The organism is Mycobacterium persicum, assembly GCF_002086915.1.
GTDB lineage: Bacteria > Actinomycetota > Actinomycetes > Mycobacteriales > Mycobacteriaceae > Mycobacterium > Mycobacterium persicum.
In genome coordinates this window covers 2,208,856-2,265,762 of the sequence record NZ_MWQA01000001.1, presented here as the reverse complement: position 1 = coordinate 2,265,762, position 56,907 = coordinate 2,208,856, and the positions used below count along the sequence as shown (strand labels likewise).

The following is a 56,907-nucleotide window of genomic DNA, read 5'->3' as shown; positions in this document are numbered from 1 at the left end:
ATGCCGGGGGCCGGCCGGGGTGTGTCCCAGGGGGATACGACCTGAGCAACGAATGGTGACTCGGCAAGCTGTCGCGCGATATCCGTTCCGACGGCCCGCGCCGGGCCGTCTTGCACGCCGCTGTCCGAGCTCACCAGCAGCACCATCTCCATGTCGCCCCGGTGGAACTTGTCAGCGAGTACGGCTGCGGCGCGGGCGGATTCGGATGCCGGATCTACGAACCCGCCGGGGGCCAGACTGGTTGCGGCGGGAATACCGAAGATGGCAGCGCCGGCCATCACCAGGATCGCGGCCGCGATGATCCGTCGCGGTGCCGCGATAGCGATGCGCGCCATTGCCGACAGCATTGAGGCCTCCTCCGGCTCGATCCGCGATTAGCCGGCGCCGGCCTCATCGACGCACATGCCGGCGCTCCCACAGCAGCAGGACGGCGGTGACCATCGCGAAACCGAACAGGAAATCCTCGATCGGGATATCGAGCGGGAACCGCAGGCCCGTCGTTTGGTGTTCGTCGTAACTGACGATCGGCGAGCTGAGTTTGGTCAGCCAGCCGTCGACCGGGATCTGAAATCCCAGCACGATCAGCATCGACACCCAGTACGCCGGGCGCCGAAACACGCCGGTGCGCAAGAGCTTCAGCTCCAGTGCGGTGACGGCCACCACGGCGAGCACGGCCGGCAGCGTATATCCCAGCCCGGTCACTGACGGCTGCGCCGTTCGAGAATCGTGCCGATGGCATTGTAGGTCAGCAGCGCGCAGATCGGGATCACCACGAAGAACAGCACTTCTTCGACCGGCACTCGAAACGGAACCGACAGGCCGCTGATATAACGCGGGTCGTAGGTCCATATTCCGGCGGCGACGGCTACCTCATCCCAGAGGAGGAACACCGCCGCAACCGGCAGCACCGTTTTCGCCAGCCGCAGCGGTTGCCGGTAGACGCCGTTGCCGAAAAACTCCAACGGCGCGGTGATCGCCAGACAGGCGGCCAGGACCAGCAGGTATTGCCAGTGATCGCTCATGCGGCACCCGGCTCGGCCGGATCACTGTTGCGGGCCAGCCAGGCTTGGATCAATCCGGCTCCGGCGACCCGTAGCCGTCGTGCCTGCCCGACGGTGGCACGGTGACTGAACACCTCGAAATCGTCGTCTTCGATGCGATCCAGAATTTCGGAGTACAGCGTCAAAGCGGTTGCCACACACGGCCGGGAGCGAGGCGCCAGCATGGCGATCCCGTCGGCGGCGAACCGGTAGAGGTTCCTGGTGATCGCGTGCTGAGCCGCCAACGCGTTACGTACCCGGTTGTCGGTGCACCGATTCCGGTGGCACCACATCAACAGATCCCGGTCGACGCCATCGCCGGCTAGCTCGTCCGCGGGCAGGTAGACCCGGTTTCTTGTCAAGTCTTCGTCGATGTCCCGGATGAAGTTGGTGAGCTGGAAAGCGCGTCCGAGGGCGGCGGCGTGCGGGGCTGCCTCCGCAACCGGCACCACGGTGCCCAGGATCGGAAGTACCTGCAGTCCAATAGCTTCCGCTGAGCCGCGCATGTAGTCGTTGAGTACGTCGCGGTTGGGGTAGTCGGTGACCGTGAGGTCCATTCGCATCGATGCCAGAAAATCTTCGAACAGCTCGATATTGATGTCGTACCGGCGCGCGGTGTGGCGCACGGCTACCAGCACCGGGTGGTCGGTGAGGCCGGCGCCGGCGAAGAACCGATCGGAAAGCTCTTGCAACCGCCGGGCGCGAACGTCCATGCCCAGTTCGGGATCAAGCGAGTCGAGAATGTCGTCGGCATGACGGGCGAAACCGTACAGTGCATGCACCGGCGGTCGTTGGTCCGGCGCCAGCAATCGGGTGGCGAGGAAGAAGGTACGGCCGTGGGCGGCATTGATCCGCCGACAGCGGCGATACGCCCCGCGCAGCCGCGGATCGTGGATATCGGCGGCGTCTAATTCGTTGTGAATCATGACATCTGCGCTTTCACGTCGACTTTCATGTCAAAGTTGCGGGCTGGTCGGCGCACGGCGCCGGTGATGCGATCGGCGGCCAGCCGCCCGGAGATGAGCGTGGTGGGCACGCCGACGCCGGGAATGGTCGACGACCCCGCCAGTACGGCATTGTCGACGCCGCGCACCATGTTTGCCGGTCGAAACGGCCCCGTCTGACCGAACGTGTGCGCCAGCGCGAACGGTGTGCCCGCCGCCATGCCCTGACGCGCCCAATCGAGCGGGGTGACAACGTCGAGCACATCGGCGCTGCGGCGAAGCTCCGGCAGCAGCCGGACGGCGACGGTGTCGACGATCGATTCCGCGTAGGCGTTGCCAGCGGTGGGCCAGTCGACCGCGCCGGCGGCAAGGTTGGGTGCCGGTGCAAGCAGGTAGAAAAGGTCGCGGCCGGCGGGGGCCAGCGTCGGATCGCTCGCTGTCGGCCGGGTGACCAGCAGCGACGGGTCACGCATCAGCCGGCCGTCACGAATGATATCGGTGAAAGTCTGCTCCCACGCTGCACCGAAAAGGATTGTGTGGTGGGCTATCGGACGATCCGCCGACGCGACGCGGTGGCAGCCGGCGTGGACGACGACGGCCGACGGCGAGGCCCGCAACGCACGGACCCGACGCGGGGTGCGGCCCAATAGTCGGTACGTCGTCGGTAGTTCGGTGGTGAGCACGACGGCGTCACAGGGGATGCGCTGTCCCCGGTCGGTGCGCACGGCGGTGATGCGGTTGCCGCTGCGTTCGAGTTCGGTGACGCTGCAACGGTAATGAAACCGCACGCCGGCGCAGGTTCCGGCGGCCGCCAGCGCATCGGGTAGCGCTCGGACGCCGCCGCGCGGGAAGAACACTCCCGACACGGTGTCCATGTATGCGATCACGGCATACGCCGCCAAGGCGTCGCGCGGGGCCACGCCGGCGTACAGCGATTGGAAGGTGAAGATCCGCCGCAGCCGCGGGTCGCTGAGGTAGCGCCCGACCATGGCGTCCCAGTTGCGGAATCCACCGATCGCCGCCAGCCGCGCCAGCTGTGGTGTCAGCAGCGACAATGGAGAGTCGAAATTGGCGGCGATGAACCCGTCTATTTCGGTGCGGTACAGCCGCGTCAGCCACTCGCGCAACCGGCGGTAGCCGGCGGCCTCCCGGCCGCCGGCAAACGTCTGGATGGCCGATGCCATCCGGTCGGCGTCGCAATGCACGTCGAGAGAGCTGCCGTCGGCGAACATCGCGTGGTAAGCGGGGTCGACCGGGAGCAGTTCCAAGCGGCCAGAGCCGTTTTCGCCTACGGCGGCGAATACGTCGTCGATGATGTCGGGCATGGTGAGCACCGTTGGGCCGGTGTCGATGTGGTAACCGCCGACGTCGAGTCGCCCCGCGCGCCCGCCCGGCCACGGTTCGCGCTCGACCACGGTGACACTGCGGCCGCGCCCGGCCAGATGCAGTGCGGTGGACAGCCCCGCCAATCCCGCACCGATCACCACCACGTGGTCGGTGCGTCCCTGGATGGTCCGCATTACCGGGCTCCTCTCACGCGGTGCGCTCCACGCAGGCCTCCGCCAAGGTAGCCAGCGCCGTGCGTGCGGTGCAGTCGATCACGATGTGGTCCAGGACATTTCGAGCACGTTCAACGCGGCGTCTGATCATGCCCTCGATGCGCTGCGCGGCACCCGTCGCGATGATTACCGCCCGGAAGCGATCGAGCGCCGCATCGTCGAGGTGATCGGCACGCACCAGCTCGGCAAGCTCCCGGCGTGCCGACTGGTCGGCCATCTCATGGGCGGCCACCACCACGCTGGTGGCTTTGTGGTCGAGCAGGTCCCCGCCGTTGGGTTTGCCTGTGGTCGCGGGCGGGCCGAACACGCCCAGTAGATCGTCGCGCAGCTGGAAGGCTTCGCCGACATCGGCGCCGTAGAGCCCGAGTTGAGTCAATGTGCGATCGTCGCAGTCGGCCATCGCCGCGCCCATTTCCAACGGTCGGCGCACCGTGTAGTTGCCCGACTTGCGCCGCGCGATGTCGAGGACGGTCCGCAGCGACGGCTGGTCGCGGATATCGTTGGCCAAGTCGGCGAATTGGCCTACCGCCAGCTCGATGCGCATCGCGTCGTATCGCGGCCACAGTTGCTGCAGCCGGCGGGCTTCGACACCGCTTTCACGCAGCATCTGTTCGGCCCAGATGAGGCAGACGTCGCCCAGCAGGATGGCCGCCGATTCGCCGAATCGCTCTGCCGGCCCGGATAATCCACGTCGTCGGTACCACTCGGCCAGCTGGATGTGCACGGCCGGGTTGCCGCGCCGCTGCGACGATCGGTCCATCACGTCGTCCTGTAGGAGCGCAAACGCATGCAGTAGTTCCAAGCTCGCCGCAGCCGACAGGGCCGCGCGGCTCGGCGCGGCGCCGCACAGCCAGCCCAGGTACATGAAGGTGGAACGCAGGCATTTGCCGCTTGAGACGAACGTCAACAAGATTTCGCCCGCGGCCGCCGAAGCCGCCTCGTCGAGCTGGGATGCACAGCGCGTCACGACGAACTCCCCGACAGTGGCCAGGACCGCCTGCCGAAGCATGGCTCGCCAAGCGGCGGAATCGACGGCGGGTGATCGGTAGCCGGCGGTCGTCGACGACGAGTCCGCCGCAGCCGCTACTGTCACCTTCGGCAGTTCCGCCGTCGGCGGTTGGCGCGAAAAGCTGGCACACACCGGCTCATGCCTCCCTGTTCGTTGGGTAGCGAACGGTCTGCACCACGCTGAGAAGCGGCTGCAACGTTAGTGGCAGCTTAGGGGAGAACCGCGCATTGTGCTTAATAAACTTAAAAATTAAATATATGAAGTGTATATGAAGCCGCGGTTAGCAGTCGGGAAAGACGAACACCCGGCACCCCCCGGTTCCCGGGTGTTCGGTTCCGGATGGGCTGTCGAGGCACGTGGTCGTGCCGGATATGCCCGGACTGACGGTTAGTGAAGCCTGGTCAGTTGACGGTGGCCGAGAAGGAATTGACGGCAAGACCGACGCCGCCGTTCCACGGCTCGAATCCGGCCTGAATGCTGGTGAGGTACCAGGAATTGGTGATCGTGCCCCGGTTGCGGACGTCGCTGACGAAATCCAGCACGCTGAAGCTCCACGAATTGATCGGCGTCGGCGCGACGTAGGAGATCACGTTGTTACTGCCGTTGCTGCCTTGCCAGACATCCCAATTGCGGCCGCCGACGGTGGCCGTGCCGACCTGTGCGCCGACCGGTTGGATGGAGCCCTGGCGGTTGAACCAGATCATGATCTCCATCTGGTTGACGCCGTCCTTCTTCGGTGTCGGATCCAGCCAGATGTCGTACGCCGCATCGTAAGTGCCACTGGCGTAGCTGTAACTGACGCTGCTGTTAGCACTGGTGAGCTGGCTCAGCTGGGCCGGCAGCCTGCTGCCCGGGGAGCAATTGCTGTAATGGCAGCCCAGGTAGACCGACGGATAGGACAGCGGAGCGCCATTGGTGGGTGCCGAGCCGTCCTCTTTGGTGATGGCGAACCCGGTAGCGGTGACGTTGATGCACTGCGCGGCGCTGGTGCCCCACCGATTGTTCTGAACGACGTAGGCGCCTCCGATCGTCGTCGTGCCGAACTGATCGCAAATCTGGGTGCCGCTGGTGGTGGCGCTCGTGGTTGTCGTCGGAGTCGAGGACTGGCTGGTTGACGCCGATCCGCCGGTGCAGGATTGGCCGTTGAGCAGACAATTCGCCGGTGGCGCATACGCGCCCGTCTGGGCGGCCTGGAAACCGACGGTGACCGAATTGCCCGGAGCGATTGTGCTGTTGTAAGACTCGGGAGTCAGGACGTAATGCGTACCGGATTGGGCAAGGTTGCTGTTCCACGCATTGGTGATGGATTCGCCGGCGGGCAAGTCGAATTCGATTTTCCAATCGTTCAGCTGTGCGGCGCCCGGGTTGGCGATGTTGTAGTTGGCCACAAAGCCGGTATTCCATTGCGAGGTCACCGACAACGTCGCGGTCGCCGCGCCGGGGGTGGCAGATCCCGTCGTCGAAGTCGTGGTCGTCGGCGTGGTGGTCGTCGGTGTCGTAGTCGTGGTGCTCGGGGTCGATCCGGTGGTGCAGGGCTCTTCGTTGACCAGACAATTCGCCGGTGGTGAATAGGCGCCGGTCAGCGCGGCCTGGAAGCCAATGCTGATGGAGCCGCCGGGCGCAATCGTCCGGTTGTAGTCTTCGGGGGTCAGGACGAAGTGCGTCCCGGACTGAGCCAGCTTGCTACTCCACACATTGGTGATCGATTCGTCTGCGGGCAAATCGAATTCGACCTTCCAGTCGGCTAGCTGAGCCGAGCCCGAGTTCACAATCTTGTAGTTGGCCACAAATCCGGTGTTCCACTGCGAGGTCACCGCCAAGGTTGCGGTCACCGCGGCCGCATGAGCTATCGGAGATGCGACAATGACGGTGAAGGCAATGACGAATGCCGATACGACAACGTGAAATGCTGGGCGCCAGCATCTCTCATACGTGTTCGATCCGCGCATCCGGGCAACGTTATAGCTGAGCCAATGGCAATGGTGCTCATCGACTTCCAAAGCTGCCGTATCTTCGCCTAACCGAAACCGTCATGAAATATCGGTATTTACCGCTATTGGGCGATGCCGCGATCTGCCCGAAATAGGCTAGCCGAGTACCGGGAGCAGCAGCCGCGACGACGAGCGGACGGTGTTCAGGCTGCTGGTACCGACGCTGGCATGCCGGAACCCCATCATGGCGGGAACCGACGGATCTTGGTCGTCGCTGGTGAGCAGCAGCTGGATTCGGTGTCCGCTTTTGAACCGGCGAGCGTTGGCAACCAACGGGATTCGATACACGACGTCTTGTCCTACCGGTATCCCTTGAGCGTTGGTACAGGGCAATAATGGTGCCCCGGGCCGGCTGGCCGCCTCGTCGACCGCACGCATGCTGGCGCGCAGCCAGCCCGCCGTCACATCGGTGGTTTGGCCATCGGGCGCCACGTCCTGCAGCGTGGCAATCCACGCGGTGTCGATCGCCGTCGCCGATGCCACCAGTCGCAGCTCGATGTCGCCGACGACATCGAGGTCCTCGCTCAACGGGGTGCCGGTCCAGGTCAGCATCGACGGTGGATCGATAGCGCTCGGCTTGACGCGGCCCAATCCCGAACCCAGCACCATGAATTCGCGGCTGCCCGGCCCACCCTCGTCCGCGCGCAACGCGCCGTCGGCGCACAGGGCGAGTTCGCGGTGCGGTGTCATCGACGGCGGCCATGACTCGGCGGTACGCCATTCGTCAGCGCCCGGCAGAAAATAGCGGATCGGCGGCCCGTCGAGGATTCCGGTGTCGCGGCCCTTGAGCCAGTGGTCGTACCAGGCAAGCGCTTCGACGTGCAGACTTTCCCATGGCCAGGTCAGGCCGAACTTCCCGAGTAGGCCCATTCGAACACAAGCGTTGTCCGACAATGCGTTCCAGGTGGCAAATGTCGACGGGAGGTGTAGTGGCACGTTGTCCCAGTCGCAGCCGAGGTACACCGGGATGTCTATTTCCTTCAGTAACGGCAACAGGTTTCGCTCCTGCCACCACTGGTCACGGGTCGGATGCCGGACCGCGGCGTCCAGCCACAGCTCGTCCCACGGATGCGGATTGTGCGGCAGCCGGAGGAGCTGGCGCAGCATGGTGAGCGCCGACTCCCCGTTGAGGGTTGCGAACTTCTTGTGCACCCGCGGGCTGGTGAGCACCCGGCGAGCCAGACCGACGGGCTTGCTGCGCCAGAGCTTGTCGCTGCGCTCGGCCGTCAGGCCGGTCATCGCGAGGAACGGGGTGACGAACGACGAACTCAGCAGGCCGTGGTGGTTGGCTCCCTCGTAGAGGTCGGTGGTCACTGCCAGGGGGAAGATCGCCTTGAGGTGCGGTGGGCACACGACGGCGGCTTCGAGTTGGGTCATCGCGAAGTAGCTGATGCCGATCATGCCGACGTTTCCGTCGCACCAGGGCTGTGCGGCAACCCATTCGACAAGGTCATAGAGGTCCTGGCGCTCCTGTGCGTCGAAGAAGCTGAAGGTGCCGCCGGACCCGCAGGTGCCGCGCAGGTTGGCGATGACGTGCGCATAGCCACGCGAAACCCAGAAGTCGGTCGCGCCGGCCTCGATGAAGCCGGCGGGTGCGCCGAAGTCCTGCATCTGTCGCGGGTAGGGCGAGGCGGCCAGCAGCGCGGGGAAGCGGCCGTCGGAATCGGGTCGATGCACATCGGCCAACAACATCGTCCCGTCCCGGACCGTGATCGCCGCGTTGGTGTCGGTGCGGGAGATGTAGCGAGGCTCACTGAGGTTGCGGTACTGCCGGCCGGTGGTCTGCGGACCGTTGAGCGATGTCGTCATAATTTCACGCTACGTTGAAATTAGTCTCAACGCAAGATGAAATTCCGCGGGTATGGTGTGACTGTGGCGACACGATCCGGCACCCCCGGCCCGCGCGATGACCGTGGCGTGCTGGCGGCGCGCATTCTCACCGCGGCCCGCGACGAGTTCGCCGAACACGGCTGGGCCGGCACGGCGATCCGCGCCGTCGCCCGCGCCGCCGACGTCGACCCTGCGCTGATCTACCACTACTTCGGCTCCAAGGAAGGCCTGCTCGACGCGGCGACCGCGCCACCTCAGAAGTGGCTCGACTCGGTCGCCAAGACCTGGGCCACGCCACGAGACCAGCTGGGCGGGCAACTGATCCGCAACGTGCTCGATATCTGGACGGATGCAGAGGTCGGCCCCACGCTGCGCGCGGTGGTGCTGACCGCCGCCCACGAACCAACGACCCGCGAAAAGCTCCGGCTGATCGTCGAGCGCGGGCTGATCGGTGAGTCGACACTCGGTGACGACGAGGGCGAACGGCTGCGTCGCAGTGGGTTGATCGCCAGCCAGCTGATCGGCTTCGCCCTGCTGCGCTACGTCTGGAAAATCGAGCCGATCGCGTCGATGCCCGAGGACGAGGCGGTGGCAGCGCTTGCGCCCAACCTGCAGCGCTACGTCGACGGCGACATCACCTGAAGTGGGTTCGGGCGGATCGGCCCGTCCCCTGATCGGCTGACCTTGCCTTCCCCGGCGGGAGCCAGCCTTGTCGGTGACTTTCTGCTCTTGTCTGGGGTGGCGGATGGCTCACCATGGAAGTGCGGCAGTCGTTGACCAACAACGCCAAGCCGTCGAAATCGGTTGCCAGGAGGACCAAATGAACGCTGTAGCTCACGAGCAGCATGTGGGTCACGACCATCCGCATGGGCACGGGTGTGGGCATGTCGCGATTCCGCACGGTGATCACGTCGACTATGTGCACGACGGTCACCTGCATCGACAGCATGACGATCACTTCGACGAATGCGAACCGGCCGGCGGCCACGCGATGCACGAGGGGCACGATCACACTCATGGCGAGGGCTGCGGACATGTGGCGGTTCCGCACGGCGACCACGTCGACTATGTGCACGACGGGTGCCGCCATGCCGCCCACGACGGTCACTACGACGAGCACTGAGGCGAGGTTCGTAGCCCGCGTCGCACAGCCGGTATCGGTTCGGTAAAGCGTTTGCCGACTTTCGCCGACCTGCGTGTGGCTGCGCCCAATTGGGCACGAGCACCCGCGACAATGTCCGGATGCCTGGAATGCGGCGACTCTGTCCGGTTGTGGTCGCCGCGCTGCTCATCGCGGTTGCGGGTGGGTGTCAGGACGCCGGTGTCGCATCGCCCCGGTTGTCGGTGCGGCCCGTCGGGACCACGGTCCCGTCCGGCCCCGGCGTACCGCCGCTCAGCGACGCGGCGCACGCGGCCGGGTTCGTCGACATCCGAAGCGTGGTGGCCGACGCGATCATCGACCTGCGCTACGCGACGACCAACAATTTCACCCACACCCAGCTCTATCCGGCCGACGCCCGGTGCCTGGTACACCAATCGATGGCCCAAGGGCTTGCGGCGGCCGCGGTGGCACTGCGCCCGCAGGGGCACGTGTTGGTCTTCTGGGACTGCTATCGGCCACACGAGGCGCAGGTCAAGATGTTCAACGCGGTTCCCGACCCGACGTGGGTGGCGCGCCCGGGACCGTATGCCCGCAGTCACGAGGCCGGCCGCTCGGTCGATGTGACGTTCACCAGCCCACAACAAAACTGCCCGACCGAACGGCAGGTGGCCGGATTGTGCCTGGCCGACATGGGCACAGATTTCGACGATTTCTCTTCGCGAGCAACGGCATTCGCGACCCAAGGGGTGACCGTGGCGGCTCAGGCGAACCGGGCCGCGCTGCGGGAGGCCATGAAGTACGGCGGGCTGAAAGTGTACGCCGGCGAGTGGTGGCATTTCGACGGTCCCGGCGCCGACGTCGACCGCCCGATTCTCAACGTCCCGCTCGACTAGCGTCTCATATAATGAGACATCCATTTCAAATAGTGAGTTGCCCTTATAGGCTGGCGACGCCGAAGACGCGCCGACCAAGGGAACCGCCATGAACGACCGCTCTGCGACCAGCTACACCCACGGACATCACGAGTCGGTGCTGCGCAGTCATCGAGTGCGCACCGCGGAGAATTCCGCCAGCTACCTGCTGCCCCACCTGAAGCCGGGGATAACGGTGTTGGACGTCGGTTGCGGGCCCGCGACGATCACCGTCGACCTCGCCGCCCGGGTGGCGCCGGGATGGGTGACGGCAGTCGAGCGCACCGACGACGCATTGAGCCTGGGCCGCGCTGAGGTCGAGCGGCGCGGCGTGCCGAACGTCTCATTCGTGACCTCCGACGTGCACGCGCTCGATTTTCCTGACGACACCTTCGATGTCGTCCATGCCCACCAGGTGTTACAACACGTCGCCGATCCGGTGCAGGCACTGCGGGAGATGCGGCGGGCGTGTGCGCCGGGCGGAGTTGTGGCGGCTCGCGATGCCGATTACGGCGGATTCATCTGGTTTCCCCGGCTGCCCGCACTGGACCTGTGGCTGCGACTCTACGACCGGGCGGCTCGCGCCAACGGCGGCGAGCCGGACGCGGGCCGGCGGCTGCTGTCGTGGGCGCTGGCGGCCGGCTTCGACGACATCACGCCCACCGGCAGCATCTGGTGTTTTGCGACGGCCGAGACCCGCGACTGGTGGGGCGGAATGTGGGCCGACCGCATCCTGCAGTCGGACCTGTCTCGTCAACTTGTGGACTCGGGCATGGCCACAATAGTTGAGCTGAAAGAGATCTCGGCGGCGTGGCAGGCCTGGGCTAGCGCCCCGGACGGCTGGCTGGCGATGCCGCACGGCGAAATCCTTTGCCGAGCTTAGGCAATCAGCCCGGAGCGGCGGGGAAGCCCCCGCACAGCAATTCGAAGGCGGCGGCAACTCTCAATACGATGGCATCGTCGAATCGCTTGCCCACAATCATCATTCCGGCAGGAAGCCCGTCGACCAGGCCGGCCGGCACCGAGATTGCGGGGTGCCCGGTGATGTCCATGGGCGCCGTGTTGAGCGCCTTGCCAAATGTGTGTGGTAGCAACCCGACATCCCGCGGGCTGCCTTCTGGCAGCGGATTGGCCGTGCCGGGCACCGTGGGCATCACCAGCACGTCGTATCTGTCGAGCGCCCGGTCGTAAGCTATCCGCAGGTGCGGCACCAGATTACCTGCCTTGGCATAGGAGGCGCCGCCCAGCGTGTTTCGGCTGTAGTGGCCGCACAACGCCGTCGCCTTGATGGTGCTGGCGAATTGGTCGGCGTTGACCACGCGCTGTCTTGCGAAGTGCGCCATGAGTTCTGGGTCGTATAGTCCGCTTACGCCGAGCCCGTATCCGTTGCCCTCCAGCATCTGGTAGGTGGCGCCGTCGGTGATGATGACGTTGAAGACGTGAATCGCGCGCCGGTGCAGGGGCACGCTGATCTCGCCTACGGTACAACCGATTTCGGTGAACCGCTGGGCCGCAGACCGTACCAGCTCGTCGACCTCAGCCCGCGAGCTCGCCCACCCGAAGCCCTCGGTGAGAATGCCGACCCGCAACCCGGTTACGTCGCCGGTGAGCGCGGAGCGGTAGTCGAGCGGGGTTATCGTCGCCGGCTGGCGCGGATCGTGGTCATCGGGTCCGGCAAGCACCGTGAGCAGCAGTGCCGCATCGGCGACGGTGCGGGTCATCGGGCCGAGGTGATCGATGGTCCGCTCGATGGGAAACGCGCCGGTGTAGGGCACCAGCCCGTAGGTCGGTTTGAGCCCGACGATGCCGCACAGGGCGGCCGGGATGCGCACCGATCCACCCTGATCCCCGCCCAGGGCCAGCTCGACGTCACCGGCGGCGACGAGTGCGGCACTGCCACTGGATGATCCGCCCGTCTCCCGCGTCGGGTCCCACGGATTGCGCACCGGTCCGGAGGCGGCGGTGAAGCTGGATCCCGAGCAGCACAGGTCTTCGCAGACGCTCTTGCCGGCGATGATGGCCCCGGCGCCCAGCAGGCGCTGCACGACGGTCGCGTCGCGGCTGGGGACAAAGCCCTCGACCGCACGTGATCCGTTCATCATCGGGATGCCGGCCACGGCGATGTTGTCCTTGATCGCCACCGTCCGGCCCGACAGTGGACCGCCGGTTGCGCCGGAGGCGATCTCGGCCGTGACATACCAGGCTCCGAGCGGATTGTCGCCCGGCTCCGGGAATCGGTAGACCCGATCGGGCGGCTGCGGGGGGTGTGAGTGGTCATAGAGGTCGTCGTAGAGTTCGTCGACCACGTCGTAGGACCGCAGTGTGTGGGTGACGGCCGCCAGGTAATCCTGTCGGGCATCGTCGTCGAGGTGAAAACCGAAGTGCTCGGCAGCGGCGCGCAGGTCTGCCGCCGATGGCCGGGGAACCGTCATGTCGCCCTCCGTCATGCGTTGCTTGGTTGCCCTTCGGCAGCTGTGCGCGGATCGGCCGAGGCCGATGGGGCCGAGCGCTACCGCCGCCGAGCATTCTGCTATTTCACCTGGTCAAACCAGCGGTATTGGCATTCTCTTTTTTTGCAAGTACGTTATTCATCGATGGATAATGAAGCTCAGACCTCATCCGGCATCCCACTTGCGCCGGTGTACGGGCCGGCGGACCGCGAGGCTGAACCCGCGCCGCCGGGGGAGTTTCCGTTCACCCGGGGGAACTTCGCGTCGGGCTATCGGGGCAAGCTCTGGACGTTTCGCCAATACTCCGGATTCGGCACCGCCGAGGAATCCAACCGCCGGTACCGCTACCTGCTGGACCAGGGTGGAACGGGGCTTTCGGTGGCGCTCGACCTGCCCACCCAATGCGGCTTCGACTCCGACGACCCCGACGTCGTCGAGGAAGTCGGCCGAGTCGGCGTCGCCGTCGACACGCTGGCCGATGTCGAGGTCCTGTTCGACGGCATCCCGCTGGACAAGATCAGCACCAGCATGACCATCAACGGCACGGCGGCGATCCTGCTGGCGTTCTACGTCGCCGCGGCCGAGCGCCAGGGCGTGCCGCGGGCCAAGCTCACCGGCACCATCCAGAACGACATCCTCAAGGAGTACGCATCGCGCGGGACGTGGATCTGGCCGCCCGAGCCTTCGCTGCGGTTGATCGCCGACACCATCGAGTTCTGCGCGGCCGAGGTGCCGAAGTTCAATGCCATTTCGGTGGCCGGTGCGCACTTCCGCGACGCCGGTGCCACCGCTGTGCAAGAGATGGCCTTTACCCTGGCCGACGGCGTGACCTATTGCGACACCGTGGTGCGACGCGGCCGGATGACCATCGACGAGTTCGCTCCGCAGATCTCGTTCTTCTTCTACACCCACGGCGACTTCTTCGAGGAGATCGCCAAATACCGTGCGGGGCGGCGACGTTGGGCGACGCTGGTGCGGGAACGCTACGGCGCCAAGACGGATCGGGCGTCGATGTTCCGCTTCGGTTGCGTGTGCGGCGGCGCGTCTCTGTATGCGCCGCAGGCGCACAACAACGTGGTCCGGGTGGCCTACGAGGCGATGGCGGCGGTGCTGGGCGGCGTGCAGTCGATGTTCACCGCGGCCTGGGACGAGCCGTTCGCGCTGCCCACCGAGGAGTCCACCACGCTGGCGCTGCGCACCCAGCAGATCCTGGCCTACGAAACCGGCGTGGCCAGGGTCGCCGACCCGCTCGGCGGCTCCTACTTCGTCGAGGCCCTCACCGATGCCACCGAAGCCCGCATCATCGAGATCATGGCCGACCTCGAAAAGCACGGCGGGATGGTCAGTGCCATCGAGGACGGCTACCTGCAGGGGCTGATCGCCGACGAAGCCTTCAAGATGCACAAGGACATCGAGACGGGTACGCGGCCGGTGGTCGGGGTCAACCGGTTCGTCTCCGAAGAGCCCGAGCCCAACATCGTCACCTACGAACTCGACGCCGAGGGGCGCGACCTACAACTCAAGCGGCTGACCCAGGTCAAGGCCGAAAGAGACACTGCCGCGGTGCAATCCACACTCGCCGCGCTGGCCGCCGGTGCCGAAGGCGCCGACAATCTTATGCATCGGCTGATCGACTGCGCTAACGCCTACTGCACGATCGGTGAGATGGTCGCCGCGCTTAAGGCGGTGTGGGGCGAATTCCAGCAGCCGGTGGTGTTCTAGATGGCTACCCGGATCTTGGTGGCCAAGCCCGGGCTCGACGGGCATGACCGCGGCGCCAAGATCGTCGCCCGCACGCTGCGCGACGCCGGCTTCGAGGTGATCTACACCGGCATCCGGCAGCGCATCGAAGACATCGCCTCGATAGCCGTGCAGGAGGACGTGGCCGTCGTGGGGTTGAGCATCTTGTCCGGTGCGCACCTGGCGCTCACCGCGCGCACCATCGAAGCGCTGCGCGCCACCGACGCCGCCGACATCGCCGTCGTCGTCGGCGGCACGATCCCGCATGCCGACGTGCCCAAGCTGCTGGCCGCCGGCGCCGCGGCGGTATTCCCCACCGGGACACCGCTGGACGTGCTGGTACGTGACATTCGCGCTTTGACCGGCGTCCCGCAACCAGCCCCGGAGGAACCATGCGCGTCGGAGTGATGGTCGGTCCGGAGCTCGGCGATTCGGCCCGCAAGGTCATCCGGATGCTGGCCGACATCGACTGGGCCGAGACCGCCGGCCTGGACAGCGCGTGGATTCCGCAGATCCCCAACGACTTCGACGCGCTGGTGGCAGTGGCCCTGATGGGAACGCGGACCAGCCGCATCGAGTTGGGCACCGCCGTCGTTCCGCTGCAGGCGCAGCACCCGATCGCGTTGGCGCGCCAGGCTTTATCGGTGCACGCCGCCGCCGGGGGCCGGTTGGTGCTGGGTGTCGGACCGTCGCACCACTGGATCATCGACGACATGCTCGGTCTTCCCTACGAGCGCCCGGCCGGCTACACCCGCGACTATCTCGAAGTGCTGCACGCGGCCTTCACCAATCCCGGCCCGGTTGACGTGGAGAACTCCACCTTCCGGGTGCACAACCCGCTCGACCTGGCGCCGGTGGCGCCGCTGCCGGTGTTGGTGGCCGCGCTCGGGCCGGTGATGCTGACGTTGGCCGGAGAGCGGGCCGACGGCACCGTGCTATGGATGGCCGACGAACGCGCCGTCGCCGAGCACGTCGTGCCCCGGATCACTAAGGCCGCCGACAACGCCGGTCGCCCGGCGCCCCGCATCGTCGCCGGCGTCCCGGTATGTCTCTGCAGCACAAACGAAGTCGACGCCGCACGGGAGCGTGCCAACCGAATCCTGGGCGAGGCCGGGGTATCGCCGAATTACCAGCGGCTGCTGGGTTACGGCGATGCCAAAGACGTCGGCGACATCTGCGCGGCCGGCGACGAGGACGCCATCCTGGCCCGGTTGCGCCGATTCGCCGACGCCGGCGTGACCGATCTGTCGGTGCGCTTGTTGCCAATCGGCGGCAACCGCGGCGAACTCGTCGCGTCCAAACGCCGGACCCGCGAGATGATCGCTTCGCTGGCAACGGAGTTGCGGTGACTGGTCGAGGTCCGCTGGCGGGGATACGGATTCTCGAGGTCGGCACCATGCTGGCCGGCCCGTATGCCACCATGCTGCTGGCCGATCTCGGTGCCGAGGTGATTAAGATCGAGCCGCTGGGCGGGGAGATCTCCCGCAGCGTGGGGGAAAGCTACTTCGCCAGCCTCAACCGCAACAAGTCGAGCATCTGCCTGGACCTGAATTCTGAAGCGGGACAACAACGCATAGGTAAACTCGCAGCCCAGTCGCAGGCGCTTCTGGTCAATCTCAAGCCGTCGGCCATTCACCGGTTGGGGCTCACCTACCAGGCCCTGCGCCGGTGGAATGAACGGATCGTCTGCGTGGCGATCACCGGTTACGGTCTGGACGGCGGCGATGATCCGGCTTTCGACTACGTGATCCAGGCAGCCACCGGCATCGCGGCTTTGACGGGTGAGCCGGACGGGCCGCCGACACTGCCCGGCTACTCGTCGGCGGACAACTCCACCGGAATGTGTGCGGCACTGGGATTGTTGGCCATGATCGTTTCGGGTCGCGGCGGACAGGTGGACGTATCGCTGCGCGACGTCATGCTCTCGCAGCTGAATTACCACGCCGCCGGCTACCTCAACGAGGGCATCGAGCCGCGACGGCGGCATTATGGCGCGCATTCGTATTACGTTCCCGCTCAGCTATTTCCGACTGCCAGCGGGTATCTGGCGCTGTTCATCACGCACGACGGGTTCTGGAAATCCTTTGCCGCGGAGGCGGGTATCGGCGGTTTCGAAACAATGGCCCAGCGGGTGGCCCGAAGAGACGAGGTGCTCGGTGTCGTCACGGCGATGCTGGCGACCGATACCGCCGCCGGCTGGGAACGGCGGCTGCGTCCGCTCGGAGTGCCGGCCGCGGCCGTCTCCACCCTGCCCGAGGCGCTGAAGTCGACGCCGGAAATCGTTGTGCGGGCAGGTGATTTACGTCTCGTCGGAAATCCGGTGCGTGTCTCTGGCTATCAGCCCGACTATCGGCCGCCGCCGCGGCTCGGTGAGCACGGCGACGGGCTCAACGCTTGAGCTCGATGTTGTCAGCCTTCTCACATGATTTCGCCCAAACCCACCTTAAGATCAGTTCAATGTCAATTGATGCTGAGTTGGTAGCTGTGAAAGCGTCCCGGGTTTCATGCACACTTCCTTTCTTGGGAAGGATGGCACGATGCCGGGCAAGTACGACGAGAACACAAAGGCCAAGGCGGTCCGATTGGTCCGTGAGCATGCCGACGACTACGACTCGGAGTGGGCGGCGAATGCGCGCGACCTCGGCCCGGCTGGGGATGACCGCAGAGACGCTGCGCAAGTGGGTGCGTCAGGCCGAGATCGATGCCGGAGAGGTTGCTGGGGTGACGAGCGAGGAAGCCCGAGAGATCCGCGAATTCAGGCGGAAGAATCGTGAGCTTGAGCAGACTATCGAAATACTAAAAGCCGCAACGCATTTCTTTGCGCGGGAGTGCGACCCGCTACGTCGTTGATCTGCGCGTTCATCGATGAGCGCGCGAGGAGTTCGGGGTCGTACCGTTCTGCCGGGCACTGGCCGTGCACGGCGTACAGATCGCCCCGCGCACCTACTGAGCACACCAATCGGCGGCGCCGTCGAAACGGGCACTGTGGGACACCACGATCACCGACCCCGCTGCCGAACGGGCTGCGGACCTAGTGAAACGCCGCTTCAAAGCTGTCCGCCCAGAGGTGCTGTGGGTCGCGGACTTCACCGACGTCCAGCTGGTGTGCGGACGCTTCGTCTACACCGCGTTCGTCATCGACGTTTACGCCGGAGTGATCGTCGGCTGGGAGTGCTCCAACTCCAAGCACGCCGGCTTCGTCGAATCGGCACTACGACAGGCCGCCGCCCTGCGTCGCCGCCAGGGCCACGCGTTGCCGGGCGGCACAATCCACCATAGCGGCGCCGGAAGTCAATATACTGCAATACATTTCGGAGAGACGCTGATGATCGAAGGGCTGGTGCCGTCGATCGGAATGGTTGGCGATGCCGTCGACAACGCGCTCTGTGAGACGACCATTGGGCTGTACAAGACCGAGTGCGTACGCGAGGGCTCCCCGTTCCGCAACGGACCGCTGACCACCGTCGCCGACGTCGAGAGCATCATGTCTGCATGGGTGATTGGTACAACACGGCCAGGCTGATGCACCGCCACACCTGCCGAAACAACTCCTGACGTCACGCATGTCCTCCATCGCGATCCGAACACGTACGCGGCTGGCGCCCATCCGCGTAAGTATTGAAATCAGTTGTACAACTGCGCTATTGGCATATTGCCCCCTGTGGTGGGAGGCGTTGAGTCAATTTGATCACTACGCAGGGCATCCTGACCAGGGTCAAACCGCACCATTTACTCCAGAAGCCGGTGCAAAGATTCCCCGAATGCCGGCCACCCTTCGCGTCAGCGAGGTAAAACGTCACATCCAAGCGCCAAAGCCGCGGCAGAATGCACCACGTTGCTGAAACCGCTTGTGCGGGTGCCTGTTGCAGGCGCTCATCCCGAATGGCTTGCTGGATCGGCCTACCTTCGGTGGTGGCGTATGTCTGGACCCGCGCGCGCCGCCAGTGGTGCTCAGTTGTCTATTGGCCGAACCACATTGCGTCGCCTGACGGCTGTCTCGTCGCTGACCCACTGCCGACAAACCACAGACCGAGATCCCCTTTACTGCTGCGTTATTCGGCGTAGTTCAGCCGTATCCGTACCATCGGTGGCCGCCTTCTCGGCGCCACACTTGCGTTCTGCTCCGAATGATTTATGAATGCCTTCCTGGTGCGATGGGCGTTACCCCGACCCCATGCGCCGCGTCGGCCAGGCGTCTGTCAGAGGTAACAGCAGCAGCCAATAACGTTGTCCCTTTACTGCGATTTGAAGAGGCAGCGAGGACTGCCGCACGTGCGCGGGCCCACCCGATATCCTCCGCCTTTCTCACTGCGAGAACCCAGCACATCTCAAAGGCGCATGAATTGCGTTGAGGTTGTGGTGCCCTGCTAGAGTGCCGGTGTCCCGCGTCGGGTGGGAACGTCGACAGGTAGGCGCCTCGAAATATGCTGCAGGGCAGGGGCGTTGAGAGCTCATCGGGAGTGTTGTATGTCATTTGTGACAGCGGTACCGCAGACGTTAGAATCTGCGGCAACAGATTTAGCGGGTATCGGTTCAGCCTTGAACGACGCCAGCGCCGCAGCCGCTGCCCCAACAACGGGGATATTGGCCGCCGGCGCCGACGAAGTCTCTGCGTGGGTAGCGACGTTATTGAGTGCGCATGGCCAAGCATGGCAGGCGATGAGCCGTGATGCTGTCTGGCTTCACCAGCAGTTTGTCGATGTGCTCAATGGAAGCGCCTTTAAGTATGTGAGCACCGAGTTGGAAAATGCGGAACAACAGCTCGCAAACGCTGGGCAATGGCTAGAAAACACCGGGCAGAACGCGCTTAACACAGCCAATGCAGACAGCGTCTTCTTGTTCGGGCGCCCGATCATCGGTAACGGCGCCAACGGGGCTGCGGGGACTGGGCAAAACGGCGGCGACGGTGGATGGCTGTGGGGCAATGGCGGCAACGGTGGATCAGGTGCGGCCGGGCAGGCCGGTGGGAATGGCGGGGATGCGGGGCTGATCGGCAACGGCGGTGCTGGTGGTGCCGGTGGAACAGGTGCGGCCGGAGGGGCCGGCGGCACCGGTGGGTGGCTGATCGGCAACGGCGGCGCCGGCGGCATCGGGGGCGCGACGAACGTCGCGAACGGCACCGGTGGTGCCGGTGGGGCGGGCGGCAGGGCCTATTTGTTCGGCTGGGGCGGCGCCGGCGGAGCCGGCGGTGCCGCTTCGCTTGGAACAGGCGGCGTCGGCGGCGTTGGGGGGAACAGCGGCTTAATCTTTGGCTTCTCCGGTAATGGCGGCCACGGCGGATCCGGTATTACCGGTGGCGCTGGGGGTGCCGGGGGCACCGGAGAGGGCTTGATCTTTGGCGCGGGCGGTAATGGTGGGGCCGGCGGAACAGGCAGCATCACCGGTGGTGCTGGGGGTGCCGGGGGCACCGGAGAGGGCTTGATCTTTGGCGCGGGTGGCAGTGGTGGCGCCGGCGGAACTGGCGGCATCACCGGTGGTTCCGGAGGTGCCGGGGGCGCCGCAGAGGGCTTCTACTTTGGTCAGGGCGGTAATGGCGGCGTCGGGGGCAGCAGCGTCGGGGGCTCTGGTACCGCCGGGGCCGGAGGCACCGGTGGTAGTAGCGCCGCGATAATTGGCTTCGCAAATGCCGGAAGCGGCGGCATGGGTGGCTACGCCGTCGGTTCCGGCACCGGCGGTGCAGGCGGCCAGGGCGGCACAGGTGCAGCGTTTATCGGCGTGGGCGTGGGCGGCTTCGGCGGCTTTGGTGGTGGTTCCTTCAGCGGCACCGGCGGTGCGGGCGGCCAGGGCGGCGCAGGTGCAGCGTTGATCGGCGTGGGACAGGGCGGACTGGGGGGCTACGGTGGCTTTTCCTACAGCGGCACCGGCGGCGCGGGCGGCCTGGGCGGTGAAGGCGTCACGCTCATTGGCCTGGGCCAAGGCGGAAGCGGCGGCCAAGGTGGCACCAGTTTCTCCGGCAGTGGCGGCAACGGCGGTAACGGCGGCGACGGCGGCGGCCTGTTTACCCTCGGGATTGGTGGGGACGGCGGCAATGCCGGCGCCGGAGTCGGGCCCGCCCACGGCGGCAACGGCGGCAACGTCGGGATAATCGGCACCAACGGCTCCTTCACGCCGGCGCTCTTCGGCTTTGGTGGTAACGGCGGTAATGGCGTCAACGGTGGCGGTGGCGGCACCGGTGGCAGTGGCGGCACGATTATCGGCGCTAACGGGATGAACGGAGCTTCCTAACCGCAGAGTGCCGGCGCGGGAGGAAACCGGACACGCTCATATCCTAAGCCGCTACAGGGGCGGCCAGCAGGACGGCGGCGGGCTGTCTCGGCGCACGGTCCAAACACCTTGGATAACGCCTGCTTTGACTGAAGTCGAGTTTCCTAGAGCCATCTGCGCAGCCGCTCCAGACGGACCATCTGCCGTGCCGCCTGTGTTGGCGAGGCTCGATTAGTTCGAAATCGACCACGTCATCCGCCGGTGTCGCGACCGGGATGAGCCCTTAAAACTAATGCAGTACAAGGCGATTCGGGAGGTTACGAGAGAACAGCGTTGGGCGGTTTACGGTTTATGTGTACTACAACTGCGGTGATTGGTGCGGCTAACGACTGTAGACGTCGATATCGCTTGCAGCTCTCAATAATTCAACATATACGAACAGTGCATCGAAGCTTGGGGTTTAGCTGAATGATTCCGTCGCGGGGTTGTTCTGCGGAGTGATTTTTGGTGTCATTCGTTAGGCGCTCGGCTGCGGTGCATGACCGCGGGCGTGATGGTTGTCCGGGAATGTGATTGTCGGAGCCGTTGATTCGGCTGGTTGGTCGGAGGTTTGGATGGTGATCAATTTTTCGTGGTTGCCGCCGGAGATTAACTCCGGGCGGATGTACTCGGGTGCGGGTTCGGGGTCGCTGTACGGAGCAGCGACGGCTTGGCAGCGGTTAGCTCAGGACCTGCAGGCCTCGGCGTCGTCGTTTGATTCGGTGGTCACAGGATTAGTTAACGGATCGTGGTCGGGGCCGGCGTCGGTGGCGATGGCAGCGGCGGCTACTCCGTTTGTGGCGTGGTTGAACGCGGCCGCTGAGCAGGCACAGTTAGCGTCGGGCCAAGTTCAGGCAGCCGCGGCGGCGTTTGAAGCGGCGTTATCGGCGACGGTGCACCCCGCGGTGGTGACAGCCAACCGGACGTCATTTCTGTCGTTAGTGGCAACGAATTTCTTAGGTCAAAACACTCCCGCGATCGCTGCTAACGAGGGCGCATATGCCGAGATGTGGGCCCAAGATGTCGCCGCAATGATCGCCTATCACTCCAATTCGGTCTCTATGGCGGCGTCGTTCACACCGTTCAGCGCGCCTCCGGTGCAGTTAACGGGATTAGCCACCCAAGTCGGTGCGGCGGTGCAACCGTGGTTGCCGACCAATATCTTGACCGTCTTCGCGCCGTTGGCGGGGCTGTTTTCGGTGGCCGACGATGTGCCCGTTTCTTCGATGTTGTCGCTGGCTCAGTTTGCTTTGTATCCAGCCAGCATGATGATGTCCCCGTTGATGATGGCGTTGCAAGGCGCCCGTGGTGCCACGGCCGGATTCGGTGGCGCAGCAGCGGGTTTGACCGGGACCGAGATAGCCATGGGAGGACCTCAATTCGCTACTCCGGCCTTGGCTGGGGCAGGTAGTGGCGGCATCGCCGGTGGCGCGATGTCAGCTAGCTTGGGTCAAGCGAATTTGGTGGGTCCGATGTCGGTGCCGCAAAGCTGGCAAGGATCGCTTCCTGCTGGGTTGGCCAGCTCGGGGGTATCCGGGCTGGCGTCGAGCGTGGCACCTGTTGGTCAGGCTACGGCGGCTGCTGAGGGTATGCCGATGATTCCGCCAATGCCGATGGGCTCAAGTGCTGCTAGTACCACGCCGCAGGCGGCGGTGGGCACTCGTGGTGGTGCGGGAACCGCCCCACCGGCGGTGGCCCAGCCCAGTGTGATTCCGCGGGCTGGAGTCGGATAGAGCAGGAGGTGGTCGGCCGGGCTTTGGGGTATGTCGGTCACATCAGATCTGTGGTGTGGCGCGCCAAGGTGATTGAAATGGGTTGTTTTGATGTGATCCTGAGGAAAGGATTAATGTGATGGCTTCTCGGTTTATGACTGACCCGCATGCCATGCGGGACATGGCGGGGCGTTTCGAAATTTACGCTCAGACAGTGGAGGACGAAGCTCGCCGGGTGTGGGCGTCTTCGCAGAATATTTCGGGAGCTGGCTGGAGCGGGACTGCTGAAGCGACGTCCTTAGACACGATGAGTCAAATGAATCAAGCGTTCCGCAATATTGTGAACATGCTCCATGGAGTGCGAGATGGGTTGGCCCGCGACGCGAACAACTACGAGCAGCAAGAACAAGCATCGCAGCAGGCTTTGGCTAACTAGCGCTTTTGTCAACCAGAGGAGGAAATAGTGACGATTAATTACCAGTTCGGTGATGTCGATGCCCATGGCGCTACGATCCGGGCTCAGGCTGCAGCTTTAGAAGCCGAGCACCAAGCGATCGTGCGTGACGTATTGGCCGCTGGTGACTTCTGGGGCGGTTCGGGATCGGTAGCCTGCCAAGAGTTTATCGGCCAACTCGGTCGTAACTTCCAGGTCATCTACGAACAGGCCAACACCCACGGACAAAAGGTGCAAGCCGCAGGCAACAACATGGCCAACACCGACTCGGCGGTCAGCAGCAGCTGGGTCTAACCCCACAACAGTGCTGTGGTGGCGGCCGGACCCCATCCGCCACCACAGCACTAACGTAGTTCTGGGTGAACCGTCCCCGGTTTTGTGCACACCTCGTTACGTGTCACCGGTGTGCTCCCCGGCCTGGAGTCGAGCGTAGTACTCAGCCTCGGCTTCCGCGGGTGGGATGCGGCCCAGACGGTGCATCAGCCGGTTGGTGTTGTACCAGCTAACCCACGCTGAGGTCATGTGCTCCAGGTCGGCCAGGGTCCGGATCGGACCAGGACGAAACGGCGAGCCGTAATATATTGCAGTGTATTGACTTCCGGCATCACTATGATGAATCGTCTCGTCGAACGGATGGCCCTGGCGGCTCCGGAAAGTCGCGGCATGGCGCAGCGCACGCTCAACGAAACCGGTATCTTTGACCATCGAACATTCCCAGCCCGGGATCAGTCCGGCGTAAGCGTCGACGACGAACGCGGTGTAGCCGAACCCGCCGGTGTCGAGCGCGACATAGGTGAAGTCAGCTACCTCCAACAGGTTGGGCGCACCAACGCGCCAGCGCCGACCGACCAGGTCAGGTGCGCGGGCCGCGGCCGGGTCGCGCTCGGTGGTGCGTGGTGGGCGGCGAGCACGCATAACGCCTTGCCAGCTGTTGTGCCGCATGATCCGTTCCACCGTGCGCCGCGCCACGGGGATGCCTTGTCGTTGCAGGTGTGCCCACATCTTCAGGCTGCCGTAGAGGCTCTCCGGTGGGCGTTTCCCGTCGGCATCGGGTTGGTAGTAGCCGGCCAGGATCTCGGCGATCGTGGTGTCCCACACGGCACGTTTCGAAGGCGCGGAGGCGCGGTGCGCCCAGTAGGTGCGCGGGGCGATCGCCGTGCCCTGGATAGCAAGGGCACGGCAGATCGGTACGACCCCGAACCGCTCCTTGTGTTCGTCGATGAACGCACATATCAGCGGTGTAGCGGGTCGCACTCCCGCGCGAAGAAAGTCGTTGCGGCCTTGAGGATTTCGATAGTTTGCTCAGGCTCCCGGTTCTTCTTTCGCAGTTCCCGCAGGTCTCGACTCTCCTCGGTGGAGACTCCCGCCGCCTCACCGGCGTCGATCTCGGCTTGGCGCACCCACTTGCGCAGCGTCTCCGCGGTCATCCCCAGCCGGCCGGCGATCGCCTTCATCGCCGCGCACTCCGAGTCGTAATCATCGCGGTGTTCCCGGACCAGTCGCACCGCCCTGGCCTTGGTGTTCTCGTCGTACTTGCTCGGCATCGCGCCATCCTTGCCAACAAAGGAAGTGCGCATAAAACCGGGGACGGTTCCTCTTTCTTACGCAGTCGTTGGTGGCCAAGCGCTGACTAGCTTGGATTGGGCTCGGGTGTTGTACGTGACGGAGTGCTCCTGGGCCAGCGAGTTGGTGGGCGCGGGATTGGACTTTGCGACCGTTAGCGGATTCTCCGAGACGGAGGCGGTGAGCTTACCGCGCGGCTTGCAGCGCAAGATCGGCCGCGTCACCACGGCTGAGTTGCTGTTTCCTGGGAGCGGTCGGCTGTCGCCCGCCGATGGAGGCTGGCGTCGTGCTCCTAGTCGAAGTCTCGGACTCATCTGCGGAGTCATGCTGGGCCGGGGCGACGGGGCACAGCCCTCCGGAGCATCCTCTTGCTAACCGTTGCTCATCGTCAAACTTGTGATTCTGGCGGACTGGATCTGGAATCGGGCTACCGGCAAGGGGTCACCGGTTCGACTCAACGAAGAATTAGTCGCTGCGGTTAGCATCAGGGTTGCTTGCTGGGTAGGGGACACCGCGCATTTCCGTGCCACGTCGAGGGTCGGATTGCCCCCCGTCCGCGGGCATTACGGGGCCGCCCGGTACGACTGGTGGTGCGGGCGGACCGGCCGAGGAAGCGCCCACGTCTTGAGATGGTTCTGTCTGCTGTGTAGGCACGTCGTAACCCATCGCCCTGCGCACCTGAAGCACATCGCGAAGCGGCGGGTTAGCTGGGTCATGCCCCAGCAGCACCAACGTTCCGGTGCCGAGGCGTTCAACTGTTGCGCCAGCCGGCAACAACGCCATGTCGAATTTTACCGAATCGGAATCGCTGAGGAAATTAGCCCATCCCGCCGGATGTCCAATCAATTTCCCGAGCACATATCCGCGGCCGTCTTTGGTAGGGCGATCCGGCTCTTTTTGCTTGTTGCGAAGATTGCTGTTCGTCCAAACACCCCAGTCGGGGTCGAAGATATCCAGTAGCGCCTGCAGAATACGGTGCGCGGTCTCTGCTCTGTACAAGTATGGCGCCGATTCTTGATGGGGAAGCTCGAGCGTAACGTTGTTTAACCCGATAGCTGATGTCCCAGCGATACGGATCGACAATTTAGCAGGTGGCCGGTTGTCGTCGGAGCCGCCATTCCACCAGTGCGCCGCGTACCCGTACGGTTCGATGACTTCGTTGTTGTCCGGGCGGCGATTGCGCCCTGCCAGCAGTCGCTGCACCAAGTCGGTGTGTTCGTTGGTTACCAGCGGCTGGGCTAACGCGTCCCTTTTTGATCGGCCCCCGTCACGCCAGCCTGAAAGCACGGGATCGAGCGCGGCCAGCGCCGTCACGAGCCGCGCAACCCGATAAGCGCATTCATCCAGCGATTCAGCACGGGGTCCCCAATACACCCCCACATCCGCTTTAGGCATGCGACCCTCTCTACTTGGGCGGAACCACTATGACACTAATGGCGTATCCGTTTCTTGTCAGAAGATCTTCCACGAGCGCCGCGGTTTCCGGCTGAGCGAATACCCATTCTATCGGTGTTGTCCCTGCGACCCGTATTTGATTGTACGCCTGGTTGAGTATTCCCTGCTCTCCGGTAAACCAGGGCTTCCACTGGCCGTTTTCGGTAAACTGATCGTAATAGCTTTTGACTTCGATGAGCGTTCCGTCTGTGAATCCGTCGAATTTGACTCCGTCGACGATGTATCCCTCGGTGACGGGGTGTCCGGTGATTTGCATCTGGTATTGGGCGGCGCGATCAGACATGGATTCGGTGACCGGTTGCCAGGCGCCGGGGCCATGCGGGACCGGTGTTGGCGAGTGTGCCGGCGGTTGCCATGGCTGTGCCCAATCGGGCACCAGCCGCGATAGCTGCGCCGGCGCGGTCTCCGAAATACCCAACTTCGCCTCTAGGGCGGCCTTTCTGGCGTTGAGCGCATCAGCTTCTCGATCGTAGGCGCTGACCGCGCCAGCATCGTTGAGTGGGGGCCGCCACGAATTGTGCTTGCGGATCTCCTCCTTGAGTTGGTCATAGGCGGTCCGTGCCTGCTCAGCTGTCATACCCGACGGATCACCCGGCTGCGGTTGCTGTGGGCTGTCTTTGAAGGTGTGGTGGTCGACGGCCTGAATGTGCGGTCTGTGGTCGTGGGGTGTTTCCGGAAAGGTAGTAGTCGCGATTCCGGCGGTTGCGGCGGTGATCTTGCCGGCCACTACATGTTCGACCGCCAGCAGTTGGGTGGCGCGCTGGCGGATGTCGGCAGCGAATGCCTCGGCTTGGGCTTGGCGCGCCGCTCGCTCGGCGGCGTTGCCGCTGGCTCGGGTATCGGTCACCGAGAAGTCTTCCGCGACAGCGAAACCCGCGTTGTGAGCGTCCTCGACGGCATAGAGGACCCGGCGTTGGGCGGTGCCGATGGTTCCGGCGCCGTCCCGGGCGATCTTGCTGGCTTGGCGTAGTTGGTCGGCTTTGGCGCTTACGACTGTGAAGTCCGCGCCGATTCGCGCCCGCAGCGCGTCACCGCCGGCGCCTTCCCACACCAGGGTGTGGGATTGGTTGCGCATCTGCAAAAACACGTCTTCCCACTGATCGGCGGTCTTGGTCCAGTAGGTGGCCGCCTAGATCAAATGCTGGGTGCTCCAGGTTCGGACTTGGGAAAGGGTGGCCACCGATTACACCAACCTGGCTTGCACGGCTGCCATCTCGGCCACAGCCGTCGCTTCGTTGCTGGCATATCCCGTAGCACCGGCCCGCACCGTGCTGGCCGTCGCTTGGGTGCGGGCGGTCAACGCCGCCGCAGCCAGGTCAACCGCTGCGTGGGCACTGCCCACCGCTACGGCGGTGGGGTGAAACGGTTGCCCCGGCAAGGGCGGTGCTAAGACGGCAAGTTCGACGCTTCGCTGACTCCATTGACCCGCCGTAGCTTCTAGCTGACCGACATCGATCCGCAACTGACCCTGCTCCATCCCCGGGAAGTGTAGCGGCGGGCCTCCAGCAGCGCATCGGAGGCCGAATGACACTGCCCCCGTCGGTTGCCTGGCCATCCTTGCGCTTTGCGGGTGTCATCGCACAACGCGACAAAGTACTGGCCACCAACGCCTTACGGAACAGCCGAATGCGCATTCCCTGCTTTCCGGTCAGCAATAGCGTCGCGCCGTACAGAACTTGCGTGGAACTGGGTCGCAATCCGAGCTGCCCGCGAATCCGACCAGGGCACCGTCCGTTTCGGGTAGGGTTGCACCCACCCGCAAGTGGAAGGCTCGGCAAATGCCTGAACAGCCGCCTATGCCCCCGCCCTCCGGCTATCCACCGCCGGCACCCGCGGGATATCCACCGGCCCCGAGCCAACCCGTGCATGACTTGCCGATGGCGGCCTACGCCTCGTGGTTCCGGCGGGTAGGCGCCTATCTCATCGACCACCTGCTGGGGTTGGCGATCGGCGTGGCTCTCGGGATCGTCGGCGGGTTGATCATCGCCCGGGCCGGCGCGGGCTCACGCTTCCAGGGCGTCGTGGCGTTGATCGTCAATCTGGCGATGCTGGCGTACTGGGTCTGGAATTGGGTTTTGCGCCAAGGGATTACCGGCTCGACCGTGGGCAAGTCGGTGCTGAAGTTCAAGGTGCTCAGCGAACGGACCGGCGCGCCCATTGGCGTCGGATCGTCGATCGCGCGCTACTTCGCCCACTTTCTGGACGCGATCACCTTCGGCATCGGTTACCTGCTGCCGTTGTTCACCGCCAAGCGGCAGACGATCGCCGACATGCTCATGGATACGGTTTGCATACTCGACGAACCCCCTCGGGTGCCGAGTAGCCGCCAACCAAGACCGAGACTGCGAACGGCGCTCGGTGTCGTGGTGCTCGCTATCGCGGCCGCGCTCACCGTGCTGGCTTGTTTGAACACCACCAGCGGCTGGGTCTGCATGGGCGGCGCCCGGTATCCGCACTGCGGGCCGCAGGTATCGGTCGGCCCGATATCTTACGGCGCCCCAAAGATTTTCGATCCCTATGTCCAGGCGGCGCTGGTAACCCCGCTGTGGACCGCGGGAATCTTCATCCTGCGCCGGTACTACCGGGCGACCTACGTGCTGGTCCCGATCGCGGGCATCGTCGCGATGGTGATCTTCGCGCAGGGTCGTTACGAATGGGGTTGGCACCACAATTGGTTCGCGTTCCTGGCATGCGTTGCCGGGACCACGGCGACGTGCGTGCTGATCGCGCGAGGCATCACCCGTTCCGTTGCGGCACGCCGGGTTTAGCCAGGGATGGCCCGGCGATCAACCTGCCGGCGGATACACACTCGTCACCTCCAGCAGCCGCATCACCGGCGGGGGATCGAACTGCAGCGCGTCGGACATGTGCAAGCTGCCGGCCGAGGCAATCATGTTGTCCAGGATCGCCTGCAGGTCAGCGCCTTCGATCTCGTAGAGCGCCACGTATGGCCCGTCATCGTTGACCGGTCTGAGGCGCCGCGCCGAGACGAATCCGTCGAGCGCCACCAATTCGGGAAGGTGGACGTCGTCGTACCAGCTGTGATATTCCGGTTCGCGTTCGGGTGAGCAGGGGCGAGTCTCGACATAGATGATTCCCTTGGCCATGGTCGGTGCCTCTCTGCTGACTACTCGTAGCGCACCGTGATCGATGCGGTTTCGGGAACGCCCTGACAGGTCAGAATGTAGCCCTCGGCCACCTCGTCTTCCTCGAGCGCGTCGTTGACCCGCATGGTCGCGCTGCCCTCGACGAGCCTGGCCATGCAGGTTCCGCAGTTGCCGGCCTCGCAGCTGAACGGAGGGTCCAGGCCCGCCCGGCGGGCGCTTTCCAACAGCGTCTCGCCGGGTACCAGGGGCACCGATACCTTCTTGCGGTCGAGCTGGATCGTCACCATGCCGGACTCCGTCATGACCGCCTTCTCGAACCGACCAGCACTTGCATTCTTCATTACAGAGAATACTATTCTCATTGCGCGATAGTATCTTCTCAAGACAGTCAGTGCCCCGGGGAAGGAACCAGAAGTGACCGAGCCGGCCGCGCTCGTGGTCGAGGATCGGTGCTTCAGCCTGCGCGCGCTCGACGCAATGACCGACGATCTGGGTGCGGGCCTGCGGAAACGCGGTGTCGTCGCCGGCGAACGGGTCGCGATGATGGCGTCCAACCGGCCGGAGTTCGTCGCGGCGTTGCGCGCGATCTGGCGGTTGGGGGCGGCGGCGGTGTTGATCAGCCCCGCCTGGAAGCGCGACGAGGTCGACCACGCCCTTGCCCAGACCCAACCGACCCACGCCGTCGGCGACCAGCCGGTGCTGTCCGACCTGATGCCGATGCTGGACCTGGACGACCCGATAGCGCCCGCAGCGCCGATGACGGGATCTCCGCGGCCCGGGGACGATGCGGTGCTGGTGTTCAGCTCGGGCACCACGGGTATGCCAAAAGCCGTGCGGCACACCCATGCATCGCTCGACGCCGCCGTTCGCCAGTGGCGCGATGCGCTGCAGCTGACCGCGCACGACCGCATTCAGGTCGCCACGCCGCCGTCGCACATCCTCGGCCTGCTCAACATCGTCACCGCCGTACGCACCGGCTCGTGGGTGCGGCTGCATCCGCGCTTCGACGTCGACCGGATATTGCAACACATCGAAAACGACCGCATCACAATCGAAATGGCGGTCGCGCCGATCGCACAGGCCTTCGCGTCGCATCCGCGGCTCGACTCCTACGATCTGTCGTCGCTGCGGTTCATCATGTGGGGTGCCACACCGGTCACCGCCAGCATCGCGGAGACGGTGACCCGACGGACCGGTGTCGGCTGGGTGCCCGCCTATGGCACCACCGAGTTACCGGTCATCGCCTGCAACCCCGTCCACCAGGCCCGCCTGGATTCGGTGGGGCGACCGGTTGCCGGTGTGGACGTGCGGATCGTGTCGCCGGACACCGGCGAACCGGTCGGCTCTGGGGACGTCGGTGAGATTCAGGCCCGCTCGGCGTCGCTGATGGCCGGCTATCTGCCGGCCGCGGCCGGTGCTGAGGTGTGGTGCGACAGCTGGTATCGCACCGGGGACGTCGGCTGGCTCGACGACGAGGGTTGGCTCCGAATTACCGACCGGCTCAAGGAGATGATCAAAGTGCGCGGGTTCCAGGTCGCGCCGGCCGAAGTCGAGACCGTGTTGCACGGTCATCCGGCGGTCCGCGATTGCGCGGTATTCGGTGTTCCCGACGGCATCAACGGGGAAGCGGTCGTCGCCGCGGTCGCCACGCATACGCCCGGCAACGCCGGGGTCGCCGCCGAGCTCACCGAGCGGGTAGCGGCGAGGCTGGCGCCCTACAAACGGCTGAGCCGGGTCGTGTTTGTGCCCGACATTCCCCGCTTGCCGTCGGGCAAGGTGCTGCGCCGAGTGCTCAAGGAGCTTCATGGATGTCCGTCTGACCGCTGAACAACAGCAATTGCGCGACGCCGCAACAAAATTGGCTGACGACCTGGGGCCCGGGTCGGTATCGGACCTGGCTGGTGAGGACCGGATTGCCCGGCTGGACCGCCAGATTGCCGCGACGGGCTGGCGATCGCTACGTTCCGACGGGGCTTCAGGCGTCGAAGTCGCCATCATCGCGGAGGAATTCGGCCGCCGACTGGTCGATGCCCCGTTTCTCGGGCCGGTGCTGGCCGACGACCTGGCCCGCCACCTGGACACCGAGCGTGGCGACTCGACCATCGCCGTCGACGGCCTGGCATTCGATACCCGCGGCTATCGGCGGGCCCCGCTGCTATCGGGCACCACAGTGCTTGCGGCTGAACTAGATACGGGCCACGCCGGTGCGGACCTGACCAGGGTGACGACGGGCATTGTCGAACCGCCGCTGCCCGTCGGCGAGTTATCTGCCGACGCCGCCGGACGATGGCGAGCGCTCGCGCTGGTAGCCACCGCGGCGGATCTGGTCGGTGACGCCCGCGGCGTGCACACGCTGGCCTGCGACTACGCGAAAATCCGCGAACAGTACGGCAAGCCGATCGGTTCGTATCAGGCCGTCGCGCACCTGCTGGCCGAAAGCCTGGCCCTGATCGAAGGTTCCATCAGCATCCTGCGGCACGCCGCCTGGGCGGTCGACGAACTGGAACCGCCGGAAGCTGTTCGCGCTGCCCGGGTCGCCAAGGTGTACTGCGCGCGTGCCACCCAAACGGTCTGCGAGACCGCGGTGCAGGTACACGGCGGCATCGGCAATACCTGGGATTGTCTGGCGCATGTGTATCTACGCCGGGCCTTGACGTCGACCAACCTGTGGCCGGTGAGCCTGAAGGAGGTCGGTCGTGGACTTTCGTGATTCTCCACAGGAGGCCGCTTTCCGGGAACGACTGCGAGCCTGGCTTACCTTGCATGCCAAGGAGTTCTGCGCTACCGGCGACGAATACTGGACCCGGCAGGCCGATTGGCATCGGGCGCTCTACCGAGCCGGGTTCTTCGGGTTGTCCTGGCCGCGCGAGTACGGCGGCCAGGAGTTGCCGCCGGTCTACGACGTCATCGTCGACGAAGAGCTGGCGCGTGCCGGCGCGCCGCCGCGCCCCAGCGTGGGCTACCTGGTCTTCGGGATCGGCAGGCACGGCAACGACGCACTGCGGCAACGCTTCCTGCCCGGCATCATCGACGGCACCCAGCGCTGGTGTCAGGGCTTCAGCGAGCCGGGTGCGGGCTCGGATCTGGCGTCGCTGACCACCACCGCCACCCGCGAGGGCGACCGCTATGTGGTGCACGGACACAAGATCTGGACCAGCTACTCCGACGTCGCCGACTGGTGTCTGCTGCTGGCCCGCACCGATCGGGAAGCGCAGCGCCATCGCGGCCTGTCGGCGTTCGTCATCGAGATGAAACAGCCTGGCGTGCAACAACGTACGCTGCGCATGATGAACGGCGTCAGCAACGAATTCGGTCAGGTGTTCTTCGACGGTGCCACCGTTCCCGCGAACCGGATGGTGGGCGATCCCGGTGACGGCTGGGCGGTTGCCATGACGGTGGTCGGGCACGAACGCGAGCCGTCGACGCTGGGCTATGCGGCCCGCTACGCCAAGCTGGTACGAGAGCTGCTGGCGCACAACGATGACCCGGTACCCGACGAACTCGCATGGGCGGCGGTCCAGGCGGAGATGTTGACCCACCACGTCCGCCGAAGGCTGTCCGAACAGCTCGACGGGATCTCGCACGGACCCGAAGGATCGCTGGACAAGCTGCTGATGACGTGGGTGGAGCAATCCGTCGGACACGCCGCACTGGCCGTCGGCGGAACGCGCGACCCGGACCTGCTCAGCGCCTACCTGTACAGCCGCGCGCAAAGCGTGATGGGCGGCACGTCACAGATACAGAAGAACATCATCGCGTCGCGAATCCTGGGATTGGGAGTCTGAATGTACGACATGCCAGCAGAAATCGACGTTCGAGCCGACGGGGCGTTACGGATCATCACCCTCAACCGCCCCGATTCCCTCAACGCCGTCAACGACAATCTGCACGTCGGGCTGGCGCAGCTGTGGCCGCGTTTGAGCGACGATCGCACTGCCCGCGCCGCGGTGCTCACCGGCGCCGGCCGGGCGTTCTCGGCGGGCGGCGATTTCACGTATCTGGCCGAGTTGGCCCACGACGCCGATCTGCGCGCCAAGACCATCGCGCACGGGCGCGACATCGTGCTGGGTATGGCACGCTGCCGAGTGCCGGTGGTGGCAGCGGTCAACGGCCCGGCCGTCGGGCTGGGCTGCAGCCTGGTCGCGCTGAGTGACATCGTCTACATCGCCGAAGACGCCTACCTTGCCGACCCGCATGTGCAGGTGGGATTGGTGGCCGCGGACGGCGGTCCGCTGACCTGGCCGTTGCACATCAGCCTGATGCTGGCCAAGGAATACGCGTTGACCGGCACCCGAATTCGCGCTCAGCGAGCCGTCGAACTCGGGCTGGCCAACCATGTCGTCGCCGACCCGGTCGCCGAGGCGGTGGCCTGCGCCCAGCGAATCATGGAGTTGCCCCAGCAGGCCGTCGAGAGCACCAAGCGGGTGCTCAACATCCACCTCGAACGTGCGGTGCTGGCCAGCCTGGACTATGCCCTGTCGGCCGAACAGCAGTCGTTCGTCACGGAGGATTTCCGGTCGATCATCGGCAAGCTGACGGCGGGCAAGAACTGACGAGCGCGGCGACATTTCGGGCCGGTTTCGGCCGCGGCGTTACGCCCGCACGGGGCCGCCACGGTCATGTTCCCGCAGGAAGTCCCGCAGCAGCGCGTCGAACCGGTCCGGTTCTTCGATGAAGGGCAGGTGAGCACTTCGCTCGAAGAGCTCGAACCGCGAGCCGGCGATACGGTGGTGCATGTCGCGCATGTGTTCCGGCGAACATTCGTCATACCTGCCGGCGATCAGCAGCGTTGGCAAGCTGATCTCAGCCAACCGATCGACAATGTCCCAGGATCGGATGGTGCCGACAATGTGAAAGTCGCTGGGGCCGAACATCGTTTCGAAAATCTCGGCGCCCATGTTGCGGAATGCTTCGTAGAGTTCGACGGGCCAGGGTCGGGTGCGGCACAGATACGTCTCGTTCCAGGTGGTGATCGCGGCCTGGTATTCGGCGGAATGCGTGGTGCCGGCGGCTTCGTGGCGGTCGATGGCGGCTTGGGTCGCCGGGTCCAACGTTGACTTCAGTCGGATCACGTGGTCGGCGAACTGTGGTATGGACGCGGTGCTGTTCGAGATGATCAGGCTGACGGCACCGGACGGCACGTCAAGGACATACTGCTGGGCGAGCATCCCGCCCCAGGAGTTGCCGAAGATGTGAAAGTCATTGAGGCCCAGCGCGGTTACCACGTCATCCATTTCGGCCACCGAGCGTTGCATCGTCCACAGATCCGGATTCGGCGGGCAGTCGGAGTTCCCGCAGCCGAGCTGATCCCAGAAGATGACTTCGCGCTCGGTTGCCAGACGTTCTAGCGAGGTCAAGTAGTAGTGCGGCAGACCCGGGCCGCCGTGCACCACCAGCAGCGGAAGACCAGGTCCGCCGCCGACCCGCTTGAACCACACGTTTCCGCCCGGGACCGCGATTGTCGCCTCTGGTCGAGTCATGCCACCAGCCAACCACCGGCCCCGACGAAGGCTGTATTGCGCAGGTCCGCCGCCCGCCGGCGTGGGCCGACTCCAGCTTGCACCGGCGGTGATTCCGACTTGACACCGATCTTGCTCAAGCGGAAGGTCGATCCGACTGTACAAGTCGAGTCCGAGAGAAAGACCCGGGAATGGGAGTTTGCTCGTCGAGCAACGGTATGGGGGTGGACCTGTGAAGACCTTCACCATGATTCCGCGTGCGGTGTTTGTAGTCCTGGCATCATTTCTCTCGGTGTCGTCGATGACGCCCCCGCTGGCACGGGCCGAGGGCACTGCATGCGAAAGCCGTGGTTTCGACTTAGCAACCTGCGATCAGTACTTCCTCGATGACCTGAGAAAGCGCGGTGTCCCGTTTACGGACCCTGGGGCGGCGATCAGGATCGGTCATGGCACCGCTGACTACCTGACCCAGCACCCCACGATGAAGGGGATCACAGCCATAGCCAACAGGCTCATCAAGGATAATTCGAATGTGAATTTCACCGTCCAAAATGCGGTCAACTTCATCAAAGTCTCGGCGCATTACTACGGACCGCCGGGTTTGGAGGAGCAACTCGAGGCGGCGGCATCATAAGCCTTAAGGTGGCAGATTACTGCTGGCCTCGGTCCGCGTGAAGATCAGAGAAATCGCTCGGACCAGAAAAACCGTTCTTGATCGCCGTGGTTAGCTGTTGCGGGTTCGCAGTCGGTGCATTGCCGAGACTGTCGGGCGGGCAAGCAGTGTCGTCGGCACAGTTGAGTGCGACGGAGCCGATGCCATCGGTGGGGTCCGTGGCGGGGTCGGCCATGGCGGGCGCTGCCGCCCCGACGGCGGCGCCGAGGACGATGGCCGCGCCAACCAGTACTTTCGTCAACATAGGGTTTCTCCTAAATCGGTTGCTTGGCATCGTACGCTCCGCCGGTCTTGGCTGGCGTCGGTCGCAGGTTCCAGTCGCCCTCCGCAGCCATTGCCGGTGTGCTTTTCCGAGTCATTTCGGGTACTTGTGTGGTCCGCGCGGTCGACAGTCATTAGCCGAAGGTCGCGGGGCCGCCCAGCGAGGATCCGAACGCCATTGCCAGCCCGGCCAGATAGGTCACGATGACAATCGCGAGACCCAGCGCGGGCCAAGTCCACCTCGCAGTGGCCCTGCGGCGCGCCACGATGAGCCCGGCGATGGCGACGACGACACCGACCAGGATTCCGGCGAGGGTGACTACACCGCCCGTGGCCAAGAGGTCCGGGTTGCAGGTCCCTTCGGGCGAGACTTTGTACGAGCAGCGGGCCGCATTGTTGAAGGCGTAGGTGCCCAAGTAGGAGCCGATCGCCCCCAGCGGCACCAGGACCGTCAGGATCGGCGTTAACACGACGTCGGCGGTGCTTGGCGGGCGTACTTCATCAGGGGGCATTTGCTTGCTCCTGTGTGCAGGGGTGGTGGGTGTTGCCGGCGTTGCGCAGCCCGGGGTCGGTTCCATAGTGAACTAGCGAATGTCGCCGGGGACAATGCCTATCCCCAGGTCGCGGCATCCGTCCTTCTTGCAACTCGCACTCTCAGAATGAGAGAATAGTGTTCTCGCCAATCTGTGGATGGAGAAGACTGTGCCAGAAGCCGTCATCGTGTCCGCCCTGCGTACGCCCATCGGCACTGCCCGCAAAGGAACCCTGCGCGACACCAGCGCATTCGATCTGGCCCATCACGTGGTCAGCGAAGCCGCCGCCGGTCTCGACCCGGCACTGGTCGACGACGTGATCCTGGGCGAGGGTCTCTACGGCGGCGGCGTGATCGCCCGGCACGCGGCCATCACCGCCGGCCTGAGCCACGTGCCCGGCCTGGCGAACAATCGGCACTGTGCGGCCGGGCAGGCGGCCGTGCAGAGCGCTGCGGCCGGTGTGCGCGCGGGAATGGATCAGCTCGTCATCGCCGGCGGAGTGAACTCGGCGTCCACGTCGCCGCGGTCTCGGATGCAGATCGACGGCGAATGGGTCGACTGGTTCCCGCCGACCCACCCCGACCGGACCGACGCGCCCAACCTGGACATGTCCATAACGGTGGGGTGGAACGCCGCGGTCAAAGCGGGCATCAGCCGCGAGGAGATGGACGCGTGGGCGCTGCGGTCACACCGCAACGCGATCGCCGCGATCGACGAAGGCCGGTTCAAGGAAGAGATTGTGGCCATCGAGACGCCGCACGGGCTGTTCTCGGTCGACGAACATCCACGGCGCGACACCACCATGGCGAAGCTGGCCGCGCTCAAGCCGTTGCATCCCGAGATAGCGGGCTTCTCGATCACCGCCGGTAATGCCTGCGGCGCCAACGACGGCGCCGCCGTGCTGACCATCGCGAGCGACCGGCTGAGTGACCGGTTGGGACTTCCCGCGCTGGCCCGCATCGTGTCCTGGGCATCCGTCGGGGTGGACCCGGCGGCCACCGGCTTGGCGCCCGTCGAGGTGATCCCGAAAGTCGTTGCCCGCGCTGGACTTTCGATCTCCGACGTGGACCTGTTCGAAATCAACGAAGCATTCGCGTCGATGTGTGTGGCCACCGTGAAAATGCTCGACCTCGACCCGGACCGGGTCAACGTCAGCGGCAGCGGCTGCTCGCTGGGCCATCCCGTGGCGGCCACCGGTGCCAGGATGTTGACGACGCTGGTGCACGAACTACGCCGCCGCGGCGGCGGTATCGGCATCGCGGCGATGTGTGCCGGCGGCGGCATGGGCTCGGCAACGGTCATCGAGGTTGCGGCGGCATAGCGAGCCATAACGAGCCATAGCGAGCCGTAACGCCCATGGACATTGCCGATCTGATTGCCCGGGCGCGCAACGGATCTCCCCGCGCGACAGGTCGGCTGCTAAGCCTCGTCGAGGGAGACCGACGCGACGAGGTACTGGCCGCCATCAATGCTGCGTCGGTGTCGCAGATCCGCGTCGTCGGCATCACCGGGCCGCCGGGCGCCGGAAAGTCGACGACGATCGCGGCGCTGGTCGGCGCCTACCGGGAGCGCGGCTGCCGAGTGGGGGTATTGGCCGTGGACCCGTCGTCGCCGTTCAGTGGGGGTGCGCTGCTCGGCGATCGGATCCGGATGACCGCACACGTCGACGACTCCGACGTACTGATCCGCTCGGTGGCCAGTCGCGGCCACCTCGGCGGTCTGGCCGCCGCCGTTCCCGCCGCCATCCGGCTGCTGCAAGCCATCTGCTACGACGTCGTCCTGTTGGAAACCGTCGGGGTGGGCCAGTCGGAGATCGAGATTGCCGCCGTCGCCGACCCGACCGTCGTCATCCTCAACCCCGGCACGGGTGATGCGGTGCAGGCCGCCAAAGCGGGTCTGCTCGAGGTCGCCGACATTGTGGCGGTCAACAAGGCCGACCGAGACGGCGCCGAGCAGACCGTGCGGGATCTGCGGGCCGAAACCGATGCTCCCATCGTCAAACTCGCGGCCGCGCGCGGTGATGGCGTTGCGGAGTTGGTGGCCGCCATCGACGCACATCATCGCAGCGACAGCCGCGACCGCCGGCTCGCCCGCGCCCGCGCACTGATCCTGTCGTTGGCACACACCCGGCTGCGGGCCCGCGCGGACCTCGATCGGCTCGCCGAGTCGGTGGCCGACGGCCGCGACGATCCGTATACGGCTGCCGAGCGGTTGCTGTCCCCGCACCCGCGACCGAACTGAAACCCTGACCCAAGCGCGGCCGATCGCGCCGGCCGGAGGACACCAACTCCGTCGATCGGTGGACAGCATGATTCCGCCGGCAAAGTGCCCGCTCGCCCGACAGACATCGGAGGGGAACCACGGCACTGTTGTGTCATGTCTTTCGTGACCAATGAACCCGAGGCGCTGATCTCGGCAGCGGGGAACCTGCAGTCGATCGGTAGCGCCATGAACGCGAGTAATGCGGCCGCGATAGCTCCCATCACCGGCGTCGTACCGGCGGCCGCAGACGAGGTGTCGGCGTTGACCGCGGCTCACTTCGCTGCCCACGGCTCTCTCTATCAAGCGGTCAGCGCACAGGCCGCGGCGATTCACGAACTCTTTGTGACCACCCTCGGAGCCAGCGGCGGTTCCTATGCGGCGACCGAGGCGGCCAACGCGATCGCAGCCCGCTAAGGACCGATTCCGCAGCGATGGTGTACGGGGCGCTGCCGCCCGAGATCAATCGCGGCGTTGCCGGGCGCCGTCTCCAACGGCGCTTCCTCGCTCGTCTCCGGCGCGGCCCCCGATCTGCTGGGTGGGTTGCCGCTGGCTGGCGCGTCCGAACGGGCGGCCGCGGCCGGCAATGCCGCGCAGGACGGCATCGAGCCGCTTCGGGTGCTGCCGCAACTGATGATCGGATAGTCGGATAGCGACTCGGGTAAATACGCGCCGCTGGCGGGTCTGGGCAGCGCAGCCTGATCCGTTTTTATCCATTCCCATCCATCCGGACCATGTCCTCCGATCGGTGGACCGAGATCGCGGCGGTTTTTCGCCCGATCGGCGGAGTCGTCGCAACGCGATCATCTCTACCGTTCAATTGGTGACGAAAACCGCGGCCATCGCCGGCAGCCAACCGGTGCTGACCTCTGGTCCGGACGTCGATCTCGCTACTGCTTTGCTGCGGCTGCGAACGCTGGCCGCCAGTCATCCGCGCCGATGTGCCCGTGCCGGCCCCGGCCTGGGTCGCCGGATGTCTGATCCGAACACCTCATCCCACTCGTCCTGCCGGCACGGGCTGCCGCGCGTCATTTGGCTGCTGTTGGGCGGCAACCTGGTGGTGCGCGCGGCCGGGTTCGCCTATCCGTTCATGGCCTTTCACGTCGCCGGGCGAGGGCACGCCGCCGGCGCTGTCGGCGCGGTCCTGGCCGCCTTCGGGGTCGGTTGGGCGGTGGGTCAACTGGCATGTGGCTGGTTGGTGGACCGCACCGGCCCGCGCGCGACGCTGGCGTCCACCATGCTGGTGGCCGCCACGGTGCTGGTGCTGATGGCCCAGGCCCGCAGCGTGCCCGCATTGCTGATCGGCGCTCTGGTCACCGGCGTGGTCTACGACGCGCCGCGTCCAGTGTTGGGCGCCGCGATCGCCGAGATGGTGCCCGATCCCGCGCGGCGGGCGAAGATCGACGCCTGGCGCTTCGGCTGGATCGTCAGCATCGGCCGTGCGATCACCGGAGGTGTGGGCGGTCTGCTCGCCGGCTGGTCGGGTGTGCCCGTGCTGTTCTGGATCAATGCCATTGCGTGCGCGATGCTGGCGCTGCTGGCGGCCTGCTGCATCCCGGCCAGGGAGCATCGCCGGTCCCCGGCGGTCAGCGAGCCGGTTGCTCAGACGGCTCACATCGGTTACCGCGGAGCATTTTCGGATGCCCGGCTGGTCCTGCTGCTCGGGTCCAGCCTCGCGACACTGACGGCGGTCCGTGGTCTCTATGCCGCGGTACCCATGCTGATGGCCGACAGCGGTCTGAGCGCAGGCGAATTCGGCTGGGCGCAACTGGCCAATGCCGTTGCCGGGATTGGCCTGACCCCGGTGATGACACCGTGGCTGGGCCGAAAAGCGGCGGCCCGCCTTCGTCCGAGGCTCGACATCCTGGCCGTCGCCGGCGTGTGGACGGCGGTGAGCATGTCGGGCGCCGCGCTCGCACACACCACCCTCGGCTTCACGGTCGCCACGGCGGTCTGCACCCCGGGCGAGATCGCCTGGTTCGTGATCGCCGCCGGCATCGTGCACCGAATCGCTCCGCCCGCCAATGGCGGCCGTTACCATGGCATCTGGTCCATGACGCTGGCTATCGCTTCAGTGGTAGCTCCAATCATCGCCTCCTACAGCCTGATTCATGGCGGTCATCGCCTGGTGGCGATCGTCACCGTGGCGGTCGGGCTGACCGGCGCCGCGCTGTGTCTGCCGCTGGCCCGCGCGCTGCGCCGGTCAGCTTCAGTCCCGGCACTGAGTCACCCTGAGGCGGCGCCACTTTGCCGCACACGGCACGTCACCGGCCACGAGCAGCCGGGTCATCAACCCGCGTCGAGGTGACGGCATGGGTGCACGCGTTCCTCACGGCCGGTGTCAGTGCGGCCGCGGCGGCGTGCTCACCGGGTGAGATCGTCTGGTTCGTGGTCAGCGCCGGCATCGCCCACTGGATCACTGCGCCCGCCAGCAATGGCCGTTACCAAGGTGTTTGGTCGATGACGGCGGCCGCGGCGGTGACGGCGCCAATTCTGGCTTCCTGGAGTCTCGCACACGGCGGGCGACTGCTGATGGTCGCCACCACCGTGACCGCCGGCCTGCTCGGCACGGCACTGTGCGCACCCCTGGCACGTGTTTTGGCCGGGGCCGACATCGATGGGGCGCCGCGCAACCAGGGCCGCAAATGCTACTGAGCAGTCCGCGGGTGAAGCCGGCCCGGAGGGACCGGCCGGCTCCGCACCCGGCGGTGACACGCCGCCGTGAGTACGGTGTTCCCGTGGCAATCACCAGCGACGTGGAGCTGGAGCGGGTACGAAACCTGCATCAGCTGCGCTCGTACCGGATCGTCTCGGTACTTCGCATCGGGGTCCTGGTGTTCCTGATTGCCGCGATGATCGTCGGCACCCCAGAGCGCGAATGGGCCCAGCAAACTGGCGTGGTCGCTTTGTATGGCGTTGCCGCCGTGTGTGCCCTGGCATTGGCCTTTTCTCCGGCGCGACGACAGCTCGGAGCGGGGGAATCGTCGGGCGTGCGCCGGTGGGAACCTCTGGTGTTCACCGCCGTCGACATCGTGGCGTTGACCGGCTTCCAGCTGCTGTCTGCCCACGGCGTGTATCCACTGCTGATCATGACGTTGCTGCCGGTGCTGGCGGGCGTCGATATCTCGTCACGGCGAGCCATGACGGTGCTGGCGTTCAGCCTGCTCGGGTTCGTGCTGGCCGGGGTTCACGACGGCGTGCTCCTCGGCCCGAGAGGCTGGCCGCATACCGGTTTTCTCTTCTCGCTGTATGCATTTCTGTGCGCCACCGCGTTGGTGGTGGTGCGCATCGAGGAGCGCCATATTCGCTCGGTGGCCGGGTTGAGCGCGTTGCGCGAGGAGCTGCTGGCTCAGACCATGACGGCCTCTGAGGAGTTGCAGCGCCGGATCTCGGAGTCCATTCATGACGGGCCGCTGCAAGATGTGCTGGCCGCGCGTCAGGAACTCGTCGAGCTGCAGATCGCATGGCCAGGCGACGAGCGGGTGGATCGAGCGCTGGCCGCTCTGCAGAGCGCCTCAGAACGTCTGCGGCAGGCCACCTTTGAGCTGCATCCGGCCGTCCTGGAACAGGTTGGCCTCGGCGCGGCGGTCGAACAGCTGGCCGCCTCCACCGCGCAGCGTTCGGGCATCAAGGTCAGCACCGACATCGACTATCCGGTGCGCAACGAGATCGACCCGATCATGTTCGGCGTGGCCCGCGAGCTGCTGTCGAACGTGGTGCGTCATTCCCGGGCCCGCACCGCGTCGGTCACCCTCGGGATCAGCGACGGCATCTGCGTTTTGGATGTCGCCGACGACGGGGTGGGAATCAGCGGCGACACCATGGCGCGTCGCCTCGGCGAGGGACATATCGGCCTGGCCTCGCATCGGACGCGGGTCGACGCCGCGCAGGGCATATTCATTTTTCTGGATACCCGGGCGGGCACCCACGTCCGCGTGGAAGTACCGCTGAAATCTTGATTGCGGCACGCGATTGCTGGCCCAGAGGCAGTCAGTCGAGCGGCAGTCAGTCGAGCAGCCCCTGCCTCATCGCTTCGGCGACTGCGGCCGCACGGTCGCTGACACCGAGCTTTTCGTAGAGCCGCTGCACATGAGTCTTGACCGTGGACGGCGCCACATACAGTTCGCCGGCGATCGCGGGAATGCTCTGGCCGCGGGCAATGCGATTGAGCACCTCTCGCTCGCGGGCGCTGAGCACCGGAGCCGTCGGGGCCGCACGCTGGCGGATCTCGCCGGCAAGGCCGCCGACCAAGGAGGGCGCGACGACGTCGCGTCCCTTAGCGCAATCGAGTACGGCTTTGACGATCTCGGTGCGTGTCGAATCCTTCAGCAGAAATCCGGCGGCGCCCTGCTGCAATGCCTGGTAGACGATCGCCGATTCGTCGTGCGCCGAAATCAGCAGCACGCGGGTCGGCAAGTCGTAGCTGCGCACCGCGGCCGCCACCTGGGCGCCGTCCATTCCCGGCATCCGGTAGTCGAGCAGGGCAACGTCGGGCAGCTCGGCCTTGATCAACTCCAGCGCAGTCGTGCCATCATCGGCCTCACCGACCACGTTGACCGAGCCGCTCAAGGAAAGCGCGCGCACCACACCCTCACGAAACAGCGGGTGGTCATCGCCGACCACCACGCGGACTTTTTCGGGCGCCGTCATGTCCGCGTCAATTCCCTGTCATGTCCGGGTCATGTCCGGGTCATGTCCGTGTCGGCCGACCATGGCGATGAGTGTAGCCCTTCGCCGCGACCATCTGTCGGCAATTCCCGGACAACTCGCGGGCCTGCTCGGCAGTTTGCTCTGGCGGATCGGCGATATTGCCGCGCAACACTCAATCGCATCTCCGGTCATGACTACGGTGTTCTTGTGGTAGAGACCAGCGACGCAGAATTGAAACGGGTGCGCATGCTGCACCAGATGCGCTCCTACCGAATCGCTTCGGTGCTTCGAATCGGAGTTGTGCTGCTGATGGTCACCGCCATGCTGGTCGGCACCAACCACGCGGAATGGCCGCAGCAATGTGCCTTGATCGTCGCCTACGCGTTGGCCGCGCTGTGGGCCCTGGCCTTGGCGTATTCGCCGTCCCGACGCGTCGTTTTATTGCGCCGATTCGTCCGGATGGCCAGATACGAGCCCTTTGCGTTCACCGCTGTCGACGTATTCGCGTTGACCGGTTTTCAGTTGCTGTCCACCGACGGGATCTACCCGTTGCTGATCATGACCTTGCTGCCGGTGCTGGTGGGCTTGGACGTGTCGTCGCGGCGGGCGGCGGTGGTGCTGGCCTTCACGCTCATCGGATTTGCCCTCGCGGTGGTCCAGGATCCGGCGATGGTGCGGGCGATCGGATGGCCGGAGGCGATATTCCGATTCGTTCTCTATGCCTTTCTGTGTGCCACCGCATTGATCGTCGTTCGAATCGAGGAGCGCCACGCCCGCTCGGTCGCGGGTCTGAGCGCGTTGCGTGAGGAGCTGCTGGCGCAAACCATGACCGCATCCGAGGTATTGCAGCGCCGGATCTCGGAGTCCATTCACGACGGGCCGCTGCAAGATGTGCTGGCCGCCCGTCAGGAGCTTATCGAGTTAAAGACGGCTGCGCCCGACGACGAGCGCGTCAACCGGGCTTTGGCCGGTCTGCAGAGCGCGTCGGAACGTCTGCGGCAGGCCACCTTTGAGCTGCATCCGGCCGTCCTGGAACAGGTTGGCCTCGGCGCGGCGGTCGAACAGCTGGCCGCCTCCACCGCGCAGCGTTCGGGCATCAAGGTCAGCACCGACATCGACTATCCGGTGCGCAACGAGATCGACCCGATCATGTTCGGCGTGGCCCGCGAGCTGCTGTCGAACGTGGTGCGTCATTCCCGGGCCCGCACCGCGTCGGTCACCCTCGGAATCACCGACGGCATCTGCGTTTTGGATGTCGCCGACGACGGGGTGGGAATCAGCGGCGACACCATGGCGCGTCGCCTCGGCGAGGGACATATCGGCCTGGCCTCGCATCGGGCCCGGGTCGACGCCGCCGGCGGGACTTTCGTCTTCCTGGACACCCCGGCGGGCACCCACGTCTGCGTGGAGGTCCCGCTGAAGTCCTGAAACGACCGCTACCGCGGGTCGACGGATGCGCCGGTAGCGGCAGCGAATCCGGCGCGATACCCGAAAACCATTGCGGGGCCGATGGTTCCGCCCGCGCCGCCGTAGGCTCGGCCGGTGACTCCGGCCATCGTGTTGCCCGCGGCGAACAGACCGGTTATGGGGTTGCCGCTGACGTGGAGCACGCGTCCGTCGCGGTCGGTGCGCGGTCCGCCCTTGGTGCCCATCGCACCCACCCAGATCGGTACCGCATAGTAGGGGCCGGTGTCGATCGGGCCAAGGGTCTTGCCGGCAAGCGTGGTGGCGCTCTGATCGCCCCAATAGCCGTCGTAGGCACTGGAACCGCGGCCGAAGTCGGGGTCGCCGCCGGCCGCGACATTGCGGTTCCACCGCTCGATGGTGCCCGTCAGCCCGTCGACGTCGATGCCGGCCTTGGCGCCCAATTCGGCCAGGTCGGCCGACTCGCAGAACCAGCCGGGAACCGGTTGCGCGGGAGCGACACCCAGAAACCCGTAGCGCTGCAGGTGAATCGAGTCGAACACGATCCAGCCGCGATCGTTGACGTAGCCGTCTCGAGGATCGAGGTAGTGGAAGGCGCCGGCCATCGAGTTGTAATCGCATGCCTCGTTGACGAACCGCCGCCCCGCCCGGTTGACGATGATGCTGCGCGGGCGGGTGCGCTCCAGGCGCACGCTGCGGCTGCGTTGCCTGCCGCCGATGGTGTCGCCGGGGATTTGCACGATCGGAACCCACCACGCTTCACCCATGTTCGCCAGCTCGGCGCCGCGCGCCATCGCCATGCGCAGTCCGTCACCGGCGTTGTTGGGCGGCGAGACCGCGCCGTGCATGGGTCCGCGCAGGAACGCCCGCACCAGAACCGGATCCCATTCGAACCCGCCCGTAGCCAGGATGACCCCGCGACGGGCCCCAACGCTGATGCTGTGTTCGTGGCGCGTGATTCGCACTCCGGTGACGGTTGAGCCGTCGGCGATCAATTCCTCGGCGGGCGCATTCGGGCACGGTTGTACTCCGGTGTCCAGCAGGCCCTGCAACAGCCCGGCGATCAGGGCGGTGCCGGCCACGCACACGTTGCCCGGCCCGGCGTCGACGCCGGCATGCAACCGGGCCCGGGTCTCGGCGTCGAAACCGACGTTGGACCAATCGGCAGGGAATGAGGTGATCCGCCCGGCCCAGTTGCCGATTCGGTCGAGATCGAACGGCCCCGCGCTGAGGGAGCGCCCGCCGGCGGGCTGTCCTCCGGGCAGCTCGGGCCGGTAATCCGGAAATCCGGCGGCGACCTCGAAGCGCAGGCCGCTGTGTTTCTCGACGAAGTCGAGCATGGCCGGGCCGGTGCGCACGAACGTTTCCACCAAGGCGTCGTCCATCGATCCCCAGGATTGCGCGCGCAGGTATCGCAGGGCGTCAGCCACCGTCAGCTCGCGGTCGGGACAGCGGTGATGAGCCGGAATCCAGGCGATGCCGCCCGAGACGGCGGTGGTCCCGCCGATGGTCGGCGCCTTCTCGAACACCGCTACCGATGCGCCGGCGACCGCCGCGGTTAATGCGGCGGTGAGCCCGGCGCCGCCGCTGCCCAGCACGACGACATCGAATTCCTGATCCCACTGCATGCCCGGTATCCCTTCAGCTCAGCAGCGTGGACAACTGCTCGGCGGCCTTGATGACTGCGTCCTTTCCCCGGAGCACCACGTCTTCGCGGTGGGAGATGAGGTTGATGCAGGTCGGCGGGGACGGCGCGACGCGGCGCACGGGCACGGCCAGGCCGTAGGTATTGGGTTCGATCTCCCCGTAGGTCATGACCCAGCCACGCTCCCGGGTGGCGACGACCAGGTCTCGTTCACCCGGACGCGGCCGCATGCCCGCCAGCAGGGCTATTCCGGCGGCGCCGCGGTCCAGCGGATACCTGCTGCCCTCGTGGAATGCGAGCTGGTAGGCGACCTGGGTCGGCACGATGACCGCGATCGCCACTTGCTCGTCGCCCTCGGCGACCAGCAATGACACGGTGGTTCCCAGTTCGTCGGCCAACGCTCGCAGCGTCGGCAGACTCAGCTGGCGCAGGTTGTGGTCGAAGGACGAGCCGAGGACGGCCAGGCCCGCCGCCGGCCGATAGCGCCCGTCTTCGCCCTTGGAGATCAGCCGGAACTGGGTCAGCGTGGCCAGCAGTCGGTAGGCGATGGTCCGGTGTACGCCAACCTGGTCGGCCACCTGCTGCATGGTGAGCCCGTTGGGTGAACCCGCCACCAGTTGCAGCGCAGTCAGCCCCCTGGCCAGGGTCTGCGAGCCGGTCACAGTCTTGACAGGGCCCCGGACGAGAGCAAAGCTCTATATATAGCGCACATTAGTGTGCGATAATAGCACAATCCGTATCCGTAACCGAGAACCAGACTTCCATCCGGGAAGGAGCCGTGGCGGAGTTCGAGAGCGTGTGGAGCGATCTGCAGGGTGTGCCGTTCGAGCAGGGTTACCTCAACGCCGCGGGGATCCGGACGCGCTATCTGCGCGCCGGCGATCCCGGCAAGCCGGTGCTGGTGCTGTTGCACGGGTCCGGCGGTCACGCCGAGGCCTACGTCCGCAACCTGGGGGCGCACGGCGAACATTTCTGGACCTGGTCGATCGACATGCTGGGTCACGGCTACACCGACAAACCGGGGCATCCACTCGAAATCCGGCACTACGTCGAGCACCTGATCGCGGTGGTGCGCAGCATCGGGGCCGACCGCATCAAGCTAAGCGGTGAATCGCTGGGTGGCTGGGTGGCCGCCCGGGCCGCCATCGACCACCCGGACGTCGTCGACCGCCTGGTGCTCAACACCGCCGGCGGCTCGCAGGCCGACCCGGAAGTCATGGCGCGCATCGTCGCGCTATCCATGGCAGCCGCGGAGAACCCGACCTGGGAGACCGTGCAGGCGCGGATCAAGTGGCTGATGGCCGACAAATCCAAGCGCTACGACGACCTGGTCGCCGCCCGACAGCGCATCTACCGTCAGCCCGGGTTCGTCGCGGCCATGCGCGACATCATGGCTTTGCAGGATCCGCAGATCCGGGCCCGCAACCTGCTGGGTCCCGACGAGTACGGGGCCATCACCGCGCCGACGCTGGTGCTCTGGACAACCCACGACCCGACGGCCGACGTGTCGGAGGGCACCCGGATCGCGTCGATGATTCCCGGCGCGCGCTTCGAGGTGATGTCGGGCTGTGGCCACTGGCCCCAGTACGAGGACGCCAAGACGTTCAATCGCCTGCACCTCGACTTCCTGCTGGGCCGCTGATGACCGGCAGCGGAAACGAGGTAGCCGTGTTGCTGGTCGGCGCCGGTCCGGTCGGGCTGACGTTGGCAAATATCCTTGGGCTGCAAGGTATTCGCACGCTGGTGGCCGAGGAGCGAGGCAGCCTGATCGACTATCCCCGCGGGGTCGGACTGGACGACGAGGCGTTGCGCACCTTTCAGTCGATCGGCCTGGTCGACCAGATCCTCCCGCACACGGTGCCCAACCAGATTCTGCGGTTCGTCGACGCCAAGCGCCGGATACTGGCCGAAATCGCACCGGCCGACGCGCGTTTCGGCTGGCCCAGACGCAACGGTTTCGTGCAGCCGCTGGTCGATGCCGAATTGTTGGGGGGGCTGGACAGATTCGACCACGTCGAAGTGTGGTGGAACCGTCCGGTGATCTCCTGCGCGCAAACCGGCGACACGGTGACGGTCGAGTGCGGTGGCGAGGGCGGCGTGTCGCGGGTGCGCGCCGGCTATGTCGTCGGCTGCGACGGTGGCCGCAGCATCATCCGCCGGACAATGGGTGTGTCGTTCGACGGCACCACCTCGCCCACCCGGTGGCTGGTCGTCGATATCGCCAATGACCCACTCGGCCACCCCAACAGCGAGGTCGGCGCCGATCCGGAGCGCCCGTACGCCTCGATCTCCATCGCACACGGGATCCGCCGGTTCGAGTTCATGATCCACGCCGACGAATCCGACGAGCAGGCGGAGGATCCGGTGTTCTTGACCCGGATGCTGGCACGGGTGGTCCCATACCCCGAACGGGTCGAGGTGATCCGCCGGCGCGTCTACACCCATCACTCGCGAATCGCCGGGGCCTTCCGGAGTGGTCGCCTGCTGCTGGCCGGTGACGCCGCACACCTCATGCCGGTATGGCAGGGGCAGGGCTACAACAGCGGCATCCGCGACGCGGCGAACCTGGGATGGAAGCTTGCCGCGGTGGTCACCGGGCAGGCCGGCGAGTGTCTGCTCGATACCTACGACATGGAACGCCGCAAACACGCCCGGGCGATGATCGACCTGTCCACCATGGTGGGCAGGGTGATCTCGCCGACCGACCGCCGGATCGCGGCCGGCCGGGACCTGATCGTGCGTGCCGCCTCAATTGTGCCGTCGCTCAAGCGCTATGTGCTCGAGATGCGGTTCAAGCCAATGCCGCGCTACGAGCGCGGCGCAGTGGTGCACGCCGAGCCGCGCAAGCCGGGGTCCCCGGTGGGCACCTTGTTCGTCCAACCCCGGGTCACCACCCGCAGCTGCCGCAACGTCTTGCTGGACGACGTGCTGGGCGCCTGGTTCGCCGTATTGTGCTGGAACAACAACCCACGGAAGATCCTTGGCGAGAACGCATTTGCGACATGGCAGGCGTTGGGTGCCCGGTTCGTCGCCGCGCGTCCGCAGGTGCAACTGCACTGGACCGGACACGACGATCCCGATGTCGTGGTGGTCGGTGACCACACCGGAGACCTCAAGTCCTGGTTCGACGCCCACGACGAGTCGGTGGTGTTCCTGCGTCCCGACCGGTGTATCGCCGGCGCGTGTATCGCCCAACTCGCTCCCGAGTTGAGCGCATCACTAGTCAAGGCCCTCACCCTGAATCCGAGAGGCGGTGATTTCCAAAGTGCCACTGGCTCTGTGCTGTATATCCCACAGCCCGCTGCTGAATCTACCGGGGCCGCCGCGGGACCTGCTTGACGATGTCAATGCCGCGATCGGAAAGGCACGGGAATTCGCCGGCGAGTACGATCCCGAGCTGGTGGTCATCTTCTCGCCCGACCACTACAACGGATTCTTCTACAAGGTGATGCCGTCATTCTGTATCGGCTTGCGCGCCAACGGAGTCGGCGACTACGACAGTTACGCCGGCCCACTCGACATTCCCGAGCAGATCGCGCGGCAGTGCGCCAACGCCGTGCTCAGCGCCGACGTCGACATCGCCGTCTCGGCCAGCATGGACGTCGATCACGGAACGGTCCAGCCGCTGGAGAAGCTTTTCGGCACGGCGACGTCGCGCCCGGTGATTCCGATCTTCATCAATGCGATCGCCACGCCGCTGGGACCACTGCGCCGTTGCCGGGCACTGGGTACCGCGGTGGGCGAATTCCTTGCCTCACTGGACAAGCGGGTGCTGGTGATCGGGTCGGGTGGGCTGTCGCACAGCCCGCCGGTGCCCACGCTGGACAACCCCGGCCCGGCCGGTCTGGAGCGGATCGTGCACGGTAAGCCGATGAGTTCCGAGCAACGACAAGCCCGGCAGACGGCGGTGATCGACGCCGCCAAGAACTTCGCCGCGGGAGACAGCAACCTGCGGCCCCTCAACCCGGCCTGGGATCAGCGATTCCTGGAGATCGTCGACGGGGGACACCTGGACGACCTGGATCAGTGGTCGAACTCGTTCGTGATGCACGAGGGCGGTGGCTCCGCGCATGAAATCCGCACGTGGATAGCCGCTTTCGCTGCCCTGGCGACCGCGGGACCGTACCGGACCGCACTGCGCTACTACAAACAGGCTCCCGACCTGATCACCGCGTTCGCCATCAGGACGGCGGCGCCGAGCCCATGACCTATACCGGCGGCGATGGGTTCGACCACGTGGTCGACGTGCTCGTGGTGGGGTCCGGCGCGGGAGGTATGACGGCCGCACTGGCCGCCGATGCGGCCGGCCTACAAACGCTGGTGGTGGAAAAGTCCCGACACTTCGGCGGTTCCACCGCCTTGTCCGGTGGCGGTATCTGGGTACCCGGCGCACCGGCGCAGCGCCGAGCGGGCTACACCCCGGCACCCGCCGATGTGATCGAATACCTGCGCCGGGTTACCGACGGCCTGGTCAGTGCGGCGCGGATACGCCAGTACGTTGAGTCGGCCCCGAAGATGCTGCAGTTCCTGGAAGGGCTCTCACCGTGGCTGGAATTCGTCTGGAAGCCCGGCTACTCCGACTACTACCCGGACTTACCCGGCGGCTCCGAGCTGGGCAGCACCATCAACGTGCCGCCGATCGATCTGCGCTCGTTGGGCGTCGATGAGGAGAAGCTACTCGCGCCGCTGTCGCTGGCGCCGAAGGGAATCTGGCTGGGGCCAAACGAATTGCGGTCGTTCTACCGGATTCGCCTATCGTGGAGCGGTAAGGTGGTGCTGCTGAAGCTGATAGCCCGCATGGTCAGGGCCAGGATGCTCGGTGAGCGGATCGCGGCGATCGGCCAGTCATTGGCAGCGCGGCTGCGACTGGCGATGAAGGAGCGCGACGTTGCGCTGTGGCTGGACTCGCCGATGACCGAATTGCTCACCGACACCGACGGATCAGTGATCGGTGCGCTGGTGGACAGAGCCGGCGTACCGGCACGGATAGGCGCGCGGCACGCGGTGGTTTTGGCTTGCGGAGGATTCGACCACGACCTGGCCTGGCGTAAGCAACACCAACCGATCGTGGACCGGGACTGGAGCTTCGGCAATCCCGCGGCCACCGGCGACGGGATCCGGGCCGGCCAGCGGCTGGGTGCGGCCACCGACCTGCTCGACGAAGCCTGGTGGTTTCCGGCCATGCAATGGCCGGACGGCCGAATGCAATTCATGCTCAACGAGCGGATGATGCCGTCGCAGTTCATCGTCAACGCCGACGGCAAGCGTTTCATCAACGAGGCCGCGCCCTACATGGACTTCGGTCACGCCATGATCGAGGGCCAGAAATCCGGGGTCACCCACATCCCGTGCTGGCTCGTCACCGATCACCGGTCCTGGAACCGCTACGTCATCGCCGGGCATCTGCCGATACCGAAAATTCCCGGAGCGCCGGTACCCACCGGGCGGAAGGTCCCCGCGGCGTGGCTGGAGACCGGCGTCGTCAAAGCCGCGCGGACCTGGGAGGAGCTGGCAGCCAAGATCGGCGTCCCGGGCGCCCAACTCCGGGCAACGGCAGCACGTTTCAACGAACTCGCCCGCAACGGCCACGACGACGACTTTCACTGCGGCGACAGCGCCTACGACAACTACTACGGCGACCCGACGCTGCCCAACCCCAACCTGTACCCGCTGGGTGATCCGCCCTACTACGCGTTCCGCATCGTTCTCGGCGACCTCGGCACGTCGGGAGGCCTGCGCACCGATGAACACGCGCGGGTGCTGCGCCGCGACGACACCGTGGTTCGTGGACTCTACGCGGTGGGCAACACCTCCGCACCGGTGATGGGCCGCAGCTATGCCGGTGCCGGGGCGACCATCGGACCCGCCATGGCTTTTGGCTATGTCGCGGCAAAACACGTGGCGGCACAAGCACGTAATGCTCATAGGAGGTAAGCATGAAAATCTCGTTGTTCTACGAATTCGCTCTACCACGTCCCTGGGCCGCCGACGACGAGCGCATCCTGCTGCAGGATTGCCTCGACGAGGTCGAGGCTGCCGACAAGGCAGGCTTTTCCACCGTCTGGCTCACCGAGCACCACTTTCTCGAGGAATATTGTCACTCCACCGCACCCGAAATATTTCTGGCCGCGGCCAGCCAGCGGACCAAGAACATCCGGTTGGGATTCGGCATCATGCACCTGCCGCCCGCGGTCAACCACCCGGCGCGGGTGGCCGAACGCATCGCCACCCTGGACCTGCTGTCCAACGGGCGGGTCGAGTTCGGCACCGGCGAATCATCCTCGGTGGGCGAACTGGGGGGATTCAACATCGATCCCGCCGACAAGCGGGCCCAATGGGAGGAGGCTCTCGAGGTCGCGATTCGGTGCATGATCGAGGAACCGTTCACCGGTTTCCAGGGCGAGCATATCCAGATGCCGGCCCGCAACGTCATTCCCAAGCCGATGCAAAAGCCGCACCCGCCGGTGTGGGTCGCCTGCACCCGGCCCGCCACCGTCCAGATGGCCGCTCAGAAGTGCATCGGCGCACTGAGTTTCGCCTACACCGGCCCGGGTCCGCTGACCGAGCGGGTAAACGGCTACTACAAGGAATTCGAGGAGAACGGCATCGCGGTGACGCCGCGGATCAACCCGAACATCCTGGCCATCGGCGGTGACCTGTCGATGATGGTGGCGCGCACAGACGACGAGGCGCTGCTGCGCCTCGGGCAGGGCGGCGGCTTCTTCTCGTTCGGCATCATGCACTACTACATGACCGGTGTGCACACACCCGGGCGCACGGGTGTGTGGACCCGCTATCTCGAAGAGGTGCAGAAGGATCCGATGCTGGCCTACGGGCCGGGACGCGGCGCCATCGGGTCGCCGGCTACTGTGCGTGAGTTCCTGCGCGGCTACGAGGAGAGTGGTGTGGACGAGATCATCCTGCTGCTCAACCCGCGAAGTCATGAGGGCACCATGGAGTCCATCGAAATCATGGGCTCCGAGGTGCTGCCGGAGTTCATCGAACGCGACGCCAAGGCGGTCGCGGACAAGGCCGCCAGGCTGGCTCCCGTCATCGAGCGAATCGAGGCACGCCGGCCGGAAACACGACCCTTCGGCGCACCGCAATTCGACGAGAGTTACTCGTTCGGCGGCCTGCCGACCGGGCGCGGCGGTAAGTTCACGGCCAGCGAGATTCCCGAAGCCATGGCGGAGATCAACGAGGGCCGCGTGTTGGCGGCGCGCCGCGCAACGGAGCCGCGTCCATGACACCGGAAGTTGGGTAGGCGTTGGGGCTGAACGACCTGTGGCGCTACGACGGCCGCCGTGCGGTGGTGACCGGATGTTCCTCGGGCATCGGCGCGCAGGTGGTACATCAACTCAGCGAACTTGGCGCGCACGTGGTCGGCTTGGACAAACAGCGACCGGGTTATGAGATCAACGAATTCCACGAGGTTGACCTCGCCGATCCGGATTCCATCGATCGGATCGTCGCGGCTCTCGGCGGACGCGTCGACACGCTGTTCAACGTCGCCGGCGTCTCCTCGGGGATCGGCGACCCGCTACTGGTGGTCACCATCAATTTCCTTGGGCTGCGCCATCTCACCGAGGCACTGATCCCGACGATGGCCGCGGGTGCGTCGATTGTCAGCGTGTCATCACTTGCCGCGGCGGCCTACCGGGAACATCGCTGGTTAGTGGCTCCGCTGCTGAATACCACAACGATGCACGAAGGCATCGAATGGTGCGATTGCCACCCCGAGGCGGTGGGCAGCGGCTACCCATTGTCCAAGGAAGCAGTCATCCTCTACACCATGCGGCGTACGGCCGATCTCGGTGCGCGCGGTATCCGGATCAACTGCACCGGGCCCGCGGTGACCGAGACACCGATGCTCGAGCAGCTGAGGCGTGCCTACGGCCCGGAATTCTTCGACGACATCGCCAAGCCACTGGGCCGGGTGGCCGATCCGGCCGAACAGGCCGCGGTGCTGCTGTTCTTAAATAGCTGTGCCGCCAGTTATATTTCGGGTCAGGTCGTCTGGGTGGACGGCGGAAACCTGGGCGCCGCAATCGCGGGTGAACTCGAGAAGGGACGGGCGTCATGGCCAGCCTAACCGAATTCAGGCGGGTGGCAAGCGATCTCAGCAACTGGGGCCGGTGGGGTGATACGGACGAACTCGGGACGCTGAACTTCATCACCGCCGACACCGTCCGGCACGCCGCCAGCCTGGTCCGGCACGGGAAGGTGTTTCCGCTCGGCGTGGATTTCGGGTCGTCGGGCCCGCAGGGTGCTTTCGGGTTCCGGCACAACCCGATACACGTGATGACCGTGGACGGTGGCGATGCGAACACCCTGGGCAGGTACGGGCCGGGATGGGCACAGAATCCGACGGCCGAACAGATGGGCAACTACCTGGTCGACAATCCGTTCCGGTTCAACGACGACATGGTCATCATGCCGTTGCAGGCGGCCACCCAGTGGGATGCGCTGTCGCACGTCTACTACGACGACCAGCTCTACAACGGCTTCCCGGCCGGTTCGGTGACCAGTCTGGGGGCCTTCCATTGCGGCATCGACAAGGTCGACGTCAAGGGCATCACCTCGCGTGGTGTGCTACTGGACCTGGTGCGTCATCGCGGCGCGGAAGTCTTTCTCGAGCATGGCAACCCGATCACTCCGGAGGAACTGGACGACGTCGTCCGTGCCCAAGGAGTCACGGTCGGCCGCGGCGACATCGTGCTGATCCGAACCGGTTGGTGGGCACGGTTTCTGATGACCGGCAGCAAGACCGAGCGGTACTCCGGGCTGGACTGGCGCTGCGCCCAGTGGCTGCACGATCACGAGGTCGCCGCGGTGGCCTCGGACAATATCCAGGTGGAAGACCCTATTTCGGGAGTCGAAGGCCTGTTCTTGCCGTTTCATCTGCTGTGCCTGCGTGACATGGGGTTGATGCTGGGCGAATATTGGGACCTCACGGCGCTGGCAGCCGACTGCGCCACCGACGGCGTCTACGAGTTTCAGCTGATCGCGCCGCCGCTGAGATTCATTGGCGCGGTGGGCTCGCCGGTGAATCCCATCGCGATCAAGTGATGCCGATACACCGCCGCACCGAGGTGGTCGACGGTCTGGTCACCAGTTATCTGGAGTCGGGCGCGGGTGACCCGGTGGTGTTGCTGCACGGCGGCGAATTCGGGGCCAGCGCCGAATTGGGCTGGGAGCACACCATCGTCGCGCTAGCCGCACGCTACCGGGTGCTGGCGCCCGACCTGCTCGGGTTCGGGCAGTCGGCCAAGGTCGTGGACTTCGTCGACGGCCGCGGGATGCGCATCCGGCACGTGGCACGGTTCTGCGACGTTGTCGGCGTCGACTCCGCGCACTTCGCCGGTAATTCCATGGGCGCCATCATGCTGCTGACCGACACCACCTCGGATGCACCCCGGCTGCCGGTCCGAAGCATGGCGATCATCTGCGGCGGGGGACAGATTCAGCAGAACCGGCACTTCGACGCCCTGCAGCGTTACGACGCCACGCTGCCGGGCATGCGCCGCATCGTCGAGGCGCTATTCCACAACGCCCGCTATCCGGCCGACGAGGACTATGTGCGGCGCCGCTACCAGTCGAGCATCGCTCCGGGAGCGTGGGAAGCCTTGGCGGCGGCGCGTTTTCGTCGCCCCGGCGCTGAGCCGGCCGCTAACCCGTCGAGTGTGCGCCGGTATGAGCGCATCGCGGTGCCCACACTCGTCGTCGAAGGTCGCGACGACAAGCTGCTGCCCGCCGGGTGGGCCGCGCAGCTCGCCGAGCAGGTCGGGGATGGACGCGCGGTGGTGATCGACGACGCGGGCCACTGTCCGCAAATCGAGCAATCCGCGGCGGTCAACGAACTCCTGCTGAACTTCTTCAGCGGTCAGAAGACGTAATCCAGGCGCGTCATCATGCCGGCCGCCAGGTGATACATGTTGTGGCAGTGCATCACCCAGGTACCCGGATTATCTGCGACGAGCACTGCCTGGACCTTCTGCTTGGGCAGGACGATCACGGTGTCCTTGCGGGCGCCGAGGGAACCGTCGGCCCTGATGATCTGATAGGTGTGGCCATGCAGGTGCATGGGGTGCCACATCATGGTGGTGTTGTCGAACACCAGAAGTTGGCGCTGGCCCTGGTGCACCTGCAGCGGCTTGGTCCTGCTGTAGGGCTCACCGTTGATCGTCCAGTCATATTTGGCCATGGTGCCGCCCAATACGACAGGAAGTTCGAGGCCGGGCTCGGGCCGGCCCAGATTGGCCGACGTTGTGGCGGTGAACATCTCGATGGTGCCAACCCTCTTGGTGAGTTCCGCCGGCCGAAACTGCGGATCGGGCGCGCTGCCCGCGCCGGTGGACAGCAGCGAGCGGGCCACAGCGTTCTTGCCTTCGGCCAGTGCGACGAGCGGGAAGACACCCGATGCCGCCGTCACGATGACGTCGTAACGTTCGCCCATGCCGATCAGCAGTGCGTCGACCGGTGTCGGAAGGACCGGGTAACCGTCGGTGTGGGTGACCGTCATCGAATGTCCGGCCAGCGCGACACGGAACGCGGTGTCGGCGGCGGCATTGATGATCCGGATCCGGATTCGCTGTCCCGGTTTGGCATTGAAGGTCGTGGGGGCCGCGGGGATACGGCCGTTGATCAGATAGTAGGGGTAGGCGACGTCGCCCGCGTCGCCACCGAGCAGCTCGCTGCTCGCCACGTCGCCGCCCGGCATGCCCGGCGTCGGGGATGGCGGCGGCGTCTCGGTCGTGCTCGTCGTGCTCGTCGTACTTGTCGTGCTCGTCGTGGTTGGCGGGGTCGGCTGGGTCGTCGTGGGCATGGGCATTGCGGTGGGCTTGTTCGGGTCGACCAGGGCGTCGTAAATCTGTTGCGGACTCTGGCCGACG

The 56,907-nt window shown here is 65.6% G+C and carries 55 protein-coding genes, 3 pseudogenes and 1 other annotated feature (2 of these 59 cut by a window edge); of the genes and pseudogenes, 36 read left to right on the top strand and 22 right to left on the bottom strand.

Going from position 1 to position 56,907, the window contains the following annotated elements; genetic code table 11:
- From B4U45_RS10200 to B4U45_RS10160, 8 genes are all read right to left on the bottom strand, one after another.
- Positions 1–347, bottom strand: partial view of an MMPL family transporter gene (locus tag B4U45_RS10200; RefSeq protein ID WP_075546416.1) — the 5' portion only. Its footprint begins 1,936 nt before the window's first position; only the first 347 of its 2,283 coding nucleotides appear in the window; its start codon is at positions 345–347; its stop codon lies off the left edge, out of view.
- Between the two features lie 43 nt (positions 348–390).
- Positions 391–702 (bottom strand): lycopene cyclase domain-containing protein, encoded by a 312-nt coding sequence (locus tag B4U45_RS10195; protein WP_075546417.1) that lies wholly within the window; start codon positions 700–702, stop codon positions 391–393.
- Positions 699–1,022, bottom strand: coding sequence for a lycopene cyclase domain-containing protein (locus B4U45_RS10190; RefSeq protein WP_075546418.1), 324 nt, complete (start codon positions 1,020–1,022; stop codon positions 699–701). Before B4U45_RS10190 ends, B4U45_RS10195 begins: the two co-directional genes overlap by 4 nt.
- Entirely contained in the window at positions 1,019–1,966 is a 948-nt protein-coding gene (locus B4U45_RS10185) for a phytoene/squalene synthase family protein (protein ID WP_075546419.1), read from the bottom strand. The genes B4U45_RS10190 and B4U45_RS10185 overlap by 4 nt, the downstream gene beginning before the upstream one ends.
- On the bottom strand, positions 1,963–3,504 hold the full coding sequence (gene crtI, locus B4U45_RS10180) for a phytoene desaturase family protein (protein WP_083155483.1): 1,542 nt from the start codon (positions 3,502–3,504) through the stop codon (positions 1,963–1,965). The genes B4U45_RS10185 and crtI overlap by 4 nt, the downstream gene beginning before the upstream one ends.
- 13 nt (positions 3,505–3,517) lie before the next feature.
- A complete protein-coding gene (locus B4U45_RS10175) occupies positions 3,518–4,552 on the bottom strand; it encodes a polyprenyl synthetase family protein (RefSeq protein WP_082275340.1) in 1,035 nt (344 codons plus the stop codon).
- Between the two features lie 401 nt (positions 4,553–4,953).
- Positions 4,954–6,501, bottom strand: coding sequence for a cellulose binding domain-containing protein (locus tag B4U45_RS30365; protein WP_082275332.1), 1,548 nt, complete (start codon positions 6,499–6,501; stop codon positions 4,954–4,956).
- A gap of 138 nt (positions 6,502–6,639) precedes the next feature.
- Positions 6,640–8,352 (bottom strand): CocE/NonD family hydrolase, encoded by a 1,713-nt coding sequence (locus tag B4U45_RS10160; RefSeq protein WP_075546422.1) that lies wholly within the window; start codon positions 8,350–8,352, stop codon positions 6,640–6,642.
- Positions 8,353–8,415: 63 nt separating this feature from the next.
- Between B4U45_RS10160 and B4U45_RS10155 the strand changes: the two genes are divergently transcribed.
- From B4U45_RS10155 to B4U45_RS10140, 4 genes are all read left to right on the top strand, one after another.
- Entirely contained in the window at positions 8,416–9,015 is a 600-nt protein-coding gene (locus B4U45_RS10155) for a TetR/AcrR family transcriptional regulator (protein ID WP_240316508.1), read from the top strand.
- 178 nt (positions 9,016–9,193) lie between these two features.
- Positions 9,194–9,496 carry a hypothetical protein gene (locus B4U45_RS10150; protein ID WP_082275341.1) on the top strand — a complete coding sequence of 101 codons (303 nt, stop codon included), beginning with the start codon at positions 9,194–9,196 and terminating at the stop codon, positions 9,494–9,496.
- Between the two features lie 128 nt (positions 9,497–9,624).
- Positions 9,625–10,368 carry a M15 family metallopeptidase gene (locus tag B4U45_RS10145; RefSeq protein ID WP_082275334.1) on the top strand — a complete coding sequence of 248 codons (744 nt, stop codon included), beginning with the start codon at positions 9,625–9,627 and terminating at the stop codon, positions 10,366–10,368.
- A gap of 88 nt (positions 10,369–10,456) precedes the next feature.
- Complete coding sequence (locus B4U45_RS10140) at positions 10,457–11,269, top strand: class I SAM-dependent methyltransferase (RefSeq protein ID WP_219859389.1); 813 nt, start codon at positions 10,457–10,459, stop codon at positions 11,267–11,269.
- A 4-nt stretch (positions 11,270–11,273) separates the two neighbouring features.
- Here the strand turns inward: B4U45_RS10140 and B4U45_RS10135 are convergent, their stop codons facing one another.
- Positions 11,274–12,818 (bottom strand): amidase, encoded by a 1,545-nt coding sequence (locus tag B4U45_RS10135; RefSeq protein ID WP_075546491.1) that lies wholly within the window; start codon positions 12,816–12,818, stop codon positions 11,274–11,276.
- A 162-nt stretch (positions 12,819–12,980) separates the two neighbouring features.
- Between B4U45_RS10135 and B4U45_RS10130 the strand changes: the two genes are divergently transcribed.
- The 10 genes and pseudogenes from B4U45_RS10130 to B4U45_RS10090 all read left to right on the top strand — a co-directional run bounded on the left by B4U45_RS10130 (position 12,981) and on the right by B4U45_RS10090 (position 23,279).
- On the top strand, positions 12,981–14,558 hold the full coding sequence (locus tag B4U45_RS10130) for a methylmalonyl-CoA mutase family protein (RefSeq protein ID WP_083155490.1): 1,578 nt from the start codon (positions 12,981–12,983) through the stop codon (positions 14,556–14,558).
- Positions 14,559–14,984 (top strand): cobalamin B12-binding domain-containing protein, encoded by a 426-nt coding sequence (locus tag B4U45_RS10125; RefSeq protein WP_075546425.1) that lies wholly within the window; start codon positions 14,559–14,561, stop codon positions 14,982–14,984.
- Entirely contained in the window at positions 14,969–15,925 is a 957-nt protein-coding gene (locus B4U45_RS10120; protein ID WP_075546426.1) for an LLM class F420-dependent oxidoreductase, read from the top strand. Before B4U45_RS10125 ends, B4U45_RS10120 begins: the two co-directional genes overlap by 16 nt.
- On the top strand, positions 15,922–16,974 hold the full coding sequence (locus B4U45_RS10115; protein ID WP_082275335.1) for a CaiB/BaiF CoA transferase family protein: 1,053 nt from the start codon (positions 15,922–15,924) through the stop codon (positions 16,972–16,974). The genes B4U45_RS10120 and B4U45_RS10115 overlap by 4 nt, the downstream gene beginning before the upstream one ends.
- A gap of 139 nt (positions 16,975–17,113) precedes the next feature.
- A pseudogene (locus B4U45_RS10110) lies at positions 17,114–18,107 on the top strand (DDE-type integrase/transposase/recombinase); the annotation flags it as partial.
- A 936-nt stretch (positions 18,108–19,043) separates the two neighbouring features.
- The gene (locus tag B4U45_RS10105) at positions 19,044–20,801 is read left to right on the top strand and encodes a PE family protein (RefSeq protein ID WP_099224492.1); all 1,758 of its coding nucleotides are present in this window, start codon (positions 19,044–19,046) and stop codon (positions 20,799–20,801) included.
- 109 nt (positions 20,802–20,910) lie between these two features.
- Positions 20,911–21,012: pseudogene (locus tag B4U45_RS30070) on the top strand (type II toxin-antitoxin system VapC family toxin); the annotation flags it as partial.
- 382 nt (positions 21,013–21,394) lie between these two features.
- Positions 21,395–22,552: a PPE family protein gene (locus B4U45_RS10100; RefSeq protein ID WP_075546429.1), complete on the top strand. Its 1,158-nt coding sequence runs from the start codon at positions 21,395–21,397 to the stop codon at positions 22,550–22,552.
- Between the two features lie 118 nt (positions 22,553–22,670).
- Positions 22,671–22,967 (top strand): WXG100 family type VII secretion target, encoded by a 297-nt coding sequence (locus tag B4U45_RS10095; protein ID WP_219859388.1) that lies wholly within the window; start codon positions 22,671–22,673, stop codon positions 22,965–22,967.
- Positions 22,968–22,994: 27 nt separating this feature from the next.
- A complete protein-coding gene (locus B4U45_RS10090) occupies positions 22,995–23,279 on the top strand; it encodes a WXG100 family type VII secretion target (protein ID WP_075546431.1) in 285 nt (94 codons plus the stop codon).
- 96 nt (positions 23,280–23,375) lie between these two features.
- On the opposite strand, the gene B4U45_RS10085 is transcribed toward B4U45_RS10090, so the two are convergent.
- The 4 genes from B4U45_RS10085 to B4U45_RS10065 form a co-directional block, all read right to left on the bottom strand.
- Positions 23,376–24,529 (bottom strand): IS3 family transposase gene (locus tag B4U45_RS10085; protein WP_089025075.1). Its coding sequence is split into 2 segments (ribosomal slippage): positions 23,376–24,250 and positions 24,250–24,529, totalling 1,155 coding nucleotides; the frame shifts between segments, so codons are not numbered across the junction.
- Positions 24,129–24,257, bottom strand: a sequence feature (AL1L pseudoknot). (Overlaps the previous gene by 129 nt.)
- Positions 24,530–25,013: 484 nt before the next feature.
- Complete coding sequence (locus B4U45_RS10080) at positions 25,014–25,943, bottom strand: Imm52 family immunity protein (RefSeq protein WP_131808272.1); 930 nt, start codon at positions 25,941–25,943, stop codon at positions 25,014–25,016.
- Positions 25,944–25,953: 10 nt separating this feature from the next.
- Positions 25,954–27,078 (bottom strand): Tox-REase-5 domain-containing protein, encoded by a 1,125-nt coding sequence (locus tag B4U45_RS30360; RefSeq protein WP_371687264.1) that lies wholly within the window; start codon positions 27,076–27,078, stop codon positions 25,954–25,956.
- Positions 27,079–27,186: 108 nt separating this feature from the next.
- Complete coding sequence (locus B4U45_RS10065) at positions 27,187–27,480, bottom strand: hypothetical protein (protein WP_219859387.1); 294 nt, start codon at positions 27,478–27,480, stop codon at positions 27,187–27,189.
- Positions 27,481–27,880: 400 nt separating this feature from the next.
- Here B4U45_RS10065 and B4U45_RS10060 point away from each other — a divergent pair, with 400 nt between their 5' ends.
- The gene (locus B4U45_RS10060) at positions 27,881–28,771 is read left to right on the top strand and encodes an RDD family protein (protein ID WP_241780207.1); all 891 of its coding nucleotides are present in this window, start codon (positions 27,881–27,883) and stop codon (positions 28,769–28,771) included.
- Positions 28,772–28,789: 18 nt separating this feature from the next.
- Here B4U45_RS10060 and B4U45_RS10055 read toward each other — a convergent pair whose 3' ends face one another.
- Positions 28,790–29,110: a 6-phosphofructokinase gene (locus tag B4U45_RS10055; protein WP_075546435.1), complete on the bottom strand. Its 321-nt coding sequence runs from the start codon at positions 29,108–29,110 to the stop codon at positions 28,790–28,792.
- Positions 29,111–29,130: 20 nt separating this feature from the next.
- Positions 29,131–29,451: a 2Fe-2S iron-sulfur cluster-binding protein gene (locus B4U45_RS10050; RefSeq protein ID WP_240316506.1), complete on the bottom strand. Its 321-nt coding sequence runs from the start codon at positions 29,449–29,451 to the stop codon at positions 29,131–29,133.
- A 73-nt stretch (positions 29,452–29,524) separates the two neighbouring features.
- Between B4U45_RS10050 and B4U45_RS10045 the strand changes: the two genes are divergently transcribed.
- From B4U45_RS10045 to B4U45_RS10030, 4 genes are read left to right on the top strand one after another with little or no spacing between them, the layout of a single operon-like run.
- Positions 29,525–30,937 (top strand): class I adenylate-forming enzyme family protein, encoded by a 1,413-nt coding sequence (locus B4U45_RS10045; RefSeq protein WP_083154055.1) that lies wholly within the window; start codon positions 29,525–29,527, stop codon positions 30,935–30,937.
- Positions 30,915–31,820, top strand: a complete 906-nt coding sequence (locus B4U45_RS10040) for an acyl-CoA dehydrogenase family protein (protein ID WP_219859386.1) — start codon at positions 30,915–30,917, stop codon at positions 31,818–31,820. The genes B4U45_RS10045 and B4U45_RS10040 overlap by 23 nt, the downstream gene beginning before the upstream one ends.
- Positions 31,807–32,895 (top strand): acyl-CoA dehydrogenase family protein, encoded by a 1,089-nt coding sequence (locus B4U45_RS10035; RefSeq protein ID WP_075546437.1) that lies wholly within the window; start codon positions 31,807–31,809, stop codon positions 32,893–32,895. Before B4U45_RS10040 ends, B4U45_RS10035 begins: the two co-directional genes overlap by 14 nt.
- Positions 32,896–33,663 (top strand): enoyl-CoA hydratase/isomerase family protein, encoded by a 768-nt coding sequence (locus B4U45_RS10030; protein WP_075546438.1) that lies wholly within the window; start codon positions 32,896–32,898, stop codon positions 33,661–33,663.
- A 39-nt stretch (positions 33,664–33,702) separates the two neighbouring features.
- Here B4U45_RS10030 and B4U45_RS10025 read toward each other — a convergent pair whose 3' ends face one another.
- Entirely contained in the window at positions 33,703–34,590 is an 888-nt protein-coding gene (locus tag B4U45_RS10025; protein WP_075546439.1) for a proline-specific peptidase family protein, read from the bottom strand.
- A gap of 211 nt (positions 34,591–34,801) precedes the next feature.
- Between B4U45_RS10025 and B4U45_RS10020 the strand changes: the two genes are divergently transcribed.
- Positions 34,802–35,203 (top strand): DUF732 domain-containing protein, encoded by a 402-nt coding sequence (locus tag B4U45_RS10020; RefSeq protein WP_075546440.1) that lies wholly within the window; start codon positions 34,802–34,804, stop codon positions 35,201–35,203.
- A 16-nt stretch (positions 35,204–35,219) separates the two neighbouring features.
- Here B4U45_RS10020 and B4U45_RS10015 read toward each other — a convergent pair whose 3' ends face one another.
- Entirely contained in the window at positions 35,220–35,483 is a 264-nt protein-coding gene (locus B4U45_RS10015) for a hypothetical protein (RefSeq protein ID WP_131808273.1), read from the bottom strand.
- A 154-nt stretch (positions 35,484–35,637) separates the two neighbouring features.
- The gene (locus B4U45_RS10010) at positions 35,638–36,015 is read right to left on the bottom strand and encodes a hypothetical protein (RefSeq protein ID WP_131808274.1); all 378 of its coding nucleotides are present in this window, start codon (positions 36,013–36,015) and stop codon (positions 35,638–35,640) included.
- 190 nt (positions 36,016–36,205) lie between these two features.
- Between B4U45_RS10010 and B4U45_RS10005 the strand changes: the two genes are divergently transcribed.
- The 7 genes and pseudogenes from B4U45_RS10005 (at position 36,206) to B4U45_RS09975 (ending at position 42,254) form a co-directional block, all read left to right on the top strand.
- The gene (locus B4U45_RS10005; RefSeq protein ID WP_075546498.1) at positions 36,206–37,357 is read left to right on the top strand and encodes a thiolase family protein; all 1,152 of its coding nucleotides are present in this window, start codon (positions 36,206–36,208) and stop codon (positions 37,355–37,357) included.
- A 35-nt stretch (positions 37,358–37,392) separates the two neighbouring features.
- Positions 37,393–38,277, top strand: a complete 885-nt coding sequence (gene meaB / locus B4U45_RS10000) for a methylmalonyl Co-A mutase-associated GTPase MeaB (RefSeq protein WP_075546443.1) — start codon at positions 37,393–37,395, stop codon at positions 38,275–38,277.
- Between the two features lie 135 nt (positions 38,278–38,412).
- Positions 38,413–38,712, top strand: coding sequence for a PE family protein (locus B4U45_RS09995; RefSeq protein WP_075546444.1), 300 nt, complete (start codon positions 38,413–38,415; stop codon positions 38,710–38,712).
- Between the two features lie 57 nt (positions 38,713–38,769).
- On the top strand, positions 38,770–38,940 hold the full coding sequence (locus B4U45_RS09990) for a hypothetical protein (protein WP_158006325.1): 171 nt from the start codon (positions 38,770–38,772) through the stop codon (positions 38,938–38,940).
- Positions 38,941–39,268: 328 nt separating this feature from the next.
- Positions 39,269–40,603 carry an MFS transporter gene (locus tag B4U45_RS09985; RefSeq protein ID WP_082275342.1) on the top strand — a complete coding sequence of 445 codons (1,335 nt, stop codon included), beginning with the start codon at positions 39,269–39,271 and terminating at the stop codon, positions 40,601–40,603.
- Between the two features lie 23 nt (positions 40,604–40,626).
- Positions 40,627–40,950 (top strand): annotated as a pseudogene (locus tag B4U45_RS09980) (hypothetical protein); the annotation flags it as partial.
- An 83-nt stretch (positions 40,951–41,033) separates the two neighbouring features.
- Complete coding sequence (locus tag B4U45_RS09975) at positions 41,034–42,254, top strand: sensor histidine kinase (protein WP_219859385.1); 1,221 nt, start codon at positions 41,034–41,036, stop codon at positions 42,252–42,254.
- A gap of 46 nt (positions 42,255–42,300) precedes the next feature.
- Here B4U45_RS09975 and narL read toward each other — a convergent pair whose 3' ends face one another.
- Complete coding sequence (gene narL / locus B4U45_RS09970; RefSeq protein WP_075546446.1) at positions 42,301–42,945, bottom strand: two-component system response regulator NarL; 645 nt, start codon at positions 42,943–42,945, stop codon at positions 42,301–42,303.
- A 246-nt stretch (positions 42,946–43,191) separates the two neighbouring features.
- On the opposite strand from narL, the gene B4U45_RS09965 reads away from it, so the two are divergent.
- Positions 43,192–44,373, top strand: coding sequence for a sensor histidine kinase (locus B4U45_RS09965; RefSeq protein WP_183155049.1), 1,182 nt, complete (start codon positions 43,192–43,194; stop codon positions 44,371–44,373).
- Between the two features lie 8 nt (positions 44,374–44,381).
- Here B4U45_RS09965 and B4U45_RS09960 read toward each other — a convergent pair whose 3' ends face one another.
- Together B4U45_RS09960 and B4U45_RS09955 are read right to left on the bottom strand one after the other, a co-directional pair.
- The gene (locus B4U45_RS09960) at positions 44,382–45,998 is read right to left on the bottom strand and encodes an FAD-dependent oxidoreductase (protein ID WP_075546448.1); all 1,617 of its coding nucleotides are present in this window, start codon (positions 45,996–45,998) and stop codon (positions 44,382–44,384) included.
- A 13-nt stretch (positions 45,999–46,011) separates the two neighbouring features.
- Positions 46,012–46,677, bottom strand: a complete 666-nt coding sequence (locus B4U45_RS09955; RefSeq protein WP_075546449.1) for an IclR family transcriptional regulator — start codon at positions 46,675–46,677, stop codon at positions 46,012–46,014.
- 116 nt (positions 46,678–46,793) lie between these two features.
- On the opposite strand from B4U45_RS09955, the gene B4U45_RS09950 reads away from it, so the two are divergent.
- From B4U45_RS09950 to B4U45_RS09915, 8 genes are read left to right on the top strand one after another with little or no spacing between them, the layout of a single operon-like run.
- A complete protein-coding gene (locus B4U45_RS09950; protein WP_075546450.1) occupies positions 46,794–47,657 on the top strand; it encodes an alpha/beta fold hydrolase in 864 nt (287 codons plus the stop codon).
- Positions 47,657–49,354 (top strand): bifunctional 3-(3-hydroxy-phenyl)propionate/3-hydroxycinnamic acid hydroxylase, encoded by a 1,698-nt coding sequence (locus B4U45_RS09945; protein ID WP_075546451.1) that lies wholly within the window; start codon positions 47,657–47,659, stop codon positions 49,352–49,354. Before B4U45_RS09950 ends, B4U45_RS09945 begins: the two co-directional genes overlap by 1 nt.
- On the top strand, positions 49,281–50,222 hold the full coding sequence (locus B4U45_RS09940) for a 3-carboxyethylcatechol 2,3-dioxygenase (RefSeq protein ID WP_445928335.1): 942 nt from the start codon (positions 49,281–49,283) through the stop codon (positions 50,220–50,222). Before B4U45_RS09945 ends, B4U45_RS09940 begins: the two co-directional genes overlap by 74 nt.
- The gene (locus tag B4U45_RS09935; RefSeq protein WP_075546452.1) at positions 50,219–51,949 is read left to right on the top strand and encodes an FAD-binding protein; all 1,731 of its coding nucleotides are present in this window, start codon (positions 50,219–50,221) and stop codon (positions 51,947–51,949) included. Before B4U45_RS09940 ends, B4U45_RS09935 begins: the two co-directional genes overlap by 4 nt.
- Before the next feature lie 2 nt (positions 51,950–51,951).
- Positions 51,952–53,262, top strand: a complete 1,311-nt coding sequence (locus B4U45_RS09930) for an LLM class flavin-dependent oxidoreductase (protein WP_075546453.1) — start codon at positions 51,952–51,954, stop codon at positions 53,260–53,262.
- A 20-nt stretch (positions 53,263–53,282) separates the two neighbouring features.
- A complete protein-coding gene (locus B4U45_RS09925) occupies positions 53,283–54,107 on the top strand; it encodes a coniferyl-alcohol dehydrogenase (RefSeq protein ID WP_075546454.1) in 825 nt (274 codons plus the stop codon).
- On the top strand, positions 54,095–55,084 hold the full coding sequence (locus B4U45_RS09920) for a cyclase family protein (protein WP_075546455.1): 990 nt from the start codon (positions 54,095–54,097) through the stop codon (positions 55,082–55,084). The genes B4U45_RS09925 and B4U45_RS09920 overlap by 13 nt, the downstream gene beginning before the upstream one ends.
- Positions 55,084–55,911, top strand: coding sequence for an alpha/beta fold hydrolase (locus tag B4U45_RS09915; RefSeq protein ID WP_075546456.1), 828 nt, complete (start codon positions 55,084–55,086; stop codon positions 55,909–55,911). Before B4U45_RS09920 ends, B4U45_RS09915 begins: the two co-directional genes overlap by 1 nt.
- On the opposite strand, the gene B4U45_RS09910 is transcribed toward B4U45_RS09915, so the two are convergent.
- Positions 55,899–56,907: the 3' portion of a multicopper oxidase family protein gene (locus tag B4U45_RS09910; RefSeq protein ID WP_075546457.1), read on the bottom strand. The gene runs 605 nt beyond the window's last position; only the last 1,009 of its 1,614 coding nucleotides appear in the window; its start codon lies beyond the right edge, outside the window; it ends in the stop codon at positions 55,899–55,901. The genes B4U45_RS09915 and B4U45_RS09910 overlap by 13 nt on opposite strands.

Excerpts from the sequence above, each read along its gene's own strand:
- B4U45_RS10190 (WP_075546418.1), bottom strand. The coding sequence starts at position 1,022 with ATGAGCGATCACTGGCAATACCTGCTGGTCCTGGCCGCCTGTCTGGCG.
- B4U45_RS10185 (WP_075546419.1), bottom strand. The coding sequence starts at position 1,966 with ATGATTCACAACGAATTAGACGCCGCCGATATCCACGATCCGCGGCTG.
- crtI (WP_083155483.1), bottom strand. The coding sequence starts at position 3,504 with ATGCGGACCATCCAGGGACGCACCGACCACGTGGTGGTGATCGGTGCG.
- B4U45_RS10175 (WP_082275340.1), bottom strand. The coding sequence starts at position 4,552 with ATGCTTCGGCAGGCGGTCCTGGCCACTGTCGGGGAGTTCGTCGTGACG.
- B4U45_RS30365 (WP_082275332.1), bottom strand. The coding sequence starts at position 6,501 with ATGCGCGGATCGAACACGTATGAGAGATGCTGGCGCCCAGCATTTCAC.
- B4U45_RS10160 (WP_075546422.1), bottom strand. The coding sequence starts at position 8,352 with ATGACGACATCGCTCAACGGTCCGCAGACCACCGGCCGGCAGTACCGC.
- B4U45_RS10150 (WP_082275341.1), top strand. The coding sequence starts at position 9,194 with ATGAACGCTGTAGCTCACGAGCAGCATGTGGGTCACGACCATCCGCAT.
- B4U45_RS10145 (WP_082275334.1), top strand. The coding sequence starts at position 9,625 with ATGCGGCGACTCTGTCCGGTTGTGGTCGCCGCGCTGCTCATCGCGGTT.
- B4U45_RS10140 (WP_219859389.1), top strand. The coding sequence starts at position 10,457 with ATGAACGACCGCTCTGCGACCAGCTACACCCACGGACATCACGAGTCG.
- B4U45_RS10135 (WP_075546491.1), bottom strand. The coding sequence starts at position 12,818 with ATGACGGTTCCCCGGCCATCGGCGGCAGACCTGCGCGCCGCTGCCGAG.
- B4U45_RS10130 (WP_083155490.1), top strand. The coding sequence starts at position 12,981 with ATGGATAATGAAGCTCAGACCTCATCCGGCATCCCACTTGCGCCGGTG.
- B4U45_RS10125 (WP_075546425.1), top strand. The coding sequence starts at position 14,559 with ATGGCTACCCGGATCTTGGTGGCCAAGCCCGGGCTCGACGGGCATGAC.
- B4U45_RS10120 (WP_075546426.1), top strand. The coding sequence starts at position 14,969 with ATGCGCGTCGGAGTGATGGTCGGTCCGGAGCTCGGCGATTCGGCCCGC.
- B4U45_RS10105 (WP_099224492.1), top strand. The coding sequence starts at position 19,044 with ATGTCATTTGTGACAGCGGTACCGCAGACGTTAGAATCTGCGGCAACA.
- B4U45_RS10100 (WP_075546429.1), top strand. The coding sequence starts at position 21,395 with ATGGTGATCAATTTTTCGTGGTTGCCGCCGGAGATTAACTCCGGGCGG.
- B4U45_RS10095 (WP_219859388.1), top strand. The coding sequence starts at position 22,671 with ATGGCTTCTCGGTTTATGACTGACCCGCATGCCATGCGGGACATGGCG.
- B4U45_RS10080 (WP_131808272.1), bottom strand. The coding sequence starts at position 25,943 with ATGCCTAAAGCGGATGTGGGGGTGTATTGGGGACCCCGTGCTGAATCG.
- B4U45_RS30360 (WP_371687264.1), bottom strand. The coding sequence starts at position 27,078 with ATGCGCAACCAATCCCACACCCTGGTGTGGGAAGGCGCCGGCGGTGAC.
- B4U45_RS10065 (WP_219859387.1), bottom strand. The coding sequence starts at position 27,480 with ATGGAGCAGGGTCAGTTGCGGATCGATGTCGGTCAGCTAGAAGCTACG.
- B4U45_RS10060 (WP_241780207.1), top strand. The coding sequence starts at position 27,881 with ATGGCGGCCTACGCCTCGTGGTTCCGGCGGGTAGGCGCCTATCTCATC.
- B4U45_RS10055 (WP_075546435.1), bottom strand. The coding sequence starts at position 29,110 with ATGGCCAAGGGAATCATCTATGTCGAGACTCGCCCCTGCTCACCCGAA.
- B4U45_RS10050 (WP_240316506.1), bottom strand. The coding sequence starts at position 29,451 with ATGAAGAATGCAAGTGCTGGTCGGTTCGAGAAGGCGGTCATGACGGAG.
- B4U45_RS10040 (WP_219859386.1), top strand. The coding sequence starts at position 30,915 with ATGGATGTCCGTCTGACCGCTGAACAACAGCAATTGCGCGACGCCGCA.
- B4U45_RS10030 (WP_075546438.1), top strand. The coding sequence starts at position 32,896 with ATGTACGACATGCCAGCAGAAATCGACGTTCGAGCCGACGGGGCGTTA.
- B4U45_RS10025 (WP_075546439.1), bottom strand. The coding sequence starts at position 34,590 with ATGACTCGACCAGAGGCGACAATCGCGGTCCCGGGCGGAAACGTGTGG.
- B4U45_RS10010 (WP_131808274.1), bottom strand. The coding sequence starts at position 36,015 with ATGCCCCCTGATGAAGTACGCCCGCCAAGCACCGCCGACGTCGTGTTA.
- meaB (WP_075546443.1), top strand. The coding sequence starts at position 37,393 with ATGGACATTGCCGATCTGATTGCCCGGGCGCGCAACGGATCTCCCCGC.
- B4U45_RS09995 (WP_075546444.1), top strand. The coding sequence starts at position 38,413 with ATGTCTTTCGTGACCAATGAACCCGAGGCGCTGATCTCGGCAGCGGGG.
- B4U45_RS09985 (WP_082275342.1), top strand. The coding sequence starts at position 39,269 with ATGTCTGATCCGAACACCTCATCCCACTCGTCCTGCCGGCACGGGCTG.
- narL (WP_075546446.1), bottom strand. The coding sequence starts at position 42,945 with ATGACGGCGCCCGAAAAAGTCCGCGTGGTGGTCGGCGATGACCACCCG.
- B4U45_RS09965 (WP_183155049.1), top strand. The coding sequence starts at position 43,192 with ATGCTGCACCAGATGCGCTCCTACCGAATCGCTTCGGTGCTTCGAATC.
- B4U45_RS09960 (WP_075546448.1), bottom strand. The coding sequence starts at position 45,998 with ATGCAGTGGGATCAGGAATTCGATGTCGTCGTGCTGGGCAGCGGCGGC.
- B4U45_RS09945 (WP_075546451.1), top strand. The coding sequence starts at position 47,657 with ATGACCGGCAGCGGAAACGAGGTAGCCGTGTTGCTGGTCGGCGCCGGT.
- B4U45_RS09935 (WP_075546452.1), top strand. The coding sequence starts at position 50,219 with ATGACCTATACCGGCGGCGATGGGTTCGACCACGTGGTCGACGTGCTC.
- B4U45_RS09930 (WP_075546453.1), top strand. The coding sequence starts at position 51,952 with ATGAAAATCTCGTTGTTCTACGAATTCGCTCTACCACGTCCCTGGGCC.
- B4U45_RS09920 (WP_075546455.1), top strand. The coding sequence starts at position 54,095 with ATGGCCAGCCTAACCGAATTCAGGCGGGTGGCAAGCGATCTCAGCAAC.
- B4U45_RS09915 (WP_075546456.1), top strand. The coding sequence starts at position 55,084 with ATGCCGATACACCGCCGCACCGAGGTGGTCGACGGTCTGGTCACCAGT.